Annotated in this window: 49 protein-coding genes and 3 pseudogenes (2 of these 52 cut by a window edge); 26 read left to right on the top strand and 26 right to left on the bottom strand. The window is 69.0% G+C overall.

What is annotated here, in order from left to right:
• The 3 genes in view from ACFY1L_RS05740 to ACFY1L_RS05730 are tightly spaced (each overlapping or abutting the next) and all read left to right on the top strand, a layout consistent with a single transcriptional unit that may run on beyond the window.
• Nucleotides 1–410 carry the 3' portion of a carbohydrate ABC transporter permease gene (locus ACFY1L_RS05740; protein WP_388818596.1) on the top strand. It extends 448 nt beyond the left edge of the window, so the window shows 410 of its 858 coding nt (coding positions 449–858); its start codon lies beyond the left edge, outside the window; it ends in the stop codon at nucleotides 408–410.
• Nucleotides 407–1315 (top strand): carbohydrate ABC transporter permease, encoded by a 909-nt coding sequence (locus ACFY1L_RS05735; protein WP_388818593.1) that lies wholly within the window; start codon nucleotides 407–409, stop codon nucleotides 1313–1315. The genes ACFY1L_RS05740 and ACFY1L_RS05735 overlap by 4 nt, the downstream gene beginning before the upstream one ends.
• Entirely contained in the window at nucleotides 1312–3570 is a 2259-nt protein-coding gene (locus ACFY1L_RS05730; RefSeq protein WP_388818590.1) for a beta-galactosidase, read from the top strand. Before ACFY1L_RS05735 ends, ACFY1L_RS05730 begins: the two co-directional genes overlap by 4 nt.
• A gap of 304 nt (nucleotides 3571–3874) precedes the next feature.
• Here the strand turns inward: ACFY1L_RS05730 and ACFY1L_RS05725 are convergent, their stop codons facing one another.
• Nucleotides 3875–4948 carry a LacI family DNA-binding transcriptional regulator gene (locus ACFY1L_RS05725; RefSeq protein WP_388818587.1) on the bottom strand — a complete coding sequence of 358 codons (1074 nt, stop codon included), beginning with the start codon at nucleotides 4946–4948 and terminating at the stop codon, nucleotides 3875–3877.
• 201 nt (nucleotides 4949–5149) lie between these two features.
• Between ACFY1L_RS05725 and ACFY1L_RS05720 the strand changes: the two genes are divergently transcribed.
• The 3 genes and pseudogenes from ACFY1L_RS05720 to ACFY1L_RS05710 all read left to right on the top strand — a co-directional run.
• Nucleotides 5150–7315 carry a glycoside hydrolase family 36 protein gene (locus ACFY1L_RS05720; protein WP_388818584.1) on the top strand — a complete coding sequence of 722 codons (2166 nt, stop codon included), beginning with the start codon at nucleotides 5150–5152 and terminating at the stop codon, nucleotides 7313–7315.
• Between the two features lie 196 nt (nucleotides 7316–7511).
• Nucleotides 7512–8279 (top strand): annotated as a pseudogene (locus ACFY1L_RS05715) (IS5 family transposase).
• A 31-nt stretch (nucleotides 8280–8310) separates the two neighbouring features.
• Nucleotides 8311–8517: pseudogene (locus ACFY1L_RS05710) on the top strand (hypothetical protein); the annotation flags it as partial.
• A gap of 50 nt (nucleotides 8518–8567) precedes the next feature.
• Here ACFY1L_RS05710 and ACFY1L_RS05705 read toward each other — a convergent pair.
• The 4 genes from ACFY1L_RS05705 to ACFY1L_RS05690 form a co-directional block, all read right to left on the bottom strand.
• On the bottom strand, nucleotides 8568–8720 hold the full coding sequence (locus ACFY1L_RS05705; protein WP_388818581.1) for a hypothetical protein: 153 nt from the start codon (nucleotides 8718–8720) through the stop codon (nucleotides 8568–8570).
• Nucleotides 8721–8955: 235 nt separating this feature from the next.
• Nucleotides 8956–10419, bottom strand: a complete 1464-nt coding sequence (locus ACFY1L_RS05700; protein WP_388818578.1) for a hypothetical protein — start codon at nucleotides 10417–10419, stop codon at nucleotides 8956–8958.
• On the bottom strand, nucleotides 10416–11591 hold the full coding sequence (locus ACFY1L_RS05695; protein WP_388818575.1) for a DUF3500 domain-containing protein: 1176 nt from the start codon (nucleotides 11589–11591) through the stop codon (nucleotides 10416–10418). Before ACFY1L_RS05695 ends, ACFY1L_RS05700 begins: the two co-directional genes overlap by 4 nt.
• Before the next feature lie 342 nt (nucleotides 11592–11933).
• On the bottom strand, nucleotides 11934–12932 hold the full coding sequence (locus ACFY1L_RS05690) for a fumarylacetoacetate hydrolase family protein (protein ID WP_388818572.1): 999 nt from the start codon (nucleotides 12930–12932) through the stop codon (nucleotides 11934–11936).
• A gap of 112 nt (nucleotides 12933–13044) precedes the next feature.
• Here ACFY1L_RS05690 and ACFY1L_RS05685 point away from each other — a divergent pair, with 112 nt between their 5' ends.
• Nucleotides 13045–13671, top strand: a complete 627-nt coding sequence (locus ACFY1L_RS05685) for a TetR/AcrR family transcriptional regulator (protein WP_388818569.1) — start codon at nucleotides 13045–13047, stop codon at nucleotides 13669–13671.
• Between the two features lie 127 nt (nucleotides 13672–13798).
• Here ACFY1L_RS05685 and ACFY1L_RS05680 read toward each other — a convergent pair whose 3' ends face one another.
• Nucleotides 13799–15436 carry a subtype B tannase gene (locus ACFY1L_RS05680; protein WP_388818566.1) on the bottom strand — a complete coding sequence of 546 codons (1638 nt, stop codon included), beginning with the start codon at nucleotides 15434–15436 and terminating at the stop codon, nucleotides 13799–13801.
• A 224-nt stretch (nucleotides 15437–15660) separates the two neighbouring features.
• Here ACFY1L_RS05680 and ACFY1L_RS05675 point away from each other — a divergent pair, with 224 nt between their 5' ends.
• From ACFY1L_RS05675 to ACFY1L_RS05660, 4 genes are all read left to right on the top strand, one after another.
• Nucleotides 15661–16902, top strand: coding sequence for an ROK family protein (locus ACFY1L_RS05675; protein WP_388818563.1), 1242 nt, complete (start codon nucleotides 15661–15663; stop codon nucleotides 16900–16902).
• A 162-nt stretch (nucleotides 16903–17064) separates the two neighbouring features.
• On the top strand, nucleotides 17065–18135 hold the full coding sequence (locus ACFY1L_RS05670; protein ID WP_388818561.1) for a DUF3500 domain-containing protein: 1071 nt from the start codon (nucleotides 17065–17067) through the stop codon (nucleotides 18133–18135).
• A gap of 3 nt (nucleotides 18136–18138) precedes the next feature.
• Nucleotides 18139–19533, top strand: a complete 1395-nt coding sequence (locus tag ACFY1L_RS05665) for a nickel/cobalt transporter (RefSeq protein WP_388818558.1) — start codon at nucleotides 18139–18141, stop codon at nucleotides 19531–19533.
• A gap of 215 nt (nucleotides 19534–19748) precedes the next feature.
• Nucleotides 19749–21119, top strand: coding sequence for an MFS transporter (locus ACFY1L_RS05660; RefSeq protein WP_388818555.1), 1371 nt, complete (start codon nucleotides 19749–19751; stop codon nucleotides 21117–21119).
• A 379-nt stretch (nucleotides 21120–21498) separates the two neighbouring features.
• On the opposite strand, the gene ACFY1L_RS05655 is transcribed toward ACFY1L_RS05660, so the two are convergent.
• The 4 genes from ACFY1L_RS05655 to ACFY1L_RS05640 all read right to left on the bottom strand — a co-directional run bounded on the left by ACFY1L_RS05655 (nucleotide 21499) and on the right by ACFY1L_RS05640 (nucleotide 25480).
• A complete protein-coding gene (locus ACFY1L_RS05655) occupies nucleotides 21499–22404 on the bottom strand; it encodes an alpha/beta hydrolase (RefSeq protein WP_388818552.1) in 906 nt (301 codons plus the stop codon).
• A gap of 132 nt (nucleotides 22405–22536) precedes the next feature.
• Nucleotides 22537–23370, bottom strand: a complete 834-nt coding sequence (locus ACFY1L_RS05650) for an EthD domain-containing protein (protein WP_388818549.1) — start codon at nucleotides 23368–23370, stop codon at nucleotides 22537–22539.
• Entirely contained in the window at nucleotides 23367–24635 is a 1269-nt protein-coding gene (locus ACFY1L_RS05645) for an NADH:flavin oxidoreductase (RefSeq protein WP_388818546.1), read from the bottom strand. Before ACFY1L_RS05645 ends, ACFY1L_RS05650 begins: the two co-directional genes overlap by 4 nt.
• A 314-nt stretch (nucleotides 24636–24949) precedes the next feature.
• On the bottom strand, nucleotides 24950–25480 hold the full coding sequence (locus ACFY1L_RS05640; RefSeq protein ID WP_388818544.1) for an EthD domain-containing protein: 531 nt from the start codon (nucleotides 25478–25480) through the stop codon (nucleotides 24950–24952).
• A 424-nt stretch (nucleotides 25481–25904) separates the two neighbouring features.
• On the opposite strand from ACFY1L_RS05640, the gene ACFY1L_RS05635 reads away from it, so the two are divergent.
• On the top strand, nucleotides 25905–26918 hold the full coding sequence (locus tag ACFY1L_RS05635; protein WP_388818541.1) for an AraC family transcriptional regulator: 1014 nt from the start codon (nucleotides 25905–25907) through the stop codon (nucleotides 26916–26918).
• An 8-nt stretch (nucleotides 26919–26926) separates the two neighbouring features.
• Here ACFY1L_RS05635 and ACFY1L_RS05630 read toward each other — a convergent pair whose 3' ends face one another.
• On the bottom strand, nucleotides 26927–27706 hold the full coding sequence (locus tag ACFY1L_RS05630) for an SDR family NAD(P)-dependent oxidoreductase (protein WP_388818538.1): 780 nt from the start codon (nucleotides 27704–27706) through the stop codon (nucleotides 26927–26929).
• A 110-nt stretch (nucleotides 27707–27816) separates the two neighbouring features.
• Here ACFY1L_RS05630 and ACFY1L_RS05625 point away from each other — a divergent pair, with 110 nt between their 5' ends.
• Entirely contained in the window at nucleotides 27817–28359 is a 543-nt protein-coding gene (locus tag ACFY1L_RS05625) for a nuclear transport factor 2 family protein (RefSeq protein ID WP_388818535.1), read from the top strand.
• A 63-nt stretch (nucleotides 28360–28422) separates the two neighbouring features.
• Here ACFY1L_RS05625 and ACFY1L_RS05620 read toward each other — a convergent pair whose 3' ends face one another.
• The 5 genes from ACFY1L_RS05620 to ACFY1L_RS05600 all read right to left on the bottom strand — a co-directional run bounded on the left by ACFY1L_RS05620 (nucleotide 28423) and on the right by ACFY1L_RS05600 (nucleotide 32953).
• Complete coding sequence (locus tag ACFY1L_RS05620) at nucleotides 28423–28845, bottom strand: nuclear transport factor 2 family protein (RefSeq protein WP_388818533.1); 423 nt, start codon at nucleotides 28843–28845, stop codon at nucleotides 28423–28425.
• Between the two features lie 33 nt (nucleotides 28846–28878).
• Nucleotides 28879–29676: an SDR family NAD(P)-dependent oxidoreductase gene (locus ACFY1L_RS05615; protein ID WP_388818530.1), complete on the bottom strand. Its 798-nt coding sequence runs from the start codon at nucleotides 29674–29676 to the stop codon at nucleotides 28879–28881.
• Nucleotides 29677–29776: 100 nt separating this feature from the next.
• The gene (locus tag ACFY1L_RS05610) at nucleotides 29777–30532 is read right to left on the bottom strand and encodes an SDR family NAD(P)-dependent oxidoreductase (RefSeq protein ID WP_388818527.1); all 756 of its coding nucleotides are present in this window, start codon (nucleotides 30530–30532) and stop codon (nucleotides 29777–29779) included.
• A 128-nt stretch (nucleotides 30533–30660) separates the two neighbouring features.
• Complete coding sequence (locus tag ACFY1L_RS05605) at nucleotides 30661–32331, bottom strand: FAD-dependent oxidoreductase (protein WP_388818524.1); 1671 nt, start codon at nucleotides 32329–32331, stop codon at nucleotides 30661–30663.
• Nucleotides 32332–32377: 46 nt separating this feature from the next.
• Complete coding sequence (locus ACFY1L_RS05600; protein WP_388818521.1) at nucleotides 32378–32953, bottom strand: hypothetical protein; 576 nt, start codon at nucleotides 32951–32953, stop codon at nucleotides 32378–32380.
• 234 nt (nucleotides 32954–33187) lie between these two features.
• On the opposite strand from ACFY1L_RS05600, the gene ACFY1L_RS05595 reads away from it, so the two are divergent.
• The 4 genes from ACFY1L_RS05595 (at nucleotide 33188) to ACFY1L_RS05580 (ending at nucleotide 37693) form a co-directional block, all read left to right on the top strand.
• Nucleotides 33188–33919 (top strand): IclR family transcriptional regulator, encoded by a 732-nt coding sequence (locus tag ACFY1L_RS05595; RefSeq protein ID WP_388818518.1) that lies wholly within the window; start codon nucleotides 33188–33190, stop codon nucleotides 33917–33919.
• Nucleotides 33920–34145: 226 nt separating this feature from the next.
• Nucleotides 34146–35015 carry an alpha/beta fold hydrolase gene (locus ACFY1L_RS05590; protein WP_388818515.1) on the top strand — a complete coding sequence of 290 codons (870 nt, stop codon included), beginning with the start codon at nucleotides 34146–34148 and terminating at the stop codon, nucleotides 35013–35015.
• Between the two features lie 36 nt (nucleotides 35016–35051).
• Nucleotides 35052–36749 (top strand): bifunctional 3-(3-hydroxy-phenyl)propionate/3-hydroxycinnamic acid hydroxylase, encoded by a 1698-nt coding sequence (locus tag ACFY1L_RS05585; protein ID WP_388818512.1) that lies wholly within the window; start codon nucleotides 35052–35054, stop codon nucleotides 36747–36749.
• Nucleotides 36750–36751: 2 nt separating this feature from the next.
• Nucleotides 36752–37693 carry a 3-carboxyethylcatechol 2,3-dioxygenase gene (locus ACFY1L_RS05580; protein ID WP_388818509.1) on the top strand — a complete coding sequence of 314 codons (942 nt, stop codon included), beginning with the start codon at nucleotides 36752–36754 and terminating at the stop codon, nucleotides 37691–37693.
• A gap of 81 nt (nucleotides 37694–37774) precedes the next feature.
• Here ACFY1L_RS05580 and ACFY1L_RS05575 read toward each other — a convergent pair whose 3' ends face one another.
• The gene (locus ACFY1L_RS05575; RefSeq protein WP_388818506.1) at nucleotides 37775–38458 is read right to left on the bottom strand and encodes a DUF2993 domain-containing protein; all 684 of its coding nucleotides are present in this window, start codon (nucleotides 38456–38458) and stop codon (nucleotides 37775–37777) included.
• Nucleotides 38459–38463: 5 nt separating this feature from the next.
• Entirely contained in the window at nucleotides 38464–39078 is a 615-nt protein-coding gene (locus ACFY1L_RS05570; RefSeq protein WP_388818503.1) for a TetR/AcrR family transcriptional regulator, read from the bottom strand.
• A gap of 111 nt (nucleotides 39079–39189) precedes the next feature.
• Between ACFY1L_RS05570 and ACFY1L_RS05565 the strand changes: the two genes are divergently transcribed.
• Entirely contained in the window at nucleotides 39190–40803 is a 1614-nt protein-coding gene (locus ACFY1L_RS05565; protein ID WP_388818500.1) for an MFS transporter, read from the top strand.
• A 576-nt stretch (nucleotides 40804–41379) separates the two neighbouring features.
• Here the strand turns inward: ACFY1L_RS05565 and ACFY1L_RS05560 are convergent.
• Nucleotides 41380–42012: a TetR/AcrR family transcriptional regulator gene (locus ACFY1L_RS05560; protein ID WP_388818497.1), complete on the bottom strand. Its 633-nt coding sequence runs from the start codon at nucleotides 42010–42012 to the stop codon at nucleotides 41380–41382.
• A 128-nt stretch (nucleotides 42013–42140) separates the two neighbouring features.
• Here ACFY1L_RS05560 and ACFY1L_RS05555 point away from each other — a divergent pair, with 128 nt between their 5' ends.
• The 4 genes from ACFY1L_RS05555 to ACFY1L_RS05540 all read left to right on the top strand — a co-directional run bounded on the left by ACFY1L_RS05555 (nucleotide 42141) and on the right by ACFY1L_RS05540 (nucleotide 46471).
• Nucleotides 42141–43739, top strand: a complete 1599-nt coding sequence (locus tag ACFY1L_RS05555) for a bifunctional 3-(3-hydroxy-phenyl)propionate/3-hydroxycinnamic acid hydroxylase (RefSeq protein ID WP_388818494.1) — start codon at nucleotides 42141–42143, stop codon at nucleotides 43737–43739.
• A gap of 8 nt (nucleotides 43740–43747) precedes the next feature.
• Nucleotides 43748–44611, top strand: coding sequence for an alpha/beta fold hydrolase (locus ACFY1L_RS05550; protein ID WP_388818491.1), 864 nt, complete (start codon nucleotides 43748–43750; stop codon nucleotides 44609–44611).
• On the top strand, nucleotides 44608–45615 hold the full coding sequence (locus ACFY1L_RS05545) for a VOC family protein (protein WP_388818488.1): 1008 nt from the start codon (nucleotides 44608–44610) through the stop codon (nucleotides 45613–45615). Before ACFY1L_RS05550 ends, ACFY1L_RS05545 begins: the two co-directional genes overlap by 4 nt.
• A gap of 82 nt (nucleotides 45616–45697) precedes the next feature.
• Nucleotides 45698–46471, top strand: coding sequence for an SDR family NAD(P)-dependent oxidoreductase (locus ACFY1L_RS05540; RefSeq protein ID WP_388818485.1), 774 nt, complete (start codon nucleotides 45698–45700; stop codon nucleotides 46469–46471).
• 345 nt (nucleotides 46472–46816) lie between these two features.
• Here the strand turns inward: ACFY1L_RS05540 and ACFY1L_RS05535 are convergent.
• The 4 genes and pseudogenes from ACFY1L_RS05535 to ACFY1L_RS05520 form a co-directional block, all read right to left on the bottom strand.
• Nucleotides 46817–46996 (bottom strand): annotated as a pseudogene (locus ACFY1L_RS05535) (transposase); the annotation flags it as partial.
• A 228-nt stretch (nucleotides 46997–47224) separates the two neighbouring features.
• A complete protein-coding gene (dmpG, locus tag ACFY1L_RS05530; RefSeq protein WP_388818482.1) occupies nucleotides 47225–48244 on the bottom strand; it encodes a 4-hydroxy-2-oxovalerate aldolase in 1020 nt (339 codons plus the stop codon).
• Entirely contained in the window at nucleotides 48241–49185 is a 945-nt protein-coding gene (locus ACFY1L_RS05525; RefSeq protein ID WP_388818479.1) for an acetaldehyde dehydrogenase (acetylating), read from the bottom strand. The genes dmpG and ACFY1L_RS05525 overlap by 4 nt, the downstream gene beginning before the upstream one ends.
• Nucleotides 49182–50039 carry a 2-keto-4-pentenoate hydratase gene (locus tag ACFY1L_RS05520; protein WP_388818476.1) on the bottom strand — a complete coding sequence of 286 codons (858 nt, stop codon included), beginning with the start codon at nucleotides 50037–50039 and terminating at the stop codon, nucleotides 49182–49184. Before ACFY1L_RS05520 ends, ACFY1L_RS05525 begins: the two co-directional genes overlap by 4 nt.
• Before the next feature lie 122 nt (nucleotides 50040–50161).
• On the opposite strand from ACFY1L_RS05520, the gene ACFY1L_RS05515 reads away from it, so the two are divergent.
• Together ACFY1L_RS05515 and ACFY1L_RS05510 are read left to right on the top strand one after the other, a co-directional pair.
• Nucleotides 50162–50884 (top strand): IclR family transcriptional regulator, encoded by a 723-nt coding sequence (locus ACFY1L_RS05515; protein ID WP_388818994.1) that lies wholly within the window; start codon nucleotides 50162–50164, stop codon nucleotides 50882–50884.
• A gap of 130 nt (nucleotides 50885–51014) precedes the next feature.
• Nucleotides 51015–53276 carry a SpoIIE family protein phosphatase gene (locus tag ACFY1L_RS05510; RefSeq protein ID WP_388818473.1) on the top strand — a complete coding sequence of 754 codons (2262 nt, stop codon included), beginning with the start codon at nucleotides 51015–51017 and terminating at the stop codon, nucleotides 53274–53276.
• A 144-nt stretch (nucleotides 53277–53420) separates the two neighbouring features.
• Here the strand turns inward: ACFY1L_RS05510 and ACFY1L_RS05505 are convergent, their stop codons facing one another.
• Nucleotides 53421–54083, bottom strand: a complete 663-nt coding sequence (locus ACFY1L_RS05505; RefSeq protein ID WP_388818470.1) for a response regulator — start codon at nucleotides 54081–54083, stop codon at nucleotides 53421–53423.
• Nucleotides 54080–55243, bottom strand: a complete 1164-nt coding sequence (locus ACFY1L_RS05500; RefSeq protein ID WP_388818467.1) for a sensor histidine kinase — start codon at nucleotides 55241–55243, stop codon at nucleotides 54080–54082. Before ACFY1L_RS05500 ends, ACFY1L_RS05505 begins: the two co-directional genes overlap by 4 nt.
• Before the next feature lie 138 nt (nucleotides 55244–55381).
• Between ACFY1L_RS05500 and ACFY1L_RS05495 the strand changes: the two genes are divergently transcribed.
• The gene (locus ACFY1L_RS05495; RefSeq protein WP_388818464.1) at nucleotides 55382–56161 is read left to right on the top strand and encodes a hypothetical protein; all 780 of its coding nucleotides are present in this window, start codon (nucleotides 55382–55384) and stop codon (nucleotides 56159–56161) included.
• A 134-nt stretch (nucleotides 56162–56295) separates the two neighbouring features.
• Here ACFY1L_RS05495 and ACFY1L_RS05490 read toward each other — a convergent pair whose 3' ends face one another.
• Nucleotides 56296–56460, bottom strand: coding sequence for a hypothetical protein (locus tag ACFY1L_RS05490; RefSeq protein ID WP_388818462.1), 165 nt, complete (start codon nucleotides 56458–56460; stop codon nucleotides 56296–56298).
• A 327-nt stretch (nucleotides 56461–56787) separates the two neighbouring features.
• On the opposite strand from ACFY1L_RS05490, the gene ACFY1L_RS05485 reads away from it, so the two are divergent.
• Nucleotides 56788–56977 carry the 5' end (the start) of a TetR/AcrR family transcriptional regulator gene (locus tag ACFY1L_RS05485; protein ID WP_388818459.1) on the top strand. Its footprint extends 455 nt past the window's final position, so 190 of the gene's 645 nt are visible here — the first part of the coding sequence; its start codon is at nucleotides 56788–56790; the stop codon falls past the right edge of the window.

The raw sequence follows: 56977 nt of genomic DNA, 5'->3' as shown, positions 1-56977 counted from the left end.
TCATGAACATCACCACCTGGGCGTTCGTGGGCTACAACATGATCATCATGTTCGCGGCGCTGCAGGCGGTTCCGACGGAGATGTACGAGGCGGCCAGGCTCGACGGCGCCGGCGAGTTCCGCATCGCCTGGCACATCAAGATCCCGTCCATCCGCAACGCGATCGTCCTCACGCTGATCTTCTCCATCATCGGAAGCTTCCAGCTCTTCAACGAGCCCCAGCTTCTGCAGAAGCTGGCGCCCAACTCGATCGACTCCGCCTTCACACCGAACCTCTACGCCTACAACCTGGCCTTCACCAACCAGGACATCAACTACGCGGCGGCGGTGGCCTTCCTCCTGGCCGGTGCCATCGCCATCACGTCCTACGCCGTCCAGCTCACCCAGCAGCGCCGGGAGCGCCGCCGATGACCGCTCTGATACCTCCCCCCGCAACCTCGACGGCGCCCGCCTCCCGCAAGGCGCGAGGCAACCGTCCCCGCCGCAGCCCCCTGCTGACCGTGCTCGTCCTGCTGACGCTGCCGTACTTCCTCCTTCCGCTGTTCTGGCTCGTCGTGTCGTCGACGAAGACCAACGGTGAGCTGTTCTCGACGTTCGGCCTGTGGTTCAGCGACATCCACCTGTGGTCGAACGTGGTGGACGTCTTCACCGCTCAGGACGGGATCTTCTGGACCTGGAGTGGCAACACGATCCTCTACGCGACCGTCAGCGCGGTGGGGGCGTCAGTCCTGGCGACCGCCGCCGGCTACGCGTTCGCGAAGTACGACTTCCCGGGCGGTAAGGCTCTCTTCTCCGTTGTGCTCGGGTCCATCATGGTGCCGACCACGGCGCTGGCGATCCCCACCTACCTCGTCTTCGCGCAGGTGAACCTGACGGACACCCGCTGGGCGGTCATCCTGCCGAGCCTCGTCAGCCCGTTCGGTGTCTACCTCATGCGCGTCTACGCCGCCGACACGATCGACAGCCAGATGCTGGAGGCCGCCCGTGTCGACGGCGCGAGCGAGATGCGGATCTTCTTCTCCGTGGCGCTGCGCCTCCTGGTGCCCGGCGCGGTCACGGTGCTGCTGTTCACGCTCGTCGCCACGTGGAACAACTACTTCCTGCCGCTCATCATGCTGCGGTCGAACGACCTGCTGCCGCTGACCGTGGGACTGGCGCAGTGGCAGACGGCCGCCAGCGGCCAGTCGGGAGCGCAGGCGCTGTTCTCGCGGGTCATCACGGGGTCGTTCATCTCGGTCCTGCCGCTGATGGCCGCGTTCCTCTATCTGCAGAAGTACTGGCAGTCGGGCCTGACCAGCGGAGGAGTCAAGGGATGAGCAGCGAACCGCAGGCGTCGAGCACGCTCCCGGGGCTGCCGGACCACGTCCTGTTCGGTGCGGCCTACTACCCCGAGTACTCGCCCGGCCGGAGTTTCGAGACCGATCTGGACCTCATGGCCGAGGCCGGGATGAACGTCGTCCGGGTCGGCGAGTCGGTGTGGTCGACGTGGGAGCCCGAGGACGGCCGTTTCGAACTGGACTGGCTCCAGGAGGTGTTCGACGGCTGCCAGGCGCGGAACATGTCCGTGATCCTCGGCACGCCGACGTACGCGGTGCCGATGTGGTTGGCGCGCAAGCACCCCGACATCGCCGCCGAGCAGCCGGACGGGCGCCGGGTGCCCTGGGGCGGCCGCCAGGAGATGGACCTCACGCATCCCGCGTACCGGTTCCACGCCGAGCGAGTCATCCGCGCGGTCATCGGCAGGTACGCCTCCCACCCGGCCCTGATCGGCTACCAGGTCGACAATGAACCCGGCTTGCGCCTGCTGCACAACCCCGGCGTCGTCGAGGCGTTCACGGAGGAACTGCGCAAGACCTATGGAGACGTCGAGACCCTGAACGAGGCGTGGGGGCTGGCGCACTGGTCCCACTGCCTGTCGGGCTGGGAGGACCTCTGGGCGCCGCACGGCAACCTGCACCCCCAGTACGACCAGGCGTGGCGCGCCTTCCAGACGCGGCTGGTGAACGACTTCATCGCCTGGCAGGCCGGCATCGTGCGGGAGGTGGCCACCGCCGCGGGGCGCGCCGACCAGTTCGTCATGACCTGCGTCGCCTACGACGTCCCCGCCGTCGACGACCTGGCGGTCAACCGCCCGCTGGACGTCGCCGGTGGTAACCCGTACTACCCCATGCAGGACCATCTGGCGCTGCCCGCGCCGGACGAGCTGCCCGACACGGCGTGGATGGTGACGGGCACCTGGAACCTCATCCACCTCGCCGACCGCATGTACGCCTCGAAGCGGGCCAACTTCCTGGTCACCGAGACCAACGCCGGAGCCACCGGCGACTCCTCGGTCAACATCCCCGCCTGGGACGGCCAGTGGCGCCAGGCGGCCTGGGCGATGGTCGCGCGCGGCGCACAGATGATCGAGTACTGGCAGTGGCACTCGATGCACACCGGCATCGAGATGCACTACGCCGGAGTCCTCCCGCACGACATGCGCCCGGGCCGCGTCTACGCCGAAGTGGCGCGGATCGGCGCCGAGTTCCACCGCGCGGGCGGCGCCGTGGCCGCGCTGCGCCCTGACGCCGACGTCGGTCTGCTGTACTCCGTGCCGTCCAAGTGGGCGCTCGCCTTCCAGCCTCCCTGGACGCCGCCCGGGCCGTACTCCTTCTTCACCAGAGTCGAGCGGGCGTACGACCGCATGGTGGGGACGTGGGCGCGCGGCGCGTTCGACGCGGCCCTCAGCAGCCGGGTCGTCCACGAGCGCCAGGTGCTCCCCGACGGCGACAACCCGGCCCGGAACCCGGAAGGCCAGGATCCCTCGGCCTTCGCACAGGAGCTTCCGGTCCTGCTCGTCCCCGGGCTGTACGCCGCGAGCGACGCTCTGCTGGACTGGCTGACGTCGTACGCCGAGGCCGGCGGCCACCTGCTGGTCGGTGTACGCACCGGCTACGCCGACGAGTTCGCCCGGGCCCGCTCGGAGGTCAAGCCGGGGCGCCTGGCGGATGCGGCGGGAGTCTCCTACCAGGAGTCCTCCAACCTCGACTCACCCGTGCCGCTCCGCGCGGGACCGGAGCCGAGAGGTCTGCCGGCACTGGAGTTGCCCGAGGGCGCCACCGGGCAGGCGTGGGCAGACTGCCTGGAACCGCGCGCGGAGAACGGCGCGGACGCGCTGGTCTCCTACCTCCACCCGCACTTCGGCCGTTTCGCGGCCGTCACCACGCGGGCGCACGGCGCGGGCCGCATCACCGTCGTGGGCACCGAGCCCGATCCGGCCACCGGCGCGGCGCTCGTCGACTGGGCCGTGCGGGTCGCCGGTGCGGCGAGGCCGGACCACCGGGTGACGCCCTCGGCACGCCGGTGGGGCGGACCCGGGTCCGTCCGTGTAAGCTCCGCGGTCGCGCAGGACGGGGCGCGGGTGCACATCGTCCACAACTGGTCCTGGGACCCGGCGACCGTCACTGTCCCCACCGCGATGCGTGACCTGTTGTCGCCCCGGAGCTACTCGGCCGGCGATTGCGTCGAACTCGGACCGTGGGACGTCCAGGTGCTCGCCGAGACGAGCCAGGGGCCGACCTCCCGCGGCTGAAGCAACGGGGCTCGCACAACGGGCGTCGCCCGGCGGTGACGTCCCGTTTGCGTCCTGCCCCACCCATGGGTTCCAGGGGTGGGGCAGGGGCCGTTTACGGGGCCCACCGACTTCACGGCGGTGGCATGTCCGGCTGGGAGCCGTTCGAGAGCCCCCGGGACACAGGGGTGGACTTCATCCGTTCCAGTCCGTCGAGTGGCGGCCCACGCGGTGTTCCGGGCGGGGATGCAACCGCTCCCGCAGCCTGCGGCGGTCCCGGGGGAAGGCCGAAACACCTCGTCAGGTGGGCGACGCACCACCGGGTTCACACGGCGGCGCCCGCTGAGCTTTCGCGGATGATCAGGTCCGTGCCGGCGAAGGTCGGAGCGAGAGGCTGGAAGCCGCTCTCCAACTGGCTGCGCAGGAGACCGAAGGCATCGCGGCCCAGGCCCTGGAAGTCCATGCGGACCGTGCTCAGTGCCGGCGTGAGGAATTCCGCGTGCGGGGCGTCGTCGAAACCGATGACGCTGACGTCTTCCGGGACCGACCGTCCGGCGTGGTGCAGGGCGCGCAGCACGCCCAGCGCGAGGTCGTCGTTGCCGCACAGGATCGCGGTGACGTCCGGGGCGGCGGCGAGCCTTCGGCCCTCCTCGTAGCCGGCCTGCGCGCCCCAGCCCTTCCCGCCGTGCGGTTTGGGCGGGGTGATGCCGGCCGCCTTCAGGGCCTCGCGCCAGCCTTGAGAACGTGGGCCCTCCGAGCGCCGGGTGCCCACCGACGTGGGGATCGCGACGTAGTGGACGGTCCGGTGTCCGAGCTGAAGCAGGTACTCCGTGGCGGCGCGGGCCGCCTCGCGGTCATCGGCCCACACGGCCGGCCGGGGAGGGGTCCGGCCGTGTGGGGGCGCTTCGACGACTGCGGCACACGGCACGTCCGCCGGGATACGGCTCAGTGCCGAAGCGGCCAGCTGGTCGAAGCCGATGACCATCAGACCGCCGCCTCCGGCTACGGCCGAGGAGACCGCGCGGTCGAGGTCGTCATCGGGCGTGAGCACCTTCACGCCCAGGGAGTAGCCCGCGGCGCGGGCCGCTTCCTCCAGACCCTGCAGGGTGGTGGCGTAGCCGTAGAGGGTGGTGTTGGACGTCAGGACGGTGACGGACCGGGTCACGCCGCTGGCCAGGGCGAACGCGGTGGCGTTGCGCCGGAATCCCAGCGTCTCTATGGCCGCCTGGACCCGCTTGCGCGTCTCGTTGCGGACGTTCGGGTGCCCGTTGATGACCCTCGAGACGGTCTGGTAGGAGACTCCCGCCGCCTGAGCGACGTCTCGAATGCTGGCGGCCTTGCGTGGTCCCTGTTCAGGGCCTGGCTCACCACCGGGGCTTGTGTGACCGATCACATCCATGTAAGGATTGTGAGCGGTCACAACACTGCCCGTCAAGAGACGGGAGTTGGCGTCGTCCGGCATTTATAGCAGGGACACGCAATGCGCTGTGGGGTGCGGCATCGGACGAATGCCGACGTGAGACCCGCGGAACACCCGCGAAAGAGCGGACGCCCGCGAAAGATCTGCGAGAGATCGCACCCCCGTAGAAGGGATACCGCGTTGATTACCGCTGTCGAAGCAGCTGAGAAGTCTCTTCTCTGGTCCCACGACGTCCTCGGGCTGCACGCCGTCGCGGATTCCACCGGTTCGGTCAGGCTGGGAGCGCCGGGTCAGGACTGGGACTCCCTGCTCCCCTTGGTCGAGGTCACCGCCACCGGTCACGGTCGCACCTGGTCGGGGGAACGTTTCATCGACAGCGCGATCGGCGGCCGCCTGGCCTACCGGAGCCACGAGACGGCCGCGGACGGCGACCGGCAGCGCACGACCATCCGGCTGGCGGACCCTGTGACCGGCCTGGCCGCCGACATCGCGCTGTGGACCTGCCCTGGCGCGCGCTTCCTCCGCTCGCAGGTGCGCCTGGTCAACGAGGGGACCACCCCCCTGCGGCTGGAGGGTGTGTCGACGCTGACGCTCGGCGGCATCCTGGACGGCCAGGGCGCGCTCGACGGCCTGACCCTCCACTGGGCGGACAACGACTGGCTTGCCGAGTGCCGTTGGCGGCAGGCTCCCTTCCGCGACCACGTCGTCCCGCTGAGCCGGTCCGCCCACGGCCACGAAGGACGCGGCTGCTTCGAGCGGTTCTCGCAGGGAAGCTGGTCCACGGGGCGGCATCTGCCGATGGCCGCGCTCACCGACCGGGCGGGCCGCGCCTGGCTCTGGCAGATCGAGTCCAGCGCGGGCTGGCGCTACGAGACCGGCGAACGTGAAGGCGCCGCCTACCTCGCCCTCTTCGGTCCCGACGACGCCCACCACCAGTGGCACCAGACCCTCGCACCGGGCGAGGAGTTCACCACCGTCCCGGCCGTCCTCGTCGGGACCGAGGCCGGCGGCCTGGACGCCGCGTTCGGCGAACTCACCACCTACCGCCGCCGTATGCGCCGTAGCCACCCGGACCACACGGCACTCCCGGTGATCTACAACGACTACATGAACACCCTGATGGGCGACCCCACCACCGACAAGCTGCTGCCGCTCATCGCGGCGGCGGGGGCCGCCGGTGCCGAGGTCTTCGTCATCGACGCCGGCTGGTACGACGACGATGCCCAGGGCTGGTGGGACGCCGTCGGTGCCTGGGAGGCCGCCGACAGCCGCTTTCCCGGCGGCATCCAGCAGGTCCTGGACGCCATCAGGAACCACGGGATGACCCCGGGACTGTGGCTGGAGCCGGAAGTGATCGGCGTACGCAGCCCGTTGGCTCGCAGCCTGCCGGCGGAGGCGTTCTTCCGCCGGGGCGGCGTCCGCGTCACCGAGCACGGCCGCCACCACCTGGACCTGCGCCACCCCGCCGCCCGCGCCCACCTCGACCGGGTCGTCGACCGGATCGTGGGCGAGTGGGGGGTGGGATACATCAAGTTCGACTACAACATCAACATCGGCCCCGGCACGGAGAACGGCACCGAGAGCGCGGGCGCCGGCCTGCTCGGACACCACCGCGCCCACCTCGACTGGCTCTCCACCCTCCTCGACCGGCACCCCGGCCTCATCCTGGAGAACTGCGCGTCGGGCGGACTGCGCATGGACTACGCGCAACTCGCGGTCGTCCAGTTGCAGTCCACCAGCGACCAGCAGGACCCCCTGCGCTATCCGCCCATCGCGGCGGCGGCCGCCACTGCGGCCACCCCCGAGCAGGCCGCCGTATGGGCGTACCCCCAGCCGCAGTTCAGCCCCGACGAGATCGCCTTCACCCTCGTCGGCGCGCTGCCGAACCGTATCCACCTCTCCGGGTTCCTCGACCGCATGAACCCGGAGCAGTTCTCACTTGTCCGCTCCGGCATCTCCGCCTACAAGGCCATCCGCGCGGAGATCCCCGAGAGCCTACCCTTCTGGCCGCTCGGGCTTCCCTCGTGGGAGGACACCTGGATCGCCTCCGGCCTGCGCGGCCAGGCCGCCAGCTGGCTCGCACTGTGGCGACGCGAGCCGGCCGCCGACGAGCGAGCGGAAGTTCCGCGTCCACTGGACCAGCGCAGATCCGACGACACCACCCGCACGCTCACGATCCCCCACCTGCGCGGCACCGGCCTTCGTCCCACGGTGCTCTACCCCGCCACCGCCGACGCCACCGCGGCCTGGGATGCCGCCGCCGGACAGCTCACCGTCCGCCTGCCTCGCCCGAACACCGCCGTTCTCCTTCACCTCGGCTCGGAGTCTCCGGTACCGGACCTGTAGGACCAAGGGGCCGGCCGTCGCTCCCCCCGACCGTCGCCGCGGCAGCCAGCACGTTCTCGCTGCCGCATCCGGGTCCACGCCTGTCATGAGCCCCGAAGTCCGCAGTCGGTCTGGGCAGTAGGACGAAGGCCGTCCCGCGGCCATGGTAGTACGGAGCAGTAACAACGGCTGACACAAAGTGGTGGATCGGTCCTGGCTGCCGTGGCTGGCGCGGGAGTTAGGCGCTCGGTCTGGTGTGGGGACGTCGCCCTGGATCGTGTCGGATGAGCTGTGGGATCGCCTGGAACCGCTGTTACCGCAGCGTGAGCGCAGGTTCCGGTATCCCGGCCGCAAGCCGATGCCGGACCGGGGGGTGCTGTGCGGGATCTTGTATGTGCTGCATACCGGGATCAAGTGGGAGTACATGCCGCAGGAGCTCGGTTTCGGCTCGGGCATGACGTGCTGGCGGCGGCTGCGGGACTGGAACGAGGCCGGCGTGTGGCAGCGGCTGCACGAGGGCCTGCCGGCCGAGCTGAACGCGGCCTCGCGGTTGGACTGGTCGAGGTGCGTGGTCGACTCCTCCCACGTCAGGGAGTTAAAGGGGGGATCGACACGGGCCCCTCGCCGGTCGACCGGGGCCGGGCCTGCTCGAAACACCATCTAATGGTGAGTCACGGGGCTGCCGCCGCTGCTCGACGCGATCCCGCCGGTCCGTGGCCGGGTCGGACGTCCCCGCCGCAAGCCGGATTCGCTGTTCGCCGACCGAGGCTACGACCACGACATCTACCGCGACCAGGTCCGCGCCTGCGGCATCGCCCGCCGCGGCATCCGGCACGGCACAGGACTAGGTACCTACCGCTGGGTCGTGGAGCGAAGTCTCGCCCGGCTGCACGGCTTCCGACGTCTGCGGATCCGCTGGGAACGGCGAGCCGACATCCACGAAGCATTCCTCAAGCTGGCCTGCTGCCTCATCACCCACCGATAACTCAACTCAAGCGGTCCTGTTCCACCGCACGGTGCTGGGCCTGCACCCGCACGCGAGTATCGACCTGGCCGACCCCTACGGGCTCTTCCGCAGCCGCGCCCTCTCCGGAAGCACGGACGGCCCGGACAACGCACCCCTTCTCCGGTTCGCCCTCAACCTGGCCCCCAGTCCGGCCACCGACATCCGGACCGGGACGCAGCACATCGCCCTCACCACCGACGACATCACCGCTGCCGCCCGCCGCGTCCGCGCCGCCGGCACGGAGACATTGAGGATTCCCGCCAACTATTACGACGACCTCGACGCCCGCCACGACTTCGCCCCCGACGAGCTGGACACGTACCGGAACTCGGCGTCCTCAACGACCGCGACGAAGACGGCGGCGAGTTCCGCCACTTCCACACGGCCACCGTCGGCCGCGTCTTCTTCGAAGTCGTCCAACGCACCGGCGGCTACGGCGGCTACGACGCGGCCAACGCTCCCGTCCGTCTCGCCGCACAACGGCGACAGCAGCGCGTGGGACCCGGCGTTTCCGCCGTGGGGGCGTCGATCCCGCCCAGGCCGTTCTGATCGGTACGAGCTCCCGCGTCGGCGGCTACGGGCGGGCGCGGGCCACGGACTCGTGGACCTGTCGGCGTCGGCCCTCTTCCCGTTGCCGGCGACGGCGGCCGGCGGTTCAGCCGGCGAGTGCGGTCAATCCGTTGACGGTCATGGTCAGGGCGAGGACGGTCACGACAGCGGCGGAGACGAGGGGCAGGCGGGCGACGAGTGGGCTGATGCCCGGACGCCGGAACCTGTCGAGTGTCGAGCCGACGCTGACCAGGATGAGCCCGAGACCGACGAGGACCGCTGCCAGGCCGATGCTGAAGGCGACGACCATGGCCAGGCCCAGGACGGGGCGGTGGAGGGCGACGGCGAGGAGCAGGACACTCAGCGCTTCGGGGCAGGGGATGATGCCGCCGGAGACACCCATGGTGGCGATTCCGCGGAAGGTGGTGGGCATGACCGGTGTCTCGTGCCGATGCTCGACCACAGTGGCGACGAGCGTTCTGCCGGGGGCGCCAGCGGCGGGAGTGGTGTGATCGGCTTGGGCGTGATCGTCGTGTGCGTGGTGGTGTCCCTGATGATGGTGATGGTGATGGTGATGGTCGTGGTGGGGGTTGTAGCGCTGTCGCCAACGGCGGATGAGGAGCCGTACTCCCACGACGAGCATGGCGATGCCCGAGACGACCTCCAGGGCGGGGACGAGGACGCCTGGGACGACGTAGTGGCCCGCGGCCAGCGCCACGACGCCGATCGCCACGACGGCGGCCGTGTGCGTGACGGTGATGACGGCGCCGAGGCTGACGGCCTGGCGGGGCGTGCTGCGGGCACCGACCAGGTATGAGGCGAGGAGCGCCTTGCCGTGGCCGGGGGTGAGAGCGTGCAACGCGCCGAGCAGGGCGCAGGTGCCGACCAGGGCGAGGAGGGCCCAGGGGGAGGACAGCGGCGTGCGCAGCGCGCGGAGCATGGTCGCGCCGTTGGACGTCTCCACACTGGTGGGGGCGGAGCGGGCAGGTGTCGGACGGCCGGTCGGCGTGGCTGCCTGTTCGAGCGCGAGGGTGATCTCACGTCCCCCGTCCGCGTGCGTGATGCCGCCCAGCCTCGCGGGATCCGCGTCGGCGACCAGGACGTCCATCTGGACCGTGGTCCGTCCTGGAGGGGCGTACTCGTCGGTGAAGACAACGTCTCGGCTGCCCTCCGGCAGCACGGCCGCGAGCTCGACGGTCACGGTGCCGCCGGCGGCGGCCAGCAGCTCGTAGGCCGGATAGGCGCTCCCGGTCACCGTGAGGGGAACGGTTCGGCCGTTCACGCGCAGCCGCAGAGCCGACGCCACCAGTTCGACCTGTGCGGTCTTCTCGTCGGCGCTGAGCTGTCGGTCGCCGTTCGTGTCCACGGCCCGGGCGAAGGCGGGCGCCACCAGCACGCCCGGTGTGAGGTCGAGCTGTACCGAGAGGCCCGAGGTGGTGGGCGTCAGATACGCCTGCTGAACGGTCTCGTCGGTGGGGTGCGCCTGCGCGGGCGACGCCAGAAGGGCCAGCCCGGTGGCCGACAGCGTGAGTGCTGCCGCCCACCGGGCCAGTTGCCGTATGCACCTCACGAAGTCAGTCCCGCGCCGTAGTCGTTGCCGGGCTCGCGGTAGATGGAGTGGATGTGGGTGATGCCGCCCGCGTTGGCGCCCTGTCCCTGCTGGTGGGCGAACTCGATGGTGAAGGTCGGGCCCTGCACCCGGTAGTAGATCGGGTTTCCGATCTCGGTCGACCCGTACCAGGCGAAAGTGGTGTCGGCCAGGTTCTTCTTCACCGCCGCCAGCTTCGCGGCGGCCTGCTCCTCGTTCAGCGGAGTGATCCATTCGTCGACCAGGTCGAGCAGCAGGGTCTTCTGCTCGGCCGTGAAGGTGGACGCCTTGACGCCCTCTGCGGCCAGGGTCTTTCCGTCCTGTCCCGCGCCCAGCACGATCTCCGTGACGGCCGTGGGCAGAACAGCTGCCTTGAGCTGCGTCGCGTCCAGGGAGTCGACCAGGGCGAATGCCTTCTTGGTTTCCCCGCTCAGGGGCTCGGTCTCGCTGCTGCCCTTGGTGTACGACGCCGGCTGCGCGCCCCAGAAGGTGGGCGCCAGCGTCATCTGCTTTCCGGCCATGGTGACGTTGACGGCCAGATGATGGCCGCCGTACTGAAGCGTCCACTTGCCGGTGGCGGACGGCGTCCCCAGGATCCGGACGTGGTAGTGGTCGGCTCCGAAGTCCAGGTCAATGCCACCCTGGTCCTTCAGAACGCCGTCGCCGTAGGTGATCCGGGTGACCTGTTCGTACCCCTCTTCACTGAGCGCAGCCTTGAGGATCTTCAGCACCGCGGCCTGCTGGGCCGAGCTGAGGGTGTCCATCCGCAGACCCGCACGCTGGAACAGCTGGTCGGGCAAATTCGACCACTGGGACAGGTTGGCCTGGGTCCACTCACCCGCGACCGACGTCTTCTGCGCCGAGCTCAACGTGGTGAGGAACGCCTTGGTCGCCGACAGGACCGCCGCTGACGCTTTGCCGCTCGTCGTCGCGTCGTAATTCGCGTCGCCCGGCGAGGTGGAGTCGGACGAGGTGGAGTCGGACGGGGTGGTGGCAGACGACGCACTGGAGCCGGCCGACCCCGTCGCGCTCTGAGAGTCGGTGCCGGAGGACGAGCATGCCGTCCCGAACACGAGCACGGCCGCGATACTCGCGGCGAGGCGGGCCTTATGCGCGGCGCCGGAGCGGACATGAGGAAGGTGACGCAAGGACAAGGCCGTTCTCCAATAGTGAGGGCATGCCGCGCACAGCGGCACAGAAACGGGGAAAGGGACGTCACGCCGGACGCGTGCCCATGCGGCCGGAACCCGTCCGGCCGGTCCGGGGTCCCGGACGCCGACCAAGGTCACGTAGCGGCGACGCTAGCCGGTGTGTTAACAATCACGAGTGGTGCGACCGTTGCCCGCCCTCGGCCGTCGGCGCTTAACTTGACGAGCTGGTGGGCCAGTTCGGTAAGCCGTCGGCGGTGGCGCCGGTGCGGTGTGATGTGGTGCTGCTCAGGCCGCCTGTAGTGGCGAAGGCCAACAGGGTCTGTCGATGTGGGCCCTCTGGGGGAATCATTTCCGACGTGCCACCTCTGTGTGCCGAGCCTGTGTGGCACGGCGCGGGCGCGCGCCGAGGGTGTTGGTCACCGTGACCGGCTTCCCGGCTCCCAACTCGAGCTCGAGGCGAACTTCGTCGCCAGGGCGGGGGAAGCGGCGCATCTCCAGCCCACAGCAGCCCGGCAGGGTGCCGCTGGACAGGACCTCGCCGGGGCCGACGGACTCGCCGCGTGCGGCATAGGCGACGGCTGCCCCCAGGTCATGCAGAGGTGAGGCGGTGCTGCTCTGCGCCCACACCTCCCCGTTGACCAGCACTCGGCCGGTCAGCTCGCGCCACCGAGGCAGTACCTCGTCGGCCGTCACCACAACCGCCGACATGGCGCCGGCGAACGTCTTGGCCTTCACCACGCCGCCGAACGTGCCGCGCCGGGTGTCGTCCCACTGGAGGTCGCGGGCAGTCCAGTCGTTCATGACGACGAAGCCACCGATGGCCGCCAGTCCCTCGGCCGGCGTACAGTCCCTGGCCTCGCGGGCGATGACGACGCCCAACTCCAGCTCGAAGTCGAGGACCTGGGCGAACGACGGCCACGCCACCTCGGCTTCGTCCGGCAGCACCGAGCGGTGATTGCCCATGTAGAACTGCGGTTCTCTGTAGTAGTTGGCCCTGGGCCTCAAGGGGGGCGGAACGCGACCGGTCACCGCTTCGAAGCCCCGCACCAGTCGACGGACGCCCGGGGAGCCGAACGCGGCGACCATGCCCTTCGCCCCATTGATCATGTGGGACTCCCACAGGGCGAACGCGCGCAGCGAAGCCGGCGTGAACGGGAGCCCGCTCGGCGCCCGGCCCGAGACTCGCTCCGGATTGGTGAACGTGCGCTCGGCCTTCCGCACCGCTTCTTCACCGTCGGCCAAGAAGGCCGGCAGGTCGTGATTCCACGGTTCGCCGACAACGACCCACTCCTCGCCGTCGGGGTCCCACGCGACCAGCGACCCCCGGTCGATGCCCAGTTTCATGCGAGACTCCCAGTGCAGCCAAGTTACGATGTGTAACTTGCGGCTCGTAAGTTACGTTTCGTAAGTTGAATTGTCAATGAGCCCGCCAGGCACAGAAGCATTCGGAGGACACGTGGCCGTCGCAGCACGCCGACGTCTCACCGGCAAGCAGCGGGAACAGCAGCTGCTCGACGTCGCCGAGAATCTGTTCACCGAGCGCGGCTACGAAGGCGTCTCCGTCGAGGACATCGCCCGTGCCGCCGGCGTCAGCCGCCCGGTCGTGTATCAACACCACGGATCACAAGAGGGCATTTTCGTGGCGTGTGTGCGACGAGCCCGGCAGGAGTTCGAGGACACCCTTGCCACGGCGATCTCGACGGCCGGCGGCGACATGGACGAGTTGATCACCGCCGGAGGGCGCGTCTTCCTCGAGCTCGTCGCCAATAACCCGCGGCGGTGGGCGCTGCTGTTCACCTCCTCCTCCGGTCTCGGCGGCGACATGGCCGAACAGCTGATCAAGCTCCGCCGGCACACCGTCGAGCGCATCGCCGACGTCGCCTCGCCCCATGCCGTGGGGCTCGATCGGCCAAGCCTCCTGGCGGCCGCCCACGTCATTTCGGGTATCGGCGAGCAGCTCGGCCACTGGTGGCTGGCCCACCCCGATGAGGACCTCGACCACGTCCTGCGGATGTACGTCGCTGCTGTCGGCGGCGCGGTGCGCGGCTTGCTCACCGTGTACGAGGACCTCAACCGCCCCTGAGGCGGACCGTCCGCGTCGCGCACGTCGAGGCCCCACAGCTGTGGAAGAGCGGTGGGGCCTCACCTTCCAAGCCGCCGCCGCGCCGTCGTGGGGGCGTCCTAAGAGATGGACGGCTGCTCCTGACGGGCTACTTCTTGTGGCCGGTGACCTTGGCGACCCACGTGATGAAGTCGCCGGGGTCGACGTTGGTGGCGTGGCCCTGGTCCCAGTAGTACGAGTGGTTGACGTCGTCGCCGAGGTTGTCCACAGCGGCGGCGAGGTTGGCGGCGATGACGTGCGAGGTGTCGGTGTCGCTGGTGCCCAGGCGGATCCACCAGTGCTTCGAGCGGTTCTGGTTGCGCTTCTCGAGCAGGTGGTACATCGGGTTCATCAGGTTCAGCAGGTCGGGGATGTCGCTCGCGACCCGCTTGGTGCTGAGACCCGTGCTGTCGTTCTTGGCGCTGTACGCGGTGAAGTGGCGGGACTCGGTCGTGCCGGTGCCGAACTCGTTGTTCTCGCCCGCGGACAGGTCGAAGGCGTCGAAGGCCGGGGTGGTCTTCTTCCGGGCGCCGACGTGGGTGAGGTAGTCCTCCCAGGTGAAGGTCGCCTTGCCGCCGGACCAGGTGATGAAGGTGTTCTTGGCCAGGTAGGTCTCGCGCTCGGAGTCCGACAAGTCGGTGAGGTACTTGGTCGCGGACGCCTGGAGGTAGGTCGTGAGCAGGTAGTCGTCGTAGTTGCGGGCCGTCAGGGCGCCGTAGCCGTTCAGGCCGCGCAGCTTGAGGGACGCCTGGTACTCGGCGAACTGCGACTGGAGTTCCTTCGACACGGTCTGGTCGACGACCTTGCCGGTGGACTGGGTGACGTTGGTGCCCCAGTTCCACTCGTAGGCGCCGTCGGCGTGCTCCAGGTCGGTGATCGGGCACCAGGCGCCGGTCGCGAAGATCGCGTCGGAGGCGTCGGCGGCGCCCGCTTCCTTGAGGTACTTGGCGTAGATCTTGCTGTCGCCGGACGCGCCCAGCAGGGCGGAGACGGCGCCGCCGGCGCTCGTTCCGGTGGAGACTATCCGGTCGGTGTTGCCCGGGATGCGGCCCTTGTTGAACTTCACGTACCGCACGGCGGCCTTCAAGTCGACGATGACCGCCGGGGCCGTGCCGTAGTAGGTGCCGTCCGAGTCGGTGAGGCTGCGGCCCCGCGTGCCGGGCTCCACGGCGACGTAACCCGCCACCAGGGCCAGCTTTGCGAGATTGACCATGCCATTGATGGCCCCCGTGCCGCCCGCGCCCGGGCCGCCTGACGGCATTCCGCTGGGCATTCCGGAGGGCGCTCCGCCGCTCCCGCCGCCGATGGAGCCCATCTCCAGCGCGGCCTGGCCCACGCCGGTGGCCGTCGCGACGCTCGACGGCATGTAGGCGCCCACCGCGTTCGCCAGGACGATCGGCGCCTTGGAAGCGTCGACCGCCTTGCCGTCGATCTTGACGGGGACGCTGACCACCAGGCTCTGGTGGTCGGAGTCGCTCGGGTTGGTGACGTAGTTGCGGGGCTTGTAGAAGTGGTACGTCACCGAGTGGTCGGTGCCGGCAGCGTCGGCGATCGTCTCCGTCAGCTCCGTGTAGTCGTCCTTGTCGAAGACCAGGGCGTCCGAGGACGTCGTGGAGTCCTTCTTCTCGTCCGACGCCTGCGCCGTCATCGCGATGCCGCCGACTGCCGCGACACCGGCGGTCGCGCCGATCCCGATGACGACGTTCCTTCGCTTGATTGCCCTGTGCTGCACGGTCTCTCTCCTCATCACGCGGTTTCTTCTGCCCGTTGTGTTGGCATTCAGGAACCTAATGACGCCTCGGGAAGATCGTCAACAATTTCTCTGACTTTACAGGAAATGCTCAGCTTTGCCATGGTTCCCACAGGAAATTCCCAGGTGGGCCGAGGTGTGGACCGGTCCGGCGAGTATATTTTTCAGAGCCTGAAAAATTTTGTTCCACCGTACCAGAGCAGACCAGGGACAATCGCTACGTGAACCGCCCTGCCGACTCCGCCGACGTGCGCCGCGCCAATCTGTCCCTCGTGCTCCGGCACATCGAGGCGCACGGTCCCTGTGCGCGCACCGAGATCGCCGCCGCCACCGGACTGGTACACGCCTCGGTGACGGCGCTGGTCGCGGATCTCGTCGAGCGGCGGCTGGTGGAGGAGGCCGGCGCCGCGGTCTCGGCCGGCCGGGGGCGCCCGCGCCGTCTGCTGCGGCTCGTTCCCGAGCGGGTGTGGACGGTGGCCGTTCAGGTGAACCGGTGGGACATCCGGCTGAGGGTCGCGGACCTCGCGGGCTCGGCCGTCCTCACCGAACGGGCCTCGCATCAGGCTCCTCCCGGCGAGCCCGAACTGGTGGCCGAGGCGATCGCCCAGGTCGTCGCACGCGCCATCGCCCAGGCCGACGGCGTGCACCTGGGCCGGGTGGTGATCGCCGTGCCCGGGCCGGTGGTCGGGGGCTTGGTCGCCGCCGCCATCCCCTTCGGCTGGGGCACGACGGACCTGGCGGCCCTCGTCACCGGACGCCTGCCCGACCTCCAGTGCCCGGTCGAGGTGGTAAACGACGCCAACATGGCAGCGCTGGCTGAGTACCACGCCCTGGCCGCCACGGGATCCGCCCACCCCGACACCGTCGCCTACGTCAGGGCCGACGTCGGAGTCGGCGGCGGCCTGCTGATCGGGGGCCGCATCCATGCCGGCAGCCACGGCATGGCCGGCGAGATAGGACACATCCCGGTGTCCCTCGACGGACCCCCCTGCAAGTGCGGCTCAAGCGGCTGCCTGGTGACCTACCTCGGCCTCGGAGCCCTGACCACCGCTGCCGGGCTGGGTGGATTCACCCCAGGTCAGGACGCCGCTGCCGTCCGTGCCGAACTGGACCGCCGGCTCCGGTCCGGGGAGCCGCGCCCGGTTGCGGCCCTCCACGATGCCGGACACGCCCTGGGCGCCGCGATGCTGGCCGTCGCCAGCGCGGCCGACGCCGGCGCGGCCATCCTCGGCGGTTACCTCGCGGACTGGGCGCCCTGGCTGGCTCCGGGTATCGACGCCCGGCTCACCGGGCGCCGTACCGCCATGTCGGCCGTGGGGTTTGATGTTTCCGTCGGCGTCCTCGGGGCCGATGCCACGCTCCACGGGGCCGTCCAGGTGGGCCGAGACCGGATCTTTGACGATCCGACCACCGTGCCGACCGGAGGTGGCGCCGTGCCGGCCGCGGCTGTGCACTGCCTGTGACTGTCGGCCACTGACCACCGGCCGCTGGTTATTGGCCAATGCATTGATTGACAGAATTGTTGACGAAATATCTGGCATACTCGCACTGCCGCTGTTGACATGCCCGCCTCAAATGCGGCGTGGTCGTGCGCGCCCACGCCGTCCCCCACATTGGAGACCACGTTGTCACTGCGTCATATCGAGTACCGCCTCGCCACGGCCGTCGCAGCCACGGCCCTGGTCGTGACCTGCACCTCCGGCGCCGCCGCGCCGTCCGCCGCCGCGCCGACGACCGGCACGTACAGCACGGAGGCCGCCGCCGCGGCGGCCTCACAGGTCCTCACCGCGGTCAACACCTTCCTGGGCACCCTGAGTTCGTCGCAGAAGACGGCCGTCCAGGCGACCCGCACCCAGGCCAACCTGTCGAAGTGGTCGAACCTGCCCGACGCCCTGTACACGCGCGCGGGCCTGCGGATGGACTCGCTGACCTCCGCCCAGCAGACCGCCGTACTGAACATCCTGGCGGCCGCGCTCAGCCCGGCGGGCTTCGAACAGGTCACCGGCATCACCTACGGCGACGGCGTCCTGAAGGCACAGGGCGGCATCGACCTCGACTTCGGCGCGGACCACTACTGGATCCGCATCCTGGGCACCCCGTCCGCGACCGGCAAGTGGACCATCCAGTACGGCGGCCACCACCTCGCCGTCAACATCACCCTGTCCGGCGACACCATGACGCTGGGCCCCACCCTGTGGGGAGCACAGCCGGCGTACTACACGAAGTCCGGTGCGACCGTCGAACCGCTGGTGGGTGAGACCGACAAGGCGTACACGGTCCTTCAGTCGCTCAACTCCACACAGTTGGCCGCCGCCATCCTGGACACGCCGGTGAAGGAGATCGTCCTCGGTGCCGGCCAGGACGGAAAGACCCTCGCCTACGACGGCGTCCAGGCGTCCACCTTCACCAGCGCCCAGAAGACACTGCTGCTCAACCTCATCAACGAGTGGATCACGCCGCTCAACACCGAACAGGCCGCGGCGAAACTGGCAGACGCACAAGCCGGCCTCGACCAGACCTACTTCGCCTGGTCCGGGTCGACGGCCGCCAACCAGCCGGTCTACTACCGCGTCCAGAGCCCCGACTTCACCATCGAGTTCGCCCACCAGCAGGGCTCGGGCGCCAACGCGGGCGGCATCACCCACATCCACTCCATCTACCGCGAGAACGGCAACGACTACGGCGCCGAGGACTGACCGGTGACCCTCGCACGCCGCCTGGCCCGGTGGACGGCAGCCCTCGTGCTGGCCGCCGCCGGGTCGGGCCTCGCCGCCGCGCCCGCCGCGGCCCACCCGACCGACGAAGTGCTGCAACAGGCTTACCTGACGCCGACCGCGTCGCGCCTGGAGGTGCAACTCGACCTCACACCCGGCGTGTTGGTGGCCCCCGCCTTCGCCCGGACCGTCGACACCGACGGGAACGGGGAGTTCGGCTCCGCCGAGACGGCCGCACACATGCGGCGCGTCACCTCGGCACTCGAGGTCCACGTGGACGGGCGGGCCGTCGCGCTGAAGGTGACGGGGAGTACGTATCCGCCGTACGAACTGCTGGCGGCGGCCGGGGGCGCGGTGAGCGTCGAGGCGGTGGCCGATCTTCCGGCCGGCGCCCGCGCCGTCACCTTCACCAACGCGTACGACCCCGGCGCCCGCACGACCGTGCAGGAAGACGTGCTGGTCGCGGCCCACCATCCGGTGCACCCAGCGGGCATCGAACGCGGGGACGGGGGACGCACGATCACGATGACACTCCCCGGGCTCGCCGGGTCACCGAGCCCGGGGAGTCCGGACAAGGCATCGGTACAGACGGCGGCGGACTCCGGCGGGGGCGCCATGCTCAGCGCCCTTCGCTCGCCCCAGTCGTCCCCCTGGACCCTGCTCGCCCTGCTCGGCACCTGCGCCCTGCTCGGCGCCTTCCATGCCCTGACTCCCGGCCACGGCAAGACCCTCCTCGCCTCCTATCTGGTCGGCGCCCACAGCACGCCGAAGCAGGCGGTGATCCTCGGAGCGGTCATCACCTTCACGCACACGGCCTCCGTGATCGCACTCGGTACGGCGGTACTTCTCGCGGGGCACTTCGTGGTGCCGGAGGTATTGGTGCCGGTGCTGGAAGTCGTCAGCGGGACCGTAGTGCTGATCCTCGGGGCACGACTGCTGCGGCGTCGCTGGAGGCAGCACACCGACCAGCAGCACGCAGACGGCCACAGCCATGACCACAGCCACAGCCAAGGCCACGCCGATGAACACGCCTCGCATCACCACGCGCCCACCCTGCCCACCACCTTCCGCTCCATCGCCACCATGGGTGTGTCCGGCGGGATCATCCCGTGCCCCGAGGCGCTGAGTGTCCTCCTGCTGGCCATCGGTCTGGGCCGCACGGCACTCGGCCTGACCATGATCGTCTCCTTCAGTGCAGGTCTGGCCGGGGTCCTCGTCGGACTGGGCCTGGTGCTGGTGAGCGCCCGTACCAGGGTGGAGCGCTTCCGACGCTCCGGCGACAGCCCGCTCGTTCAGTGGCTGCCGGTCGTCTCCGCCGCCGTCGTGACCACCCTCGGCCTGACCATCGCCGCGGGCGGCGTGACGGCACTCGTGGAGTGAGCCCCCGTCTGCTTGGCAGAGCGCCCGCCCGGAAGGGGTATTTCCGCAGGTCAGATGGGGCCTGTGGCTGACGCTTCTGCAGGTTTCCGCGGAGGCCGTACCCGTTAGCGGGCGGCAATTCAACCGTGCACGTCCGTTGACACGGTGACGGCGACCACTCACGATCCATGTAGCACAGTACGCACACCGAAGTGCGTTATTTACACACGGAGAAGATGGGGTCCACGAAGAACGAGACGGTCCGCCCCGGACCGTCCAATACCAATGAGCTGCGACGGGTGATCCTGGCCAGCTATCTCGGCAGCATGGTCGAGTACTACGACTTCCTGCTCTACGTCACGGCGGCCAGCCTGGTCTTCGGCGAGCTCTTCTTCACCAACCTCTCCCCGGTCGCCGGCACGATCGCCTCGCTGGGCACTCTGGCCGTCGGCTACGTCAGCCGCCCGCTCGGTGCGCTGATCTTCGGACACTTCGGCGACAAGGTCGGCCGCAAGTCGGTCCTCGTGGTCACGCTGATATTGATGGGCGCTTCCACCACGTTCATCGGCCTGCTTCCCACGAGCAACCAAGCGGGCATGCTGGCCCCGATCCTGCTGATCACCCTGCGTGTGATGCAGGGCATCTCGGTCGGTGGCGAGTGGGGAGGAGCGTCACTCATGGCCTACGAGCACGCGCCGACGCACCGTCGGGGCCTGGCGTCGAGCTTCGCGAACGCCGGCGGGCCGACCGGTACGGCGCTGGCGGCCGGCGTACTCGGACTCTTCTCCCTGCTTCCCGAAGAGCAGTTCATGGCCTGGGGATGGCGCATCCCCTTCCTGCTGAGTGCCGTTCTGGTGGCCATCGGTCTCTGGACCCGGTTGCGGATCTCGGAGTCCCCGCTGTTCGTCGAGGAGCAGCGCCGGCAGAAGGAGAGCGGTGAGGCGCCGAAGGTCCCGCTGTGGGAGGTGATCCGCGCCCCCCGGTCCCTCCTCCTGGCCTTCTTCGCACTCCTCGCCCCGTTCACCTTCAACAGCGTCGTCGGCTCGTTCGGCCTCACTTACGCCCGGGACAACGGACTCGACGTCTCCTCCGTCCTCGGGATCCAGGTCGCCGGTGCCGTCGTCTGTGTCGCGGCCGAGATCGCGGCGGGAGCCCTCTCCGACGCGTACGGCCGCAGGGCGACCCTGATCTTCGGCATGGTCGCCGGCGCCCTCTTCACCTACCCGTTCCTGCGGCTCATCGGCACAGGCAGCACCGCGTTGACGATGCTCGGCTTCGTGCTCATGTACGGGCTGGTCATCGCGCCGATGTTCGGCCCGTGCGGAGCGTTTCTCAGCGAGCAGTTCAGCACCGGTTCCCGCTACACGGGCGCATCACTGGGGTACCAGGGCGCCTCGACGATCGGCGGCGGCTTCGCTCCCGTCATCCTCGCCTCGCTGCTGGCCGCGCAGCGCGGCGGTCTCGGTCTGATCCTGCTGCTCGTGATCGGTGTCGGCGTGCTCAGCGCCCTCGCCGTCGCCGCGTCCACGGAACGCAGCCCCACGGCGGCCGCCTCGGAGAAGGCCGGCGCGTCTCCCGAGTCGCCCGTGTCCAGCAGCACGGTCTGAGCTTGCGGCCGGCCATCAGTGCGTTGCTGCGGGCACCACGAGGCCGACGAAGAACGGGGCGGGCTCGGGAGCCGGGATCCCGCGAGAGGATCATCGCGACGAACGTCACCCGGGTCCGACCCGGGGGACTGTCCGCCCCGTCCATCGCGTCCTGGAGCGAGGAGAGGTCGCGGACGGCGCCCCCTCCGCCCAGCCGCCGCGCCGCGGTCATACCGATCCCGGTCGCACGGCAGGGCGATCGCCTGGCTGTCGAGGCGAGCGGGGAGACGTTGGCGGCCCCCGCGCGCGAACGTCGCGCGCAGGCGCGTTGCTCAGCCCACCGGTCGAGCCCGGGATCGCGACCGCACGGCCGTCGAGTGCGTAACGCGAGTTGAAAACGTCAGGCGAGCTCCTGCCGGTCGGCGACCGGTACGTGGCGTCCCAGGAACGCGAGCTGGTCGGCCACGACGTGCTCGAACGGCGCTCCGACGTAGATGTCGAAGTGCCCGTAGGGATAGGTGACGACTTCGCCCTTCGGTGCCTTGCGCGCGTCCTTCTCCGCCGCCTTCGCTGGCGCGACGCTGTCGCTCTCACACAGCTGGAACAGCGCCGGGCAGCCCAGGTTCACCGCCTGCCTGCCGGGGCGATGGAACCCGACGTGAAGCGCGAAGCGGGCTGCGACCTCGTTGCGAAACGGTGCCCCGTCGGGGGCGATGGCCAGATAGCCGGGCTCGGCGTCGGGCGTCGCCATCAGCGCGGCCGAGCCCGGTGGCCCAACTGTCGCCACCATCGTCGGCCCGCGCCCGAGCAGTGCCCCTGCGGCGTCGCGAAGCGCGAGCCCGGTGGCCTTGGCCAGGCCCAGCGGGTTCGCCGCCCGAACCGACGCCTGACCGTCCGTGAACGGGCACTGCGAGATGATCGCGGCGACGCGCCGATCGCGGGCGCCGGCGACGATCACATGGCCTCCGCCGAACGAGGTTCCCCAGAGCACGACCCGCTCGGGATCGACGCCATCCACGGTCCGCGCGTAGCCGATCGCGGCCGCCCAGTCGTCCAGCTGGCGCTTGATGTCGAGCAGCTGGCGCGGCTCGCCGCCGCTCGAGCCGAAGTTGCGGTAGTCGAACACGAGGCAGGCGTAGCCTGCGTCGGCGAAGCGCTGGGCGAACGCGTCGAGCCGCATCTCACGGATCGCGCCGAGGCCGTGGCCAAGGACCACGATCGGGCTCGAAGGGCTCTTGGCGGGATAAAGCCAGGCCGCACACCTCTCACCGCCCGACTCGAAGGTGATGTCCTCCCGGTCGCTCATTGCTTCTCCTTGTTGTTCGTCGTTCGTTTGCAGTCACGACCGCGACCTTGCCCCGAAGCCCGGCGCCGGCGCCCGTAGGAAGCCGGCGCCGTCGTCGACCGACCGAGCTCGCCCAACTCCACGGGTGGTGTGTCAGGGCCGGACCGGCGGGCCTGTCCTGATGACCGGCTCGGTGTGCTCGACGGTGAATGCGTGGACGGCTGTCATGACCGTGTGCTGATCGGCGACGAGACCGGCGACGGGCTTGGACGTCAGGATCTCCTCCATGGCGGCGCGGCTGTCGGCTCCGAGGACGACACATCCGTGGTAGCGGCGGAAGGTCGGATTGTCGTGCGAGATGCCGGGCGTGGGGTGTGGAAGCGAGGTCCAGGGCAGGAACGTGTACGTGCGCAGGTCGTGCGCGCCCGCCTCGTGGAGCGCGGGGCCGATGCGGTCGTGGACGTACCTGCGGAACGGGCGGCGGCTCACTCCCCGACGTCGGCGCAGCAGAAGGACGGTGCGGTGGCCGACGCCGGCGTCGTGGCCGTCGGTCCACCAGCGGCCTGCTCGTGGTCCGGTCAGGTTTCCGAGAACCCGGTCGAAGACGTTCTGCTCGTCGAGGTACACCTCCCGCATGTGGACCGGGATGGTGAGCGCGCCGGCCATGCTCACCATCCGGACCTCGGCGATGCCGTCGCAGCGCCAGCTCGGGGGTACGGCGGTGCCCACCGTGGGAGACGCGGGCCAGTAGCCGTGATCGGTGGGGGAGAAGTGATGCTGGAGGTACTCGGCGATGCTGGGCAGCCGCGCGACGATCTGCGCGTGCGGTCCCTTCCAGTACTGGAGGGCGGCCTCTCGCGTCAGGTCCTCGCGGAGCCACACCGGGAAGATTCCCGAGGTGGTCGGCACAGGAGAGGTCCTACTCCCGGTGATCGGGCTGCCCGGGCGGGTGCCAAGGGGCTCGTGGTCGCTCGGGATGTGGTTCACGCCTGCTCCGTCCGTTGCAGCATGTGGTTCTTCTGGATGCGGATCGGCTCGACGTAGCAGTCGATTGGCTTGCCGCCGAAACGGGCGATGCATCCGTTGCGGTACTCGCACACCGGCCGGCCCGGCATGGGGTCCTGCATGTTCTTGAACAGGAAGGGGTCGGCGATCATGGCACGGGCCGCCGAGACGGCATCGCAGCGCCCGCCGTCGATGGCCGACTCCATCCCTTCCCTCGTGTGGAACCCCCCGACGCAGATCACCGGGATGTCCAACTGCGCGGTGAACCGCTCGGCCTGGGGGAGGTTGAAGCCCTCGCCGCCGGGTGCGAGACGTTCCGCGACGCGTTCGATGACGGGGGCCGCGGCGAGCATCGCCAGGCGTCGCCGACGCGTCATCGACATCCCCGAGCCCTCGGTGACCTGCCCGCGGATGAACCCTTTGTAGTGCCCCAGGATCATGCCCGGCCACGACTCGTAGTGCGCCCTGGAGATCTCCACCGCGTCGACGCCTTCGCCTTCCAGCACCTTGGCGACGCGCACGAGCTCGGCGGTCGTCGCCCCCCGGCGCAGCGGCAGCATGTCCGTGCCGTTCAGCTTGAGCAGTACGGGGAAGTCGTCGCCGACGCGGGTACGTATCGCGCGGAACACCTCGAGCAGCAGGCGCATCCGGTTGTCGAGGCTGCCGCCGTACTCGTCGGTGCGGCGGTTGGTGTGCGGGGTGAGGAACTGGCTGAGCAGGTAGCCGTGGGCGGCGTGGATCTGCACCCCGTCGAATCCCACCTCCTGGGCCCGCTCCGCGGCGGCCGCGAAGGTCTCCACCACGGCCGGGATCTCGTCCCGGCGCAGTGGCCGCGGTTTCGTCCCGTACAACGGTTCACGCACCGTGGACGCGGACACCGGTGCCTTGCCCGGGTCCGCCGACCTGACCATCTGGCGGCCACCGTGGTTGAGCTGGGCGATCAGGAGGCTGCCGCCGCTGTGCGCCAGGTCGACCCAGTCCCGCAGGCCGGCCTTCTTGCCGTCGTCGTCGATGCCGGCCTGACGTCCCGCGGACTTGGACTGCAGGGAGACGTAGAGGTTGCCGGTCACGATGAGCGGGGTCCCGGCCCGCGCCATGGGTTCGTAGAACTCGAGCAGCTCGTCCGTCACGTACCCGTCGTCGGTGGCACGCGTCTCGCTGGTCGCCGACTTGTAGAGCCGCCCCGGCACGGTGAGCGTGCCGATCTGCAAGGGACGCAGGAGCGGACTGGTCGGAGGGGTGGGCATCGGCGGCTCTCCTCTACCTCATGGATGCTGTGATGTTCGGGCGCGTCGTGTCCGAGCTGTCCGCGTCGGCCGGTCGGTGGTGCTGCCGGTCGCTGGTGCCGCGGAAGCGCTCGTGCCGCGAGGGCCGTCGGTGCTCGGTCATCCCGGCGTCCAGAGCCCGCTCCCGAAGAGCGCGCGACAGCGGGTTGCCGACCGGCGGTCACTTTCGTTGTCCGTCGTGCTCTGTCCGTTCCGGCTCGGGCGGCTCCGAGGTTGGGCTGGACAAGCCTGGCAAATAATGGACTTACCGGATTATTCGGATACCTCCCTGTCGTCTAGCCGAGCAGGACGTATTCCTTGGTGAAGAAGTACGAGGACCGCGGCAGGTCGATGAAGTTCCTCTCATCCTCAGCGAGCCGGAGGTTGGCCTGCTCCCCTTCAGGCGAGGCGAGCGCCTTGACCAGCGCCTCGCGCGAGGGGAACCAGACTTCGGTGACACCGTCGAGAGCCTGGCCTACCTGGCCGCGCGACGTGGCGATGACGTTACTGAGGGCCGCGTTGTTCGTGTGGCTCTGGACGTAGCGGTTACCCCCAAGCTTCTTGACCTGCTTTCTGGCGAGCGGCCCGTGGTTGTACAGCCAGTAGTGGTAGAACTCGGCGGGCGACAGGTCCGGCCGACGTCGGATGGCGCACACGAGCTTGACCGGATCCGAGGTGGCCGCTGCCGCCTGGGGGACGTGGGACACCAGGATGGCGCTGAGGCCGGCCGCGGTCGCGCCGGTGACGAAGGCCCGCCGCGAGTGTGCATGCTGGGGGGTGTTTGCTGTCGACATCGCATCCTCACGTGGTTTCTGCCGGCGGATCATGTGACTGCCCGGTGTTCGGGTCGTCGTGCTCGGCAATGGGGAGGGGTGATCTGACGAATGAGGCGTGGGCCCGGCTGACTCCGCATCTACCGAAGGATGGGCAACGAGGCGGACGTGATGACGGCAACCCTGTCTGCGAATGCGTTCACGCGGCTCGATGCCTTCCATGGGGGCGGACGGGGCCGCAGGTCGATGGCGGGTAGGCGCGGCACAGCAGCCCGACTGAAGTCGGGCGGTCACCCTGCCCTGTCCGCGACGCGTCCCGGCGGCCGGACCTGGCACGTGACCCACTGGCCGGCGAGCCCGTCCCTGGGCTCGCAGAGGCGCGTCCGCTACCTGAAGTAACTGGCGCCAGCAGTGAGTGTGGCGCGGCACACCCTGGGTTTGCTTGACAGCAGGCGACAGAATTTTTACCTTGCGCGACATGGAACCACTGGTGCGGGCCGCAACCCTGCGGGGCTGGGCGAGTCTGGTCCGCGAACTCGGCGGGGACGCGGATGCCCTGCTCGCGTCGGCGCGCCTTCCCGGGCACGCCCTGGAGGACGAGGACGCCCTGGTTCCCGCGCGCGCCGCGATGCACCTGCTGGAGGCATCGGCGGTAGGTCTGCGCTGCCCGGACTTCGGTCTGCGCATGGCGCACGCGCAGGACCCGACCGCACTCGGTCCGCTGGCCCTGGTCCTGCAGAACACACCGACCGTGCGGGAGATGATCCAGACCGCGGCGCAGTACCTGTTCGTGCACAGCCCGTCGCTCACGCTGGCGCTGATTCCCGCGGGGCCGGAGTTCCCCGGTCACGTCGCGATGCGCTTCGACATGGTGCTCGACCCCTGCCCACCCGCCCGCCAGACGTGGGACCTCAGCCTCGCCACGGCCCACCGACTCCTCGGCCTCGTCATCAGGAGCGGATACCGGCCCCGGGCCGTGCTGCTGCCGCACTCGCCCGCCGCCCCGCTGTCGAGCTACGTGCGGTTCTTCGGAGCCGAAGTGCGACCCGAACGTGCGCACGGCGCCCTGATCATCGACGAGCGTCTGATGGACATCCCTCTCCAGGACGTCGACGAGACGATCCGCCGGATCGCGACCAGCTATCTCGACACGAACTACCCGGCCCCCGGCTCGTCCACGGCCGACCTCGTCCGCACCGCGATGGCGCGAACTCCCGGCGGGCGGGCGGGAGCGAGGCTGGAGCAGGTGGCGAGGCTGCTGGCACTCCATCCAAGGACGCTGCAGCGTCGCCTGGCCGAGGAGGAAACCGGTTTCGATCACTTGCGCGACGAGGCGCTGAGGGACCTCGCGCACCAGTACCTCACGGAGTCCTCCCTTTCGATGTCGCATGTGGCGCTGGCCCTGGGCTTCTCCGAACAGTCGGCACTGACGCGCGCTTGCAGGCGTTGGTTCGGGCAGACGCCGACGGCGCTTCGGCGCGGCAACCGGTAACCCCTCGCTCAGCGGTGGCGGCCGCCACCGTCGACCACGAGGGTGTGGCCCGTCACGAAACGCGAGGCGTCGGAGAGCAGGAACAGGACGGTGTCGGAAACCTCGCCCGGGGTGCCGATCCGGCGCAGCGGTACGGCCTCCACCGCTGACTGCGGCATCCCGGGTTCCTCGGTGAGCGAGGAGAGCATGTCGGTGTCGATCATGCCGGGGGCCACGGCGTTCACGCGGATGCCCCGGGGGCCGAGCTCCACGGCTTGGAACTTGGTGAGGTGCTCTACGGCGGCCTTGGAGGCCGAGTAGGCGCCCGACCGGGCGCGCACGACGTACGCCGCGATCGAGGCCACGTTGACGATCGCGCCGCCCGATTCCCCCATCGCGGGCACGGCGGCCTGGACGCCGAACGATGCCCCGAGGACATGGACCTCGTGCATGCGGGTGAACTCGGCGCCGGAGGTCTCCAGTACACCGTTGAGGCCGTAGACGCCCGCGTTGTTGATCCATCCGTCGAGGGTTCCGAACCGTTGGAGTGCACGCTCGGCGAGTGCGTGATGATCCTTGGCGCGGGTGACGTCCATGCCCATCGGCACAATGGTGGCGCCGTGTCGGCACTGCTCGCCCAGTCGCTCAGCGGTGGCTCCCACCGCGCTCTCGTCGAGGTCTCCGGCGAGGACGTTCACTCCGTTGCGGACCAGAGCCAGCACGTGCGCCTCGCCGATCCCCCGGGCTGCGCCGGTCACGGCGACGGTTCTCCCCTTCAGGTCGGCGAAGGTGGCGGGCTCGTAGGTCATCTCGTTCTCCTGCCTTGAGGGGCTCTCACGCCGTCGACCAGCTGAGGTGTATATATTGATCTGACTAGTTCATAATCTGCACGTTTCAGGTGAAGGTGATGAGGAGCGGGATGATTGACGACACCCATCGCGATGGGCGGGACGAGGCCCGGGACCGGGTCCTGGACGCTGCGGCGCGTGACGCCGCGTACGACCTGAAGGCGCGCTACTTCTTCTATGTCGACAGCCAGCAGTGGGAAAGGCTGCGCGGGCTTTTCACCGACGACGCCCGCTTCGAGGGCTTCGCATTCGGCGGCGAGGGGCCCGACGCGTTCGTGCGCGGAGTGGACGGACTGCTCACCGGCGCACGCAGCGTGCACCAAGGGTCGCTGCCCCGATTTCGGGCACAGCCCGACTCCCTGGTGCGAGCGCGCTGGTCGATGCAGGACTACCTCACCTGGCCCCCGGGCTCGCGATCCTTCCGGGGCAACTCCTCTCCCGATCTCTCGGGCATCCGGGGGTACGGCTACTACGACGAGGAGTACCGGCGCACGCCCGAGGGGTGGCGGATCGCCTTCCTGCGCCTGACACGGCTGCGGATCGACCTGCTCCACGGCCCGCACACGGAGGACATCTCCGGGGCGCTGCCTCCTGACCTCGACTGGCTACCCTGATCGTCAGGGCCTGCCCTCGGCGACGTTGCGGTCGCCGAGGCGCGTTCTCAGTAACCGACGAATTCAGTAACCGACGAACCAGTAGGGATCCAGCCGCACGCTTTCGAACCTCCACCCCTCGGGAAGGCGGCGGTACCGGTCGAAGTAGCGCCCCACGAAGCGCACCGGTTGCGTGTCGCCTTCGCGCGGCTGGTGGTAGACCGTGACGTACCAACTGCCCGTCGCGGTGTCGCCGTCGACTGTGATACGCGGCGTGGTCACGGAGTGAACGGTGGCAGGGAGCGGGTCGGGAGCGACCGTCTGCGCGGCGATGCCGGCCTCGATCTCTTCTCGCGTGCGGAAGACCCCCCAGTCGCCGAGGGCGCATACCCCGTCGGGTGTGAAGAGCTGGGTGAACGCATGGGCGTCGGCCGAGTCATAGGCCCATGAGTACTCCGAGCGGAGTCGCGTGATCCGGGCGACGTCGTCGCCGTACGAGTCGGTCATCGGGTGGTCCCTTTCGTTGCTGTGGAGCACGTCTCACTTGGCGAGGTAACCGCCGTCGACCGTGAGCGCCGAACCGGTCATGAACGTCGAGGCGTCGGAGGCGAGCCAGAGCGCCGCCGCCGCGACCTCCTGGGGGTCACCCATACGGCCCAGCAGGTGAGCGTCTCCGACCTCCTTGACGGCGGCCGCGGGATCGGGGGCCTTGTTGGTGTAGTCCGACACCATGCGGGTGTCTATGTAGCCGGGGACGAGGACATTCGCCCGGATGCCGTCGGCCGCGTAGTCGAAGGCGATGCTGCGCGTCATCGACAGCACGCCGCCCTTCGCGGAGATGTAGGAAACGGAACCGGGGATGGCGACCTGGGCGTTGATGCTGGCCACGTTGATGATCGACCCGCCGGTGCCCTGCATGAGGGGAATGGTCTCGCGGGACATGGCGAAGACCGACCACAGGTTCAGTTGGATTGTCTTCTCGAAGATCTCGTACGGCGTCTCGTGCACCCGGAGCAGGCCCTCGGCGAGTGCTCCCACTCCCGCGTTGTTGTAGAGCGCGTCCACGCGACCGTGCGTCTCCTGCGTGGTCGCGACGACGCTTCGCACGCCCTCGATCGTCCCCATGTCGGCGACGACAGTGGTGACGGCGTCGCCGTACTCCTTCTTGACCTGGTCCAGCGCCTCGGCATCGATGTCGCTCGTGACCACGAGGGCACCCGCTTCGATGAACATGCCGACGGCGACGCGGCCGATGCCGTTTCCGCCGCCGGTGATGACGGCGATCTTCCCGTCCAGCAGGGGCTTCCTGCCGGTGGCGACGTCACGATTGAAACCCATGGTTACCTCGTCTTTCGAGAACTCGTTGTGTTGTCCTGTCTGGGCCCTGCTCAGGGCGTGGAAGTCGGCCTCGGTGTACGCGTCGATCCGCGGCGTGCGCCTAGAACATGGCCAGACCGCCGGTCACCGGCAGGATGGCGCCGGTGATGTTCCTGGCGCGTTCGGAGGCGAGGAAGGCGACGGCTTCGCCAATGTCCTCGGGTGTCTGACCGCGGCGGAGGGGGATGCTCTGTTCGTTCTTGCGCCACACCGCCGGGTCGAGCGTGTCCCAGATGGCGGTCCTCACGATGCCGGGGCAGACCGCGTTCACGTTCACGTTGAAGGGGCCCAGCTCGAGGGCCATGACCTGGGTGATCATGATCGCGGCCGCTTTGGTGGCGTTGTAGGTCAGGTACTCCTCGACGGCCTGGTGGCCGGCGAAGGAGCTGATGTTGACGATCTTTCCGGAACCCTGCTGCTTGAAGTGGATGCCGGCTGCCTGGGCGGCGAAGAAGAGGCCGCGCTGATTGATGCTGTTCAGCCGGTCCCACTCCTCCTCGGTGATCTTGTCGAAGGGCATCTGGGCCGCGACTCCGGCGTTGTTGACGAGGATGTCGAACCCGCCGAACTCCCGGACCGCCGCGTCGATCACGGTCGCCGCACTGGCCGCGTCCGACACGTCCTGCCGTACGGCGAGCGCACGTCCGCCGTGCGCACGGATCCCCTCGGCGGCCGACCGCACTCGGCTGTCGTCGATGTCGGTGAGAACGACGGCGGCACCGTGGTCCGCGAGCGTTTGCGCGATGCCTTTTCCGATGCCCTGTGCGGCACCGGTGATCACCGCCACCTTGTTGGTGAGGTCGTTGAGATCGGCCATGACTGGCCTCCTTGGCAGGCGGGGGACCGTGCGGGCACGGGCGGGTGCAGCACGGAAGTGACATGGTGTTGCCGGGTGCGTACCGGCTCACGTCGCCGGCGCGGCGACGCTCGGAGGGCGCCCGGACGTTATCCGCGGGCGGGATCGCCGGCGCGCTCGCCGGCTGCGTGATGGACGCGGGCGTCGGCGGCGCCGAGTCGGAGACCGGCCAGGTATCCGAACGTGATGATGGGGCCAAGGGTGCCTCCCGCGCCCGGGTAGCCCTGCCCGGTGGGTGAGGCGGCGGCGTTGCCGACGGCGTAGAGGCCCTCGATCACGGCGCCGCGGGCGTTCAGCACCCGGCCGTGGGTGTCGGTGAGGGGGCCTCCCTTGGTGTCCAGCAGGCCGGGGCCGAGGATCGTCGCGTACAGGCGGGTGTTGAGGTTGAGGCGCCTGAGCAGGGGGTTGGGGCCGTCACCGTCGCCGAAGCGGGAGCTGACGTAGCGTTCGAAGCGGCTCTCGCCCCGGTGGAAGTCGGTGTCCACGCCGGCGTCGGCCAGGTCGCCGAAGCGGTCGAGCGTCGCCTTCAACTCGGTGACGAAGCCGTCGTCGAGCCGACCGTGCCCGACGTGCGCGCCGAGGGTCTGCAGACGGTCGTCGACGGCCGCGGCCAGTTCCTCCAGGGAGTCACCGGGCACGACCCAGTAGGCACTGTCGATGTCCACGGGAATCGGGTTACCGAGCCGGTCGATGGCCCAGCGGTCGGCGACCTCCTGGTCCCAGATGGTGATGAGCGGGAAGTTCGCGTAACGAAGCGTCTCGGGATCCCAGGCCGCCATGACCCGTGCGGCTTCGTTGTAGGGAGCCTTCTCGTTCAGCACGCGCCGACCGGAACAGTTCACGGAGAGCAGCCCGTCGCCGAGTGTGTAGAAGGAGCAGAAGACATCCTGCGGATTCTTCAGGAGCCTTTCCACCACGACGGGACCGCACCAACCCTGGTTCATGTTGGCGAACCGCGCTCCCAGTTCGCCCGCGAGAGCGATGAAGTCCCCGGTGTTGGTCGGGGCGGCACAGCCTCCGATGTAGGGACCGTCAAGGTACTGGAGTCGCAGGTCGGCATTGTGGGTGAAGCCTCCCGTGGCGAAGACGACTCCGACCCGGGCGTGGATGTGCAGCCGGTGCCCGTCCTCGGTCTCCGCCACCACGCCGACGACCCGCCCGCGGTCCAGGATCGTGTCGACGACCCGGTGGCCGGTGAGCAGGCGGACACCCAGACGTTCGGCTGCGGCGACGAAGTCGTCGATCAGCAGCCGGCCGCCTTCGGCTCCGCCCATGGAGCGTGAGTGGTAGAGCCCGCGGCCCTGGGGCGTGAGGTTCTCCGGGACCTTTTCGAGGTAGTCGTACAGGCCGTTGGACGCCTGTGCCAGGTGCAAGGCGTCAAGTCTCTCCAGTTCCTCGTGTGCCTGGGCGCCGTGGTCGTAGAACGCGGCCAGGCCGTCGAACTCCCATTCCGGCAGGCCGAGAGTGGGCGAATGAGGGTCGTACAGCGCGGGACGGCCGATCCTGGCGAGGTATCGGAGGGCTGCTGTCCGGTCATCGGCCACTCCTTGCTCCCGCAGAAACTTGTTGTTGGGGATCCATACCCCTCCGGCCGACTTCCTGGTGGTGCCTCCGAATCGAGCGGCTCGTTCGAGAACGAGTACCGAGCGACCGTGACTGGCTGCGGTGACGGCAGCGGACAGACCTCCCGCACCACTGCCGGCGACGACCACGTCGATGTCCACGTCGTACTGAAGCGGGCGGCTCTCAACATTCAGCATGGTGCTCCTAGCCCAAGCCTGTGTCACGCATGGCGGACACTTCTACTCATATCGTCAATGAACATGTGTGGGCGGCTCCGGTTCTGGCGGTGCACAGGCATTCCGGTGGCGACACCGAAGTGGAGCGGACGTCGATGAGCTCGGACTGGACCATCCGGTACTCGTGCGTGAGGAGAAGCTGGAGATCCTCCACGCCGAGCGCCTCGGCTGCCCGGCCTGCGATGGAGGACATGGCTTCCCGGCCCTGATGCTCGCTGTTGAAGACAAGGGCGATGACGCCGTCGGGAGCCTCGCTCGGAGCGCTCAGGTGTTCCCGCGTAAGCATCGGGACGGCCATGTCGCGCAGCAGGTGCCGTTCGTCCAGCAGGCCCGGCAGTTCCAGGGGGCGAAGGGCGAGCTCGTCCTCCAGTAGCGCGGCGAAGTCGTTCGGCGCCGAGGTGGCCAGGTCGGCGTCGCTGCTGGATCGGTAACAGATCTCGACGACCCAGGCGACCGGGAACGCCGACTCTCCTGTGCTCGCGGTGGCGGCGACGTGGTCTGGGCGTAGTGCTCCAGGCCCGGCATGCGCTTGACGATGTCGGCGTGATCGGTCCTCCAGCGCCGACTGAAGGCCGACGGCCACAGCGACGAGTTGCGTTGGAGGAGGGTGATGCGGTGAAGCACGATCGCGACCTTCCGGTAAGTGCAGCAAGCTCGGGAGAACAACCCCGAGAGCCGCCCGGCTCTGTGCACTATGTGCATCGTGTTTCGCCATATTTACACTGGGCTTGCGTGCTGGCAACCCCCGTGTGGCACGAAACCTCGGTGCGGGGGAGTGAGGAGGAGCTACCTCGCAAGCGCTGAGTAAAGTGCGTGCATGAGCACTCCACCTGCCGATCTGCCCCCCTCGCCCGCCGAGGAGGAAGAGCCGGCCAACTCGCGCAACGTCGGCTCGAAGACGCTGGCCAGGGGGCTGCGTGCACTGGAGTTCGTCGCCGGGGCGGAGGGCGGTGCGACCATCCAGGAGCTGGCCGCGGAGCTTCAGGTCCATCGGACGATTGCCTATCGCGTTCTGGCGACGCTGGAGGATTTCAAACTCGTCTTCAAGGACCCCGAGGGGCGGTACCGGGCCGGAGCCGGACTCAGCGCCCTGGCGCATCAGGTTCAGCGCGGTCTCCGCGAGACTCTGGAACCGTATCTGCGTGACCTCGCCCGTGAGCTGCAGGCAACGGTGGCTCTGTTGGTCGCGGAGGGGGATGAGGCCGTGGCGGTCTCCGTCGTCGAACCGCCCTACTCGTCGTATCACCTGGCCTTCCGGACCGGCAGCCGGCACCCTCTCGACCGGGGTGCCGCGGGTCACGCCCTGCGTGCGGCGATGGAGCGGTCGGTCGGCGAGCCGGAGATCGTCACCAAGGCCCGCGGCGACGGCTACGCCAGCACATGGGGAGAGGTCGAGCCCGGCGCCTACGGCGTCGCCATCCCCCTCCGTCGCGGAGTGGGGCTGCCGGCGGCCTGCGTCAACCTCATCACCAATCGCGCCGAGGTGGCAGAGCGGGCCATCCCCGTCCTCCTGGCGAAGGCCGAGGAAATCAACGCCAGCCTTTCCTGAGTCCGTCTTCAGTCGGCGCCACCGTCGCCACGCCGCGCCCATTCTCTTCACGCGATCATCCGCCGCCTCCCGCAGCTGTCACTGCGGGAGGCGGTTCGCTTTCCAGCCCTCGGACCAGCTTGACACCCACATCCATCGCTGTTCACATAGTGCTATTAAGTGTGTAGATAGTGTTCCTCGGGGTTCCCCGCGCCAGCGGCCCCGACCTTTCGAAGGACCGATGTTCATGGCACATCGTGGATACGACAGCGTCTGGTCCGACCTGCAGCAGGTGGAGTTCAATCAGGGATTCCTGCAGGCCGGCCCCTACCGCACGCGGTACCTGCACACGGGCGACGACTCGAAGCCCCTTCTGCTGCTCCTGCACGGCATCACGGGGCACGCCGAGGCTTACGTCCGCAATCTCCGCAGCCACGGAGAGCACTTCAACACGTACGCCCTCGACTTCATCGGCCATGGCTACTCGTCCAAGCCGGACCACCCCTTGGAAATCAGGCACTACCTGGACCAGATCCAGCACGTTCTGGACACTCTCGGCGCCGAACGGGCCTACTTCTCGGGCGAGTCGCTGGGCGGCTGGGTCACGGCACGGATGGCGCAGCAGCACCCGGACCGTGTGGAGCGCATCGTGCTCAACACGATGGGTGGAACCATGGCGAACCCCAAGGTGATGGAGCGGCTGTACACCCTTTCCATGGAAGCGGCCGAGGACCCGTCATGGGACAGGGTGCGCGCCCGCCTGGAATGGCTGATGGCCGACCCGATCATGGTGACCGACGACCTGATCCGCACCCGTCAGGCCATCTTCGAGCAGCCCGACTGGAAGGCGGCCTGCGAGATGAACATGGCTCTGCAGAACCTGGAGGTCCGCAAGCGCAACATGATCTCCGACGATGATCTGCGCTCCATCGCCGCGGATGCCCTGGTGATCTGGACGACCAAGGATCCCTCCGGTCCCGTCGACGAGGGGCGGCGTATCGCCCAGCTCATTCCGAAGGGACGGCTGGCCGTCATCGAGAACGCCGGGCACTGGCCGCAGTACGAGCAGACGGAAGAGTTCGACCGCATTCACCTCGATTTCCTGCTGGGCGGCTGATCGATGCGCGGCATGGCGAAGGGAGGAGAGACTCTCGTGAGCAGCAGGGTGGACACCGACGTCCTCGTGATCGGAGCAGGCCCGGTCGGACTCACGCTCGCGAACCTGCTCGGGGGCTATGGACAGCGGGCCACCGTGGTCGAAGCCCGCGCGGAACTCATCGACTACCCGCGAGGTGTGGGGCTGGACGACGAGTCCTTCCGCACCATCCAGACGATGGGCCTCGTCGACGAGATCGGCCGGCACACGGTCCCGCACCACATCATGCGCCTGGTCAACGGCAAGGGGCAGGTGCTGGTGACCAACGATCCGGCCACCGAGGAGTTCGGCTGGCCGCGCAAGAGCGGATTCGTACAGCCTCTGGTCGACAGGGAACTGCTCGCGGGCCTCGACCGCTTCGACACCGTCGACGTCCGCTTCAGGCACCAGCTGGAGGACCTGACCGAGGGCGACGACCACGTCGTGGCGACCGTCCGCGCGGGCGGGCCCGGCGAGGACAGCGCCCTGCATCAGCTCAGGGCCCGGTACGTCGTGGGCTGCGAGGGCGGACGTTCCTTCACCCGCAACTGGATGGGCGTCGGCTTCGAGGGCAAGTCCCCCTCGACCCGCTGGCTCGTCATCGATGTCGACAACGATCCGCTGGGCACTCCCAACGTCTACCTCGGAGCCGATCCGAAGCGCCCCTACGTGTCCATCGGCCTCCCGCACGCCATTCGGCGCTGGGAGTTCATGCTCTTCGACCATGAACCCGCCGAGTTGGTCGACGACCCTTCCTTCATGGCCCGATTGCTCGCCGACCACGTCCCCGACCCGTCGCGACTGGACGTCATCGGCCAACGTGTCTTCACCCATCACGGCCGTATCGCCGGCAGCTTCCGCAAGGGTCGTGTCCTGATCGCCGGCGACGCGGCCCATCTGATGCCGGTCTGGCTCGGGCAGGGATGGAACTCCGGCATCCGCGACGCCACCAACCTGGCCTGGAAACTCACCTCCGTCCTGCGGGGGCAGGCTTCTCCGGCACTGCTCGACACCTACGACGTGGAACGCAGGAATCACGCGCAGGCCATGATCGACCTGAACCTGACCGCGGGCTCGATCATGAAGTCCGACCGCAAGGCCGCCACGGTCCGCGACGCGGCGGCCGCCGTGCTGAACCTGGTGCCGTCGGCCAAGAGCTACTTCACAGACATGCGTTTCAAGCCGATGCCGCGCTACGACCGCGGGGTGGTTGTCGACGTCACGAGCCGCACACCCGGCCGGGCGGCCGAGCGCATTGCGCGCAAGCTGCTCCCCATGGTCGACGCCCCCGACGACAGGTCGCCCGTGGGCACCCAGTTCATCCAGCCCCGGGTGAACACCCAGGACGGCCCCGGTCTCCTCCTCGACGACGTACTCGGCCCGTGGTGGACCATCGCCGCCTGGGGCAACAGCCCCGCCCGCCTGCTGAGCCCCGACGACCTGGAGCGGGTACGCCAACTCGGCGCCACCCTGGCGTGCTTCGTCCCCGAAAGACAGCGCGCCTGGGCCGAGAAGGAATACACGGACGCTTCGGTCCCGGTCGTGGTGGTGGGAGACGCGGACGGTTCCGTCAAGCGGTGGTTCGACAACCGGCCGGTCGGAGTGCTCTTCCTGCGCCCGGACCGGTTCGTGGCCGCAGCGTGCCTCGCGCAGGAGGCGTCCGCCGCCTTCGCCAGTGCGCTGACGGCCATGTCCTTCACCCAGCGGGAGGTCTGACTGTGTCCGTTGCCCTGGTGTGCATGTCGCACAGCCCCCTGCTCGAGTTCGGTGAACCGCCGGCGGATGTCCGCGAAGCCGTCGACAGAGCCTTCGCCGACGCACGGGACTTCGTCAACGACTTCGACCCCACCCTGGTCGTCTCGTTCGCACCCGACCACTACAACGGCTTCTTCTACGAACTCATGCCGCCGTTTTGCATCGGCTACGCCGCCCACGCTGTCGGCGACTACGACACCCAGTCCGGCCCTCTGGACGTTCCCGCCGACCGTGCCGAGGCACTGGCCCAGCATGTGCTCGACCAGGACATCGACATGGCGATCTCCCGCCGTATGGAGATCGACCACGGAGCGGTCCAGCCACTGGAGATCCTCTTCGGTGGGATCGATGAGCGGCCTGTCATCCCGGTCTTCGTCAACGGCGTGGCCCGGCCTTTCACCTCCATGCGCCGCGTCCGCCGTATGGGAGAGGCCGTCGGCAGCCACCTGCCCGAGCTGTCCGAGCGGGTTCTGGTGATCGGTTCCGGCGGGCTGTCCCACGATCCGCCGGTGCCGCAGTGGGCGTCGGCGACGCCGGCGCAGCGGGACATGCTGCTGAACGGCCGGCACCCGACGGCCGCCGCCCGGGCCGCGCGTCAACAACGCGTGATCGACACCGCGAAGCAGTTTGCCCGCGGCGAGGCGGGCATCAAGGATCTCAACCCGCAGTGGGACGAGCGGTTCCTCGACATCTGTGGCTCAGGCGACCTGAGTCCCTGTGACGTGCTCACTCCCGATGCCATGGCGGCCGATGCCGGCAACTCCGCGCACGAGGTACGGACCTGGCTCGCCGCCTTCGCCGCACTTGGCGCCGTCGGCCCTTACGAGGTCACCTCGCGCTTCTACCGCTCCATCCCTGAATACATCGCCGGATTCGGGGTGATGACGGCACGCGGGACCCAGTGACCGCACGGACTCTTCCCGGACGGGCCGTTCGGCCCGTCCGGGCTCAGGCGACGGTGGACGGCCGAGGGCTCATCCTCGCTCTCAAGCTGTGCGAGACGACGAGTTCTCCTGAGCCGAGTTGCCCTGTGACCCGCCGCTGGGGCGAAAAGTGACCGACTCGCCGGAGAAGCGAGCGCTGAGTCCGCTCGCCGTGGGGGTGACCGAGCGCAGGTGCAGGCCCTCGGGGATGTTCCGTAGCTGGATCGGCTTCTCGAAGATCTTGTCGAGCAGTGCTTGGGTGGTGGCCAGTTCGCCGCCCGTGACCTCGAAGTCCTTGAAGGCGACACGGTTGCCGGAGACCGCCGAGACGGTGGCCGTCACGGTGACCTCGCTGCCAAGGGGGAGCGGGACGCTCGCATTGATCCGGCCCGGGCGGGTGCCCTGGGAGACCTCCAGGCCGATGGCGTGGGCCACGTCCGTGTACGACAGGTAGGCGGTCGCCTCCGCCGAGTGTGCCAGTGCCTCGGTGTCGTCGTCGGGCTTCGACAGTCCGTCCAGTGCGAGGTCGAGTCGGGAGACCGGAAGTGGGCGGTCGGGTCCGTCGGCGGGTATGTCGTGCGCGGTGATGTCCACGTGCCGCAGGGTGCCGGAGGCCAGTTCGGTCAGCACGGGGAAGCCGCGGACGTGGACCTCGGGCCGTTCGGGTGTGTCCATGCCCTGCTGGAATGCCTTCGCCGTGCGCGACTCCACGCGGGCCGTCGCGACCCGGTCGACCACGAGGGGCACGAGGGTCAGCGCGACCAGGACGACGCCGACGACGACCGGCCGTCGGGCCCTGCGGCGATCAGCGCGGCGGTGGCGGCGCCGGTGCCGTCGTCGCCCCAGGTCCCGGAGTTGACGCTGTCCAGGAGTGCCAGCAGGTGTGCTTCGAGGGCTCTGCTGAGGGGGCCGGGCGGAACGCTGGTGTGGAAGACGCCCTGCCGCTGGCCGCGGGCGAGGATCCCGGCGACCGTGTCGCGGGCGGGGGAGAGGAGTTCGCTCACCCGATCGGCCCCCAGATCCCGGCAGGCGAGGGCGATGAGTGTGCGGTAGCGATCGCCGACCGGCCACAGGGTGAGGACAAAGCGCGCCAGGGCACTCGCCGGGTCGGGGGACGGCGTTTTCCCGACGGTGACCGCGAGGCGTATCGCTTCCCCCGCATCCGCGGCGAGTCCCTCGACGAGCGCGGCCCGACCGGCGAAGTGCATGTAGACGGTGCGACGTGCCACGCCGGCGGCCTGGGCGATGTCGGCGAGGCTGCTGTCGGGGTTGCGGCCCAGTTCTTGCTGGGCCGCTTCCAGGATGCGGGTGCGGGTGGCACGCGCTGGGCGACGCTGTGGCGCGTACGGGGCTGGTCGGCTGGTCACGTCGGCACCTCTGGCGTGGAGCGGGCGGGGGTCCCCGAGATATTTGCACGGTAGTGAGCAATAAACTAGCCTACTCATAGATGTGCAATTAACTCGTCCCTGGGAGCCCCCATGCCCTTGATCGCCGCCACACCCGTCGAGAAGATGACGGGGCCCTATCCCCGCCGCTGGTGGGCTCTGATCGTGCTGTGCCTGAGCCTGCTGATCGTGGTCATGGCGAACACATCGCTGATCGTGGCCGCGCCCGACATGACCACGGACCTGGGCCTGTCCAGCAGTGATCTGCAGTGGGTCATCGACGGCTACACCGTCCCGTACGCCGCGCTGATGCTGGTGCTGGGCTCGATCGGCGACAAGTACAGCCGCCGGGGCGCCCTGATCACCGGTCTGGTGATCTTCGCGTGCGGCTCGGTGATGGGCAGCCTGGTCGACGAGACCGTACTGGTCATCACGGCCCGCGCGATCATGGGTGTCGGCGCCGCCGTCGTCATGCCCGCCACGCTGTCCCTGCTGGTCGCGACCTTCCCCAAGCGCGAGCGGACCCGGGCCATCACGGCGTGGACCGCCACCTCCGGTCTCGCCATCGCCGTCGGCCCGCTGGTCGCCGGATGGCTGCTGGAGGACCATGCGTGGGGCTCGACCTTCCTGATCAACGTCCCCATCGCAGTCGTCGCCGTCATCGGCGCGCTGGTCCTGATCCCGCCGTCCAAGGCCGAGGGCATGGGCCGGATCGACTACGTGGGCGGACTGCTGTCCATCGTCTCCGTCGGCTGCCTGGTCTACGCGACCATCGAGGGCCCGCACTTCGGCTGGGGCGCCGGCCCGATCGCCGCCGCGGTGGTCGCCGGTGTCGGCCTGGTCGCCTTCGTCGCGTGGGAGCTGCGCCATCCGCACCCCATGCTGGACGTGCGCAAGTTCCGGCTGCGCCCCTTCAGCGGGGCGATGCTCGCGGTGCTGTTCTTCTTCTTCGGCACCTTCGGCGCCATCTACTACTCCACCCAGTACCTGCAGTTCGTCCTCGGCTACGACGCCCTGGCAACCGGCGTACGCCTGCTGCCGCTGGCCGGCGCCGTGTTCCTCGGCGCCGCGGTGACCGGGCAGCTGACCCCGAAGCTGGGCATGAAGCCGATGGTCGTGGTCGGCATGCTGATCGGCACCACCGGCGTCTTCCTGCTCACTCAGGTCGACAAGAGCTCCACGTACACCGACTTCCTGACACCGATGATGCTGCTCGGCTTCGCGATCGGCCTGAGCGTGTCCCCGGCCACCGACACCATCATGGGCTCCTTCCCCGAGTCCGAACTCGGCGTCGGCGGTGGCGCCAACGACACCTCCATGGAACTCGGCGGCTCCCTCGGCATCGCGATCCTCGGCTCGCTGCTGGGCACGGCCTACCAGGACAAGCTGACCGACCTGGTCGGCGGACAGCTCCCGGCCGACACGCTGGAGACCGCCAAGGAATCCGTGGGCGGCGGCCTCGCGGTCGCCGAGCAGCTCGCGAAGACCCCCTCGACGGGTGCCCAGCAGGCGCAGGCCCTGGTGGACGCCGTGAATGAGTCCTTCGCGCACAGCGTCGCGCACACCAGCCTCATCGGCGGCATCATCATGGCCGCCGGGACGCTGATCGTCTTCGCCGTCCTGCCGGGGCGCAAGCGCGCCGGAAAGCCTGTTCAGGAGGATGCGGTGGAGGCGGAGGCGGAGGCGGAGCGCGCGGGCGTCGTCTGAGGCTCCCGGCGGGACGGTTCAGGAGGAGGTCGCCCGGCGTGGATCCGCCGTAGTCCTCCATCCCAGGACGGTCGTGCCTGAGCGGCGCACGGCCGGGGCGGTGCCGGGAAGGACAGTCGGCACCGCCCCTCTTCCGGTCCTCAGCCGAGGTCGGGCAACGGGCGCCGAGCGACCTCGCGGGTGCGGCTGACCGGCGGTGCCCAGGACCAGGGCGATGTCGACCCTCGGGCCGCCCGACACGCGCAGGGGCGAGGTTCGAGGCGGCCTCGTCACCGTCGAGGTCGTGGCGGGAGAACCTCAGCTCTGCCAGGGACAGCTGCGTGCCGTCGAGGGTGGAGAGGGCGGCGATGGGTTGGAGGGCCGGTGAAGCGGTCGGGACGATCCCGACCTTGAGATTGCGCAGGGCTCGAGCGGCGGCGCCGTTGTCCGAGCGGGACATGTTCGAGGCAGTGGCGGCGCAGGACCTGCACGAGTTCCGGGCGTGGCTCGGGAATCCGAGTGCTGAGCGGGATGCCTGCCGCGCCGAGTTCCGCCGGGGCGTCGAGACCTGCCGGAGGCACTGTCAGGCGGTCCGGGTCATCCCCCGCTTTTCGTTGCCATACGGGTGGCCGCTTCGTAGACCAACTCCGCATGCAGCTCGAACATCGCCACGAGGTCGACGGTGTCGCCGTCGACCTCCCGTTGGACGAAGAGGCCGTCTGCGCCGGCGACGGCATAGATGGAGAGCGTGCGTACGGCGTCCTCGTTCAGGTCGGGGATCAGGACCTCGATCACCTCGGAGATCTTCCGGCGGGCGATGTCGCGGACCTGGAGGAACACCGTCCGGCCCCGGGGCTCGGTGGGTCGGTGCTCCAGGGCGAGCATGAGGCCCAAGCGCAGGAAGTCCGGTGCGTCGACGAGTGACTTCGCCACGTTCGCCGCCATGCTCGTGACACGCTCCAGTGGCGAGCCCGTTTCTTCCCCCGGCAGCTCGACGGCCGTGAGCCATGTCTCGAAGCTGCGCTCGATGACGGCGGCGATCAGGTCGTCCTTGTCCTTGAAGTGCCAGTAGATCGAGCTCGCGGGCAGCCCGCACTTGGCGCTGACCGCCGCGATCGAAGTGCCCTCGTACCCGCGCTCACCGGCGATCTCCACCGCGGCGTCGAGGATGCGCTGCCGCGACTCCACCCCGTTCGCGCGCTTCCTGCGCGCCGTCTGCGGCCTGGTCATCGAATCCGCCCTTCCTCATCCAGCCCTTGACCTCGTCGTGCGCCCACTTTACCGTAGCGATGATTCTAATTGGAGTAAACGCTACAACAAGAGCCGACGCAGTTCAGGGACGACAGTGAGGTGGCCTGGTGAGCGGTATCCGTGCCAGGGGCAGAGCCGAAGACGAGGCGTATGACGTAGCCGTGATCGGCTACGGGCCTACAGGAGTGACCGCGGCGAACCTGCTGGGGGCGATGGGCCTCAGGGTCGTCGTCCTCGAGCGTGACGCCGAGATCTTCTCCCGGGCCCGGGCGATCTCCACGGACGAGGAGGTCATGCGGATCTGGCAGCGCGCCGGTCTGGCCGAGCGGCTGAAGCAGGACATGCTGGCCGAGCGGCCGCTGGACTTCGTCGACGCGAAGGGCCGTGCTTTCATCAGCGCGCACCCGAGCCCGCGCGGCCATGGTCATCCGCCGCAGATGTTCATCTATCAGCCGGCGCTGGAACAGGTCCTGCGAGAGGGGGTCGGCCGCTACCCGAACGTGGAGATACTGCTGCGGCACGAGTGCCTGCGGCTGCGACAGGACGGCGGCGGGGTCGAGCTCACGGTGGTGGGTGCCGACGATTCGGTACGACGGCTGCACACGAAGTACGTCATCGCTGCCGACGGTGGCTCCAGCCTCACCCGTGCCCAGCTCAACATCGGCTACGAGGGCAAGACGTACGAGGACCGCTGGGTGGTCATCGACACCGAGATGCTTAAGCCCTGGCCGGACCACGACCGGCTGCGCTTCCGCTGCGACCCGGCCCGGCCGGCGGTGGACTGCCCGACCCCGCTCGGTCACCACCGCTGGGAGTTCCCGATCCTGCCCGGCGACGACGAGACGTATCTGACCACCGACGAGGCCATCTACTCGATGGTGTCCCGGTACGGGATCGGCCGGGACCAGATCAAGATCCTGCGGGCCACCGTCTACAGCCACCACGTCCGCTTCGCCGCCCGCTTCCGTATGGGCAGGGTCTTCCTGGCCGGCGACGCCGCCCACGCGATGCCGCCGTGGATCGGCCAGGGCATGGCCGCCGGTGTGCGGGACGCGGCCAACCTGTGCTGGAAGCTGGCCGCCGTGCTGCGCGGCGAACTGTCCGAGACGGCGCTGGACAGCTACGAGGCCGAACGCAAGCCGCACGTCAAGGAGATCACCAAGCGTGCGGTGTTCGTCGGCCGGATCATCACCGAACGGCGCCTCCCGGTCACCCGGCTCCGCAACACCGCACTACGTGCCCTCAACCGCATACCGGGCTTCAGCAACTGGCTCCAGGACTCCAACTGGATCCCCGTCGCCCACTACGCCGACGGCTTCCAGGCCCGCCCCCGCACCAAGGCGTCCGGCCACCAGATCCCGCAGCCGTGGGTGACCGGCCCCGACGGTGAACGCGTACGGCTGGACGACGTACTCGGCGGCCGCTGGCTGCTCCTGCACGCCCGCTCAGCGGTACCCCAGCCCGCGTGGGACCGCGCCGGTGTTCCCTCGCTGACCGTCACGCCCGCCGGCTCCGAGCCGGCCGAGGGCACGGTCGTCGACAGCGACGGCGTCCTGCTGCCCTGGATGGCCGAACACCGCGTGGCCACCCTCGCTCTGCGCCCGGACGCCTACGCCTATGCCGCCGCACCCGTCGGCGCCCCACTCCCGCCGCCTCCCGCCGGCTTCGCCCCGGCGCCGCACGCGACCGCCCCGATCGCCCTGTAAGGACTGCCATGACCACGCACACCGAACTGCCGTCGATGCAGGAGTCCCTGCTCGACGTCGCCGGCAAGAAGATCTTCGTCGCGGAGACGGGAGAGGGCCCGCCCGTCCTGCTCCTGCACGGCGGCGGACCCGGCGCCTCCGGCGTCTCCAACTACCACCGCAACATCGCGGTGTTGGCGAAGGAGTACCGGGTCATCGTCCCCGACCTGCCCGGCTACGGCCGCAGCACCAAAGGAGTCGACGGCACCGACCCCTTCGGGTACCTGGCCGACACGATCCGCGGCCTCCTCGACGCACTCGGCCTGGACAAGGCCCACATGGTCGGCAACTCCTACGGCGGTGCCTGCGCTCTGCGCCTCGCCCTGGACACCCCAGACCGGGTCGACCGCATGGTCCTCATGGGCCCCGGCGGTATCGGCACCACGCGCGCACTGCCCACCCCGGGCCTCAACAGCCTGCTCAACTACTACTCCGGGGACGGACCTTCGCAGCTGAAGCTGGAGAAGTTCATCCGCAACTACCTGGTCTTCAACGCCGCCGACGTGCCGGACAGCGTCATCGACGCGCGCTATCGCGACAGCATCGATCCGGAGGTCGTCGCGGCTCCGCCGCTGAGGCGTCCGAAGTCCCTGCGTGCCTTGTGGAAGATGGACTTCACCCGCGACGCTCGGCTGTCCCGGCTGCCCGTGCCGACCCTGGTGCTGTGGGGCGCGGCGGACAAGGTCAACCGGCCGAGCGGCGGCCGGATGCTGGCCGAGCGGATGCCCAACTGCGATCTGTACGAGGTCGCCAACACCGGGCACTGGGTCCAGTTCGAGCGCGCCGAGTTGTTCAACCGGCTGTGTGCCGACTTCCTGGCAGGCCGCCGGTGAACGCCACCGCTTCGGTCTTCGGTGCCGTCCACCTCGGCTACATCGTCATCGAGACCAACCGCTTCGCTGACTGGCGCCGCTTCGGTACCGAGGCCATCGGCATGCACCGCGACGACCTCGACTCCGGTCTGATGCGGTTCCGGCTCGACGACCAGGAGTGCCGCTTCCTGCTCCGGCGCGGGTCCGCCGAGGACGTCGTCGTCACCGGTTGGCACCTCGACGATCACACGACCTTCGAGCAGATCGAGGCCCGTATACGCGCCCACGGCGTCCCCGTCGTCGAAGGCACCGCGGAGGAGGCCGCCCTGCGGGGCGTCGAGCGCCTGCTGCGTTTCCCCGGTCCGAAGGGCATCACGCAGGAGATCTACACGACGCCCGGGAAGTCGGTCGAACCTCTGCGGATGCTCGCGTCCGGATGGGTGACTGGTGACTCCGGCATGGGCCACATCGCCATCACCTCCACCAAGCCCGCTCAGCTGCGGGGCTACTTCAACACCGTCTTCGACGCCCGCCTGACCGACTACATCGACGAGACGATCAGCGGCGTCAAACTCAAGATCCGCTTCCTGCGGGTCAACGAACGCCACCACTCCATCGCGATCGCCGCCGTCCGGGGCCTGCCGATCGACCCGATCCGCACCCGGGTTCAGCACCTCAACATCCAGGCCGCGTCTCTCGACGACGTGGCGCAGAGCTATCAGCGGGTGTGCGAACTCGGCTTCGACATGGCTCTGTCCGTCGGCCAGCACACCAACGACAAGGAACTGTCCTACTACGCCCGTACCCCCTCGGGCTTCGAGTGGGAGGTGGGCTGGAACCCGATCGTCATCGACGAGTCCACGTGGGAACCCACCACCCACCAGGGCATCAGCATCTGGGGTCACACCCCGGTCGGCCAGACCATCGTGGACAAACTCGACCAGTTCCGGCTCGGCGCTCTCTCCCTCGCCCGCCCGGAGAACACCGTCCCGGCCCTCAGCGGTGCCGGTATCCCCGACGACTGACAGCGCCTCCGTCCGGGCGGGCGCTGGCCCCGTCCGGCGCCCGAGGCTCATTTCCCTTACGAATGCAAGTAGGAAGTTGCCCATGACAACGTCTCTGGTTACGGGTTCGACCGCGGGTATCGGTGCCGCCTTCGCTCGGCGACTGGCGGCTGACGGCCACGACCTCGTCCTGATGGCACGCGACACGAAGCGGCTGCGTGAGCAGGCGACCGAGTTGCGCGACCGGCATGGCATCAAGACGGAGGTGCTGACGGCCGACCTGGCGACGGATGACGGCATCGAGGCCGTCGAGCGGCGTCTGGCCGACCGCGAGAAGCCGGTCGACCTGCTGGTCAACAACGCCGGCTTCGCCAACAGGGGCCCCTACCTCGACGTACCGGTGGCCGACGAATTGAAGTTGCTCAAGGTGCACTGCGAGGCGGTGCTACGGCTGACCTCGGCGGCGACCCTGGCGATGCGGGAGCGAGGCCGGGGCGGGGTCGTCAACCTGGCGTCGGTGGCGGCCTTCATGCCACGCGGGACTTACGGGGCGTCCAAGGCGTGGGTCGTGCAGTTCACTCAGGGCGTGGCGAAGGACCTGACGGGTAGCGGCGTACGGCTGATGGCACTGTGCCCGGGCTTCGCGCGGACCGAGTTCCACCAGCGGGCCGAGAAGAGTACGGACAACATCCCGAATTGGATGTGGCTCGACGCGGACAAGCTGGTCGCGGCGGCGCTGGCGGACCTGGCGCGCGGCAAGTCGCTGTCCATCCCAGACCCGCGGTACAAGGTGATGATGGGCGCCGTGAAGGTGCTGCCACGGGGGCTGCTCGGCGGGATCAGCTCGAAGACCGGGCGGAAGGACGGGCCGCGGTAGGCCGTCGCGGACAGCTGCGGCGAACGGAAATGGCCCCCCCCCTTCGGTGGGAGAAGGATGGCTGCGCAATCCGTTCAGGCTGGACGAGTCGGGCGGCGATGATCTTGCGCCCGCTGCCAGTCGCGGCATCTTGTCGCCAGCACGTCCGTCCGGAGCTAAACCCTAGCTCCAGGGGCAGGAGTTGCCAGGCTATGTCGCTGGGAGTACGTACAGGGTGCCCTGCAGGCACAGCAGATCCGGCACCGGCCGCGTGCCCGGCAACTTCTGTGGCCAGGGCGGCAGCAGCGGCACGATCAGCGCCACAAGTCGTCGTCCATGATCCACGGCCGAGTACTCACAGCCTCCGGGGATTCCCTTGCGCTTGACGTAGGGGAGCGCGTCGAGGACGTCGCGTAGTTCGACCGACGCCGGTTTTCCGATGGGTCTGCGGTCAAGTCGGGCCTTTCTGCAAGCTGTCAAAGTCGGCTCGATCAAGGCCCGTCGGGCGTCGGACAGGTCGCTCGGATACGGCTTCCGCTGAGGCAAGCGCGAAATGAACTTACCTGAACAGAACCAGATAAACGCGCACTTAATTAGCCGCTCGCCCAGGGGCTGTCCGCGGCTGGGCTTCTGGGCTGTCAACGACGGAACCACCGGCGGGGGCATACTGGCCAGCACGATTACGATCCCCCGGATGCTGCCCCAGGGGAATCAGCTTGCGGCTTACCGGCAGCGGTGAGCCCCGGCCGGGGCTCTCTTCTCTGTCGCCCGCGATCAGGAGTTGCTCTCCGTCCGCGCCACCAGGTCGAGGGCGATGTCGGTGATCATGTCCTCTTGGCCGCCGACCATGCCCCGACGGCCGACCTCGACCAGGATGCTGCGGGTGTCCAGCCCGTAGCGGGCGGCGGCGGTCTCGGCGTGGCGCAGGAAGCTGGAGTACACGCCCGCGTAGCCGAGGCTGAGCGTCTCGCGGTCCACCCGCACCTCACGGTCCTGCAGCGGTCGTACGAGGTCGTCGGCGGCGTCCATGAGCGGGAACAGGTCGCAGGCGTGCTTCCAGCCCATCAGGTCGGCGACGGCGACGAACGCCTCCAGCGGGCAGTTGCCCGCCCCGGCGCCCTGTCCGGCGAGCGAGGCATCGACCCGTACGGCGCCGCTCTCCACGGCGACCACGCTGTTGGCGACGCCGAGGGCGAGGTTGTGGTGGGCGTGGATGCCGAGCTCGGTGGCAGGGTCGAGGACTTCGCGGTAGGCGCGGAAGCGGTCGCGGACGCCGTCCATGGTGAGGCGGCCGCCGGAGTCGGTGACGTAGACGCAGTGGGCGCCGTAGGACTCCATCAGCTTGGCTTGGCGGGCGAGTTCGGCCGGCTCGGCCATGTGGGACATCATCAGGAACCCGGCGACGTCCATGCCCAGGTCGCGGGCGGCGGCGATGTGCTGGGCGGCGATGTCGGCCTCGGTGCAGTGGGTGGCGACCCGTACCGAGCGGATGCCCAGGGTGTGGGCCTGCCTGAGGTCGTGCAGGGTGCCGATGCCGGGCAGCAGGAGGGTGGTGGGCACCGCGTGGTGCGTGACGTCGGTGACGGCCTCGATCCACTCCCAGTCGGTGTGGGCGCCGACGCCGTAGTTGATGCTGGAGCCGGAGAGTCCGTCGCCGTGGGCGATCTCGATGGCGGCCACGCCGGCGGAGTCCAGGGCGGCGGCGATGGTGCGGGCCTGGTCGACGGTGTAGCGGTGCCGGACGGCGTGCATGCCGTCCCGCAGGGTGACGTCCTGGACGTACAGACGGGTCATCGCGTGGCCCTCTCGGTTGAGCGGTGGGCGGCCATGCGTTCCGCGGTGCGCAGCGCGGCCGAGGTCATGATGTCGAGGTTCCCGGCGTAGGCCGGCAGGTAGTGGGCGGCCCCCTCGACCTCCAGGAAGACCGACACCTTCAGGGCCTCGTCGGTGCCGAGAGCGAGGGTGCGCAGCGGGTCGTCCGTCGCCACCCGGTCGAACTGCACCTTCTGCTTGAGCCGGTAGCCGGGCACGTACGCCTGGACACGGCCGACCATCTCCTCGATCGACGCCGTGACGGCCTCGGTGGCGCAGCCGGACACCAGGCAGTGCACGGTGTCCCGCATGATCAGCGGGGGTTCGGCCGGGTTGAGGACGATGATCGCCTTGCCGCGGGCGGCGCCGCCGACCTGCTCGACGGCGGAGGAGGTGGTCTCGGTGAACTCGTCGATGTTGGCCCGGGTACCGGGTCCGGCCGAGCGGGAGGCTATGGACGCGACGATCTCCCCGTAGTGGACCGGGGTGACCGCGTTCACCGCGGCCACGATCGGGATGGTGGCCTGGCCGCCGCAGGTGACCATGTTGACGTTCGGGGCGTCGAGGTGGGCGTCGCCGTTGACCGGGGGCACCACGTAGGGGCCGATGGCCGCGGGGGTGAGGTCGACGAGAGTGCGGCCCAGCGGACGGAGCACGTCCTCGTGGTGGCGGTGGGCACCGGCCGAGGTCGCGTCGAAGACGATCTCGACGTCGGCGAACTCGTCCAGAGCCACCAGGCCCTCGACCCCGTCGTGGGTGGTGGCCACCTTCAGGCGGCGGGCGCGGGCCAGGCCGTCGGAGTCCGGGTCGATCCCGGCCATCGCTGCGATCTCCAGGCTCTCGGAGAGTCGCAAGATCTTGATCATGAGGTCGGTGCCGATGTTGCCGGAGCCGATGACGGCGACCTTGGTCCTGCTGCTCACTGGTCATCTCCTTCTGCCGTGACCGTCGTCGTGGCGTCTTCGGCGAACCCGACGCGCACCGAGCCCAGCTCGGAGATGTGGGCCTCGAAGTAGTCACCCGGGGTGGCTGGGGCCATCGGGCCCAGGGCCCCGGTCAGCACCAGGTCGCCCGCCCGTAGCGGGTCGCCGCGCTCCGCGAGGGCGGATGCCAGCCAGACCGCCGCGTTGAGCGGGCTGCCCAGACAGTCGGCGCCGGTGCCCTCCGAGACGGCCGACCCGTTGCGGGCCATGGTCATCGTCACGGCGCGGAGGTCGACCCCGGTGAGCGGCACGGGCGTGGCGCCCAGGACGTACAGACCGCAGGAAGCGTTGTCGGCGACCGTGTCGACGAGGGAGATGTCCCAGTCCACGATACGGCTGTCGACGATCTCCAGCGCGGGCAGCGCGAAGTCGACCGCTCGCAGGAGGTCGACGACCGTGCACTCCCGGTGCGGAAGATCGCGGCCGAGGACGAGAGCGACCTCGGCCTCCACCTTGGGCTGCAGCAGCCGCCCGACCGGCACCTCGCCGCCGTCCGGCACGGCCATGTCCGCGAACAGTGCGCCGAAGTCGGGCTGGTCCACGCCGAGTTGCCGCTGCACGGCCACGGAAGTCAAGCCGATCTTGCGGCCGACGATCCGGCGGCCGACGTCCAGGCCACGCCGGACGTTCAGCTGCTGCACGGCGTACGCGGTCTCCAGGTCGCCGTCGTCAAGCAGGGTCCGCACCGGTGGGCAGGCGACCCCGGTGCGGGTGGCCTCCGCCAGCAGGTCGGCGGCCTTGACCACGGCCGGTGGAACGGCGTCCGGGCGGACGCCGTCGAGCACGGTCGACACGGGATACCTCCAGAGGGGGAGTGGTGGTCCGGGCACGGCTCCCGGTACAGACATCGATATAGACAGCACCCCGTCGATGGGACAACATCTGTTCCGTGACACGGAACATCGTCGGCGGCAGCATGCTGGAAAAGGCCACCTTCATCCTTGAATCCTTCAGCCCGAGCGGCGGGCCGTACCGGCTGTCGGAACTATCGGAGCGCACGGGCCTTCCCAAGCCGACAGTGCACCGGCTGGCGGCGGACCTGGTCCGGCTGGGCTGGCTGGAGCGCACCGGCACCCAGTACCGGCTCGGCGCGAAGCTCTTCGAACTCGGCTCACTCGTCCCGCACCGGCTCGATCTGCGGGAGACCGCCCTGCCCTTCCTGCACGACCTGTTCGAGGCCACGCGCGAGACCGTCCACCTTGGCGTCCGCGAGGGACTGGATGTGGTCTACCTCGAACGTATCCACGGCCACGAGGCGCTGCAACTGCCCTCCCGCATCGGCGGCAGCCTGCCCCTGACCTGCACCGGCGTCGGCAAGGCCCTGCTCGCCTTCTCCGGCGCCGAGCTGACCGAGGAGGTGCTGTCACGCCCGTTGCCCAGCCTCACGCCGTACTCCATCACCGACCCGGCCCGCCTACGCATGGCCCTGGAGAAGACCCAGGTCTCCGGCCTCGCCTACGAGGAACAGGAGGCCGCCCTCGGCGTCAGCTGCATCGCCGCCCCCGTCTTCGCGGGCGACGCCACGGTCGCCGCCCTCTCGGTGGCCGTCCCCCGTACCCGCTTCAGCCCCGCCCAACTCGCTCCCGCTGTACGGACGGCGGCCCTGGGCCTGTCCCGTGTGTTGCGCGGGGCCGGCTGATCGCAACACAGGTGCTGTCGCCTGTCGGTGCATACGCCCGGCGTCGAGCGGGGGGTGTGGGCTTCCCGGCACCGGGTGCCTTGCCGGTTGTGCCTGGACCGTGATGGCTGCCTCCAATACTTGCGCGGCGATGAGTAAACCCGTCCCGGTCGGATATGCCCACCTATGTGCATTGCGTGCATTGCGTGTAACATTTTCTGTTGTGACGAGCCACGTCGAGGCTTTCCTCTCCGAAGTTGCCCGAGGGCTCAAGCCTCGAGCGGATCAGCTGGTCGACGCGGTGGTGGACCTTATCCGCAGCGAGCTTCCTGACCTGTGGAAATACGAGGACCTCGCCACTGCGGTGCCGGTGGCCGTGTCCGGACACGTCATCGCCGTGCTGGATCTCAACGAGCACAGCCTCGATGTGACCAAGGTCAAGGCCCTGCCTGCTGGTATCGACGTTGCTCGCCGATTCGCTCGGCACGGTGTGCCCATCAACAAGCTCCTGCGCAGCTACCGGCTCGGCCACGCCGGTCTGCTTCAGCTGATCTGTGACGAGGCGGCCCACCTCACCAGCGACACGGAACTGATCAGCGCTACGGTGATCACACTGGGTGCGCAGAGTTTCGAGTACGTCGATCGCACCTCGGAACAGGCCGTCATGGCGTACCAGGAGGAACGCGACCGCTGGCTGCAGCGGCGGCTGATCGTGATCAACGAGGCCGGCGCGCGGATCGGAACCACGCTCGATGTCACCCGAACTGCTCAGGAGCTGGCAACCGTCAGTACCGACCACTTCGCTGATCTCGTCACCGTTGACCTGCTCGACTCCGCGTTCCAGGAAGAGGGCGAGGAGCCGAAGGCCGTCCGGCCGGTACTTCGTCGGGTCGCTCAGCAGTCCGTATTGGACGGCTGTCCGGAATTAGAGGGCGGCACAGGGCAGAAGCACACCTACCCCGAGGAGTCGGATCCGGCTCGCGCACTGGCCACCGGGCAGCCTCAGCGGCACCGCATCACGACGGCCGACATCCCCGGGTGGTTGGCCGTGTCTCCGGACCACGGACGTGCCCTGCGCACTCTTGGTGTCCACTCGATCCTGCTGGTGCCGCTGCAGGCCCGTGGAAATACCCTGGGACTTGCTCAATTCATGCGTCACCGGACCACAGACCCCTTCGACGACGACGATCTGCTCCTGGCCAACGAGATCGCCTCCAGAGCAGCCGTCTCCATAGACAACGCCCGCCGCTACACCCAGGAGCGCCTCACCGCGCTCACCCTCCAGCGCAGCTTGCTGCAGCAGCAGGTGCCGGAACAGCCCGCCGTCGAGACAGCATGCCGCTACCTCCCCTCCGGATCCCGCGCGGGCGTGGGCGGCGACTGGTACGACGTGATCCCGCTCTCCGGAGCCCGCGTCGGCCTCGTCGTGGGGGACGTGGTCGGCCGCGGCCTCCATGCCTCCGCCACGATGGGCCGACTGCGGACGGCCGTCCGTGCTTTCGCCGACATCGACCTGGTACCCGACGAACTGCTGACCCACCTGGACGACGTGGTCATCCGCCTCGAGCGCGAGGAGGCACGAGGTGCCGACGAGATGAGCGCCACGTGTCTCTACGCGGTCTACGACCCGGTGTCCCGCCTGTGTTCCCTGGCCAGCGCCGGACACGTCCTGCCGGCGGTGGTGACTCCATCGACTCCGAGCGGCGATGGCTCGGTCTCCTGCACCGTCGATTTCCCGCAGCTGCCGATCGGCCCGCCACTGGGCCTGGGCGGGCTACCTTTCGAAACTGCCCAATTCGAAGTGCCGGAAGGCAGCCTTCTGGTGCTGTACACCGACGGCCTCCTCGAAGACCGGGCTCGGGACGTGGACACCGGACTCGCACTGATGCGCGAGGTTCTCGCCCGGGCGCCGGCCTCGCTGGAGGACACCTGCGACAGGCTGCTGTCCGCGCTGCTTCCCAGCCGCCCCTCCGATGACGTCGCTCTCCTCATAGCGCGGACCCGGGCTCTTGATGCCGACCAGGTCGCCACCTGGGACCTCCTCCCCGACCCGGCGATCGTCTCCGAAACCCGCACGCACGCATCCGAGCAGCTGTCCGCCTGGGGGCTGGAGGACATGGCATTCACTACGGAGCTCATGGTCAGCGAGCTGGTGACCAACGCCATCCGCTACGGCAAACCCCCCATTCGGCTGCGGATGATCCGCCACACGACTCTGACGTGCGAGGTCTCCGACAACAGCAGCACCGCTCCGCACCTGCGTCGGGCCCGCACCTTCGACGAGAACGGCCGTGGCCTGCTCCTGGTCGCCCAGCTCGCCGGGAACTGGGGCACGCGGCACACCCGCGAAGGCAAAGTCATTTGGGCGGAGCAACAACTTCCGGCCATCGGGATCCACTCGCCCCACCTGTGACTGCGCTGTCGGCCTGGGCCGTGGCGCGTCAGAGTGCCGACTACCTGCCAGGTGGAGCCTCCGACTCCATGACGTGCCGCCCGTACCGAGTTCCTACGATTTCGCCGAGCTGGGGAACGGTCGCCGCCGTCGGCGCCCGTCACACTAGCCGCCGTGCGTGCGCAGCTGGTGTTCGTAGGCGAAGATCACGACCTGCACCCGGTCGCGGAGCTGCAGTTTGGTGAGGATGCGGGTGATGTGGGTCTTGACCGTGGCCTCGGTGAGGAAGAGACGTTCGGCGATCTCGGCGTTCGACAGGCCGGCGGCGATGAGGTGGAACACGTCCCTTTCGCGGGCCGTCAGTTGGGCGAAGAGTGCGCCCGCGTCGTCTGCGCGGGGCCACGCGGCGATCTGGGCGAAGCGGTCGACGAGACCGCGGGTGATGCGCGGGGTGAGGACGGCGTCGCCGGAGGCCACGGCCCGGATCGCCGCCTGCAGTACGGCCGGGACGACGTCCTTGAGGAGGAATCCGCAAGCTCCGGCGCGGAGGCCTTCGAAGGCGTATTCGTCGAGGTCGAAGGTGGTGAGGATGAGAACGCGGGAGGCCGTCCTGGAGGTGATGCGCCGGGTCGCTTCGATGCCGTCCATGACCGGCATGCGTACGTCCATGAGCACCACGTCCGGCAAGGTGCGCCGCGCGAGGTCGACCGCCTCCTCCCCGTTGGCGGCTTCGCCGCGGACGGTGATGTCCGGCATCGTGTCGAGGAGGCTGCGGAAGGCCATGCGGACGAGTGCCTGGTCGTCGGCGAGGAGGACCGAGACCGTCATCGCGGTTCCCCCAGCTTCAGCTCGCCGGAGACGACCCACCCGGACGCGGTGGGCCCCGCCCGGAGATTGCCGTCGAACATCGCGACCCGTTCCCGCATCCCGGTCAACCCGTTGCCCGCAGTTTCTCCGGCGCCGGCTCCACGGGTCGGCTTGCCATCATCGGTGACGCTGAAGCCGATCAGGTCCCAGCCACAGTGCAGGACGACATCCACCTTCGACGCGTCCCGGGCGTGCTTGACGACATTCGTGAGGGACTCTTGCAGGATTCGGTAGACCGTTGTCTGCGCCGCCGCGCTCAGGGTCGCCCGGCTGCCGCTCTCGGTCAGCCGGACGTCCAGACCGGTGCCACGGGTCTGGTCCACCAGGGCCTTGAGTGAACCGAGGTCGGGCTGAGGGGCCCGATCGCCACCGTCGTCCGCACGCAGGACGCCGAGGAGCCGACGCATTCCGGCGAGGGACTGCCGGCCGGTCGACGCCGCCTGAAACATCTTCCCGCGGGCGCCCTCCGGATCGGTTGCCGTGGTCGCGGCCGCGGCCTCAGCGAGAGCGACGACGACGACCAGGCCGTGGGCGACGATGTCGTGCATCTCCCGCGCGATCCGGGTGCGTTCGGCCGCCGCGGCGAGCTGCGCCTGCTGCGCGCGCTCCTGTTCCAGCCGTTGCGCACGGTCCTCGACGGAGGCGAGGTAGCGGCGCTGGGCCCGCACGGTGGTGCCGAGGAAGAACGCCGCGGCGGCCAGCCCGCTGAGGATGACGAAGGCGTCGTTGATGCTTGCGGCCGGGGCGAACCGCACCGCCACCAGGACGACACCGAGCTCGACGGCCGCCGCGGCGCCGAGCGAATGCCGCAGACCGCGGTGGGCGGCGACGGTGTAGAGCGCGACGAGCACCGCGAACTCGGAGAACGAGACCGTGTCGAGCGCCCAGGTCGCCATTGCCACGGCCCAGCAGAACCAGAACACAACGACCGGTGCTCGGCGGCGCAGCACGAGGGGACAGATCACCGCGATCGCCAGCACCCAGTTCAGCGCTCCGGACCGGTTGTAGAGCAACTCGTGCGACGCGGCGACGGTGCACAGGACGGGCGGCCCGAGCAGCAGTACGCGGGACAGGGACGGGTGGGCCCGGGACAGTCGGCCCGCCGGCTGGAGGTGCTTCACCCCGCCGACATTACGGAAGGGCGCTCCCAGCGGCGTCAATCGAAGGTCTTACATCCGCCCCAAAGTGACCACCATCGTTGGATGTGCCGGTCCCGGTGTCGCTTCTAGCTTCGCGATATGAGAACACGACCAGCGACGATGGCCATGAAGGTGCCGGAGATCGCCCCCATCTTCTGGATCGCGAAACTGTGCACTACCGGATTCGGTGAGTCTTTCTCGGACTACGTCTTCTTCAACGACTACATCGGACAGCATCTGGCCATGCTCATGGGCCTCGGTCTGCTCCTCGTATGCCTGACCGTGCAGATCACCACCACCAAGTACATCCCTTGGGTCTACTGGCTCGCGGTAACGTCCGTGAGCATCTTCGGGACGATGTCGGCGGACTTCCTGAACAAGGACCTGGGGATGCCCCTGTACGTCTCCACGCTGATGCTGGCGGCCGTCCAGATCGCCGTCTTCGCCGCCTGGTACGCGACACAACGAACCTTGGACGTGCACAGCATCAACAACCGTCTGCAGGAGCTGTTTTACTGGCTGACCGTCCTGTGCACCTTCGCTCTGGGAACAGCCGCGGGCGATTTCGCGGCCGTCACCCTGGGCCTCGGCACCTTGGCCTCGTCCTTCGTCTTCCTCGGGATCATTCTGGTCCCGGCAGCCGGCTATCGCTGGTTCCGTCTCAACGAAGTCCTGGCTTTCTGGTTCGCCTACACCATCACCCGCCCCCTGGGCGCCTCTGTCGCGGACTGGCTCTCCGTACCTGCCCCTTATGGGGACGGACTTCAATTGGGTACAGGGCCCATCAGCCTGCTCCTCGGGATTCTCCTTGCGGGAGTTATCGCAATTATCGGTTCACAACACCGCCGATCCAACCCCTCGAAAGCAGCACCCCTGGAGGCGACCGCTCAGAACCGTTGACCACGCCGGGGGTAGAGCCGACCCCGATCATTCATGAGTCCCCGTCAAGCCCCTGACGGGGACTCGGGATCGGTGTCGTGCGGGCTCTTCCAGGCCATGGCAGACCGAGGGCCCGGCCTCGCCGCTGGCCCCGGTCACCGGGCGTGGTGCGCCATGACGTCACCGACGCGGGCCGCGATGGCTCGCGCACTGCGTGGACTCGGTATGCGTCGTGTCCCGCTCCATGTCGTAGAGCACCCTGTGGTGACCGCCTCCACCTGGGACACCGCCATCCCGGCGACACGGTCACCCCTGGCCATCTCGCGGCCCACGGCGGCTGCGCTGTCGCACCGGACACAGACCCGCAACACCGGTCAGCAAGGCCGGCGCCGTGAGGCCGATGTGCCGGTGTCGGACGGGGCGTCACGGTCAGGCCCGTCGACGTCCTGCTCGCCGACGAGGACGGATGGTTCTCCTTCCAGCGTCGGCACTGGTCCGGTTTCTTGCCGGGCCCGGTCTTGGCCACGCCTCGAACCTCCCGTCCCGGATAACGCGCAGGTCCCGCGTGTCAGAATGGACGAGCCATTCGTTCTGTTCTGTCGATTGCCTTGTTCTGTCGTTCTCCGCATGATCCGTCGAGGTTGTCCGTGACCAAGCCCGTTGCCCGCGTGCCGCAGCGACGTAACGCTCGGTCCAACCGGGCGCGCATCCTGGCCACGGCCCGCCGGGAACTCGGGAAGAACCCGGACATCACGTTGGAGGAGCTGGCGCGGGCCTCCGGTGTTGTGCGGCGCACCCTGTTCGGACACTTTCCCGGACGGACGGCGCTGCTTGAGG

It is taken from the genome of Streptomyces sp. NPDC001663 (genome assembly GCF_042893105.1).
GTDB lineage: Bacteria > Actinomycetota > Actinomycetes > Streptomycetales > Streptomycetaceae > Streptomyces.
The sequence above is the reverse complement of the archived record's forward strand: the minus strand, read 5'-3'. Positions and strand labels throughout refer to the sequence as shown.

Bases quoted from the DNA above. Each gene is read 5' to 3' on its own strand.
- ACFY1L_RS05735 (WP_388818593.1), top strand. From the start codon at position 407: ATGACCGCTCTGATACCTCCCCCCGCAACCTCGACGGCGCCCGCCTCC.
- ACFY1L_RS05730 (WP_388818590.1), top strand. From the start codon at position 1,312: ATGAGCAGCGAACCGCAGGCGTCGAGCACGCTCCCGGGGCTGCCGGAC.
- ACFY1L_RS05725 (WP_388818587.1), bottom strand. From the start codon at position 4,948: ATGGATGTGATCGGTCACACAAGCCCCGGTGGTGAGCCAGGCCCTGAA.
- ACFY1L_RS05690 (WP_388818572.1), bottom strand. From the start codon at position 12,932: ATGAAACTGGGCATCGACCGGGGGTCGCTGGTCGCGTGGGACCCCGAC.
- ACFY1L_RS05680 (WP_388818566.1), bottom strand. From the start codon at position 15,436: ATGAGGAGAGAGACCGTGCAGCACAGGGCAATCAAGCGAAGGAACGTC.
- ACFY1L_RS05660 (WP_388818555.1), top strand. From the start codon at position 19,749: ATGGGGTCCACGAAGAACGAGACGGTCCGCCCCGGACCGTCCAATACC.
- ACFY1L_RS05655 (WP_388818552.1), bottom strand. From the start codon at position 22,404: ATGAGCGACCGGGAGGACATCACCTTCGAGTCGGGCGGTGAGAGGTGT.
- ACFY1L_RS05645 (WP_388818546.1), bottom strand. From the start codon at position 24,635: ATGCCCACCCCTCCGACCAGTCCGCTCCTGCGTCCCTTGCAGATCGGC.
- ACFY1L_RS05640 (WP_388818544.1), bottom strand. From the start codon at position 25,480: ATGATCCGCCGGCAGAAACCACGTGAGGATGCGATGTCGACAGCAAAC.
- ACFY1L_RS05635 (WP_388818541.1), top strand. From the start codon at position 25,905: ATGGAACCACTGGTGCGGGCCGCAACCCTGCGGGGCTGGGCGAGTCTG.
- ACFY1L_RS05630 (WP_388818538.1), bottom strand. From the start codon at position 27,706: ATGACCTACGAGCCCGCCACCTTCGCCGACCTGAAGGGGAGAACCGTC.
- ACFY1L_RS05625 (WP_388818535.1), top strand. From the start codon at position 27,817: ATGATTGACGACACCCATCGCGATGGGCGGGACGAGGCCCGGGACCGG.
- ACFY1L_RS05620 (WP_388818533.1), bottom strand. From the start codon at position 28,845: ATGACCGACTCGTACGGCGACGACGTCGCCCGGATCACGCGACTCCGC.
- ACFY1L_RS05615 (WP_388818530.1), bottom strand. From the start codon at position 29,676: ATGGGTTTCAATCGTGACGTCGCCACCGGCAGGAAGCCCCTGCTGGAC.
- ACFY1L_RS05610 (WP_388818527.1), bottom strand. From the start codon at position 30,532: ATGGCCGATCTCAACGACCTCACCAACAAGGTGGCGGTGATCACCGGT.
- ACFY1L_RS05605 (WP_388818524.1), bottom strand. From the start codon at position 32,331: ATGCTGAATGTTGAGAGCCGCCCGCTTCAGTACGACGTGGACATCGAC.
- ACFY1L_RS05595 (WP_388818518.1), top strand. From the start codon at position 33,188: ATGAGCACTCCACCTGCCGATCTGCCCCCCTCGCCCGCCGAGGAGGAA.
- ACFY1L_RS05590 (WP_388818515.1), top strand. From the start codon at position 34,146: ATGGCACATCGTGGATACGACAGCGTCTGGTCCGACCTGCAGCAGGTG.
- ACFY1L_RS05565 (WP_388818500.1), top strand. From the start codon at position 39,190: ATGCCCTTGATCGCCGCCACACCCGTCGAGAAGATGACGGGGCCCTAT.
- ACFY1L_RS05560 (WP_388818497.1), bottom strand. From the start codon at position 42,012: ATGACCAGGCCGCAGACGGCGCGCAGGAAGCGCGCGAACGGGGTGGAG.
- ACFY1L_RS05550 (WP_388818491.1), top strand. From the start codon at position 43,748: ATGACCACGCACACCGAACTGCCGTCGATGCAGGAGTCCCTGCTCGAC.
- ACFY1L_RS05540 (WP_388818485.1), top strand. From the start codon at position 45,698: ATGACAACGTCTCTGGTTACGGGTTCGACCGCGGGTATCGGTGCCGCC.
- dmpG (WP_388818482.1), bottom strand. From the start codon at position 48,244: ATGACCCGTCTGTACGTCCAGGACGTCACCCTGCGGGACGGCATGCAC.
- ACFY1L_RS05515 (WP_388818994.1), top strand. From the start codon at position 50,162: ATGCTGGAAAAGGCCACCTTCATCCTTGAATCCTTCAGCCCGAGCGGC.
- ACFY1L_RS05510 (WP_388818473.1), top strand. From the start codon at position 51,015: ATGAGTAAACCCGTCCCGGTCGGATATGCCCACCTATGTGCATTGCGT.
- ACFY1L_RS05505 (WP_388818470.1), bottom strand. From the start codon at position 54,083: ATGACGGTCTCGGTCCTCCTCGCCGACGACCAGGCACTCGTCCGCATG.
- ACFY1L_RS05495 (WP_388818464.1), top strand. From the start codon at position 55,382: ATGGCCATGAAGGTGCCGGAGATCGCCCCCATCTTCTGGATCGCGAAA.
- ACFY1L_RS05490 (WP_388818462.1), bottom strand. From the start codon at position 56,460: ATGGCCAGGGGTGACCGTGTCGCCGGGATGGCGGTGTCCCAGGTGGAG.